A 57,671-nucleotide genomic window follows, 5' to 3' on the forward strand; every position below is an offset into this window, starting at 1 on the left:
TAAAATGATTGCTCACAATGAGTCAAACTCTTTATCGCACTATCACTTATAGACAATTTCGCCCGCTGGCGCATATTGGTTCACATCAATTGGACTGTGTGCTTCGAGGTAGTCTTTCAATACTTCCGCGTCCACAAAGCCTGTATTGACATAACCTGGGTGATCGGAGATTTTTGGATAACCATCACCACCAGCTGCGTTGTAGCTAGGTACGGTGAAGCGATACGTTTCGTCCAAACGGAGCTGCTTATCACCAATAAAGACATTCGATACCTTACCATTGGCCACTGTCATCGAAATCCCCGCGAATTGTACATAAGCGCCAGAATCAACAGGTTTGGTCGCCACTTCATTGAGGTAATCCAACACTTCAGCCCCGGTCATATCGGTATAAGTGAGAATATTGGCAAAAGGTTGTACTTTAAGCACATCTTTATAAGTGATTTTTCCTGCATCAATCGAATCGCGCACGCCACCAGAATTCATCACCGCAAAGTCGGCTTTTGCGCGTTCCATATGAGAAAGTGCAATCAAACGACCTAAATTGGTTTGTTGGAAACGCACAACGTTGCGATCCCCTTCTAACTTGCCATTACTTTGTGCAATGACCACATTCAGTTTCTCTTGACCTTGTTCTTGATATGGGCGCAAAAAGTTAAGCATTTCTGGATCTTCAGCGATTTGATCTTGAATCAGTACGCGCTTACTCTCGCCATTCACTTTCACTTTTTTCTTCAGGTTTACGGGGATCAGGTTGTAGCTCACCATGTTCAGTTCACCATTACGGAATTCGTAATCCGCACGGCCAACATACTTACCCCATTCATGCGCTTGCACTATGTAAGTACCGTTTTGCATATCAGGCTTACATTCATTTCCCGGATGGAAGTTTTTCTTCACCACATTAGGGCCTTCCATGCAGACAGGCTCTTGAGAGTGGCCGCCGACGATCATATCGAGAGAACCTTCATCCAAGTATCGTGCAAGCGCAACATCACCCGGTGCATTCACACCACGTTGGCCATTTTCATAATGGCCCATGTGGGTAACGGCAAAAATAAGGTCCGGCTTTTCCGTTTTCTCAATTTCTGCGATCAGTTTTTTCGCTTCTTCTTTTGGATCTCTAAACTCAATACCACCAATGTATTCAGGGTTGCCAATTTTAGCGGTATCTTCAGTCGTTAAACCGATAACCGCTATTTTCACGCCCTGTTTATCAAACATTTGGTAGGCTTGGAATAGACGTTTTCCGGTCGCTTTATCGTAAATGTTGGCCGACAGCATTGGGAAATTCGCCCACTCTTTTTGCTTAAACAGAACCTCGAGCGGGTTATCGAATTCATGGTTACCTAACGCCATCGCATCATAACCAATCTTGCTCATACCTTTAAAATCAGGCTCTGCATCTTGTAGATCAGATTCAGGAACTCCGGTATTAATATCGCCACCAGAAAGAAGCAGTACGCTGCCGCCTTCAGCTTCAATATCAGAGCGAAGATCATCGATCAGCGTTTTACGTGCCGCCATACCATACTCGCCATATTTGTTTTGCCAGAAACGACCGTGGTGGTCATTAGTGTGTAACACGGTGAGTTTATAAGTCGTATCTTCCTTCCACTCATGAGTGGGTTGAGTTGCGCAACCCATAAGGGCTGTAAGAATGGCCGCGCTGAGCGCTGTTTTTAGAATAAGACGTTGTTTCATTATCATACCTTTGAACTTGAAAAATCCACTGCTTGTGAGGGGGAGGTTATGGTCAACGTTGCAAACACAAAATCAAGCCATACCGATAAACTTGACCCAGTTTAAATTAACATCTTAAAGGTGACAGATTGATTTCATATTTATGTAGAATTGATCACTATAAAATCAATTCAAAAATGTAACGGTTGCCACAGGTTACACGTGAAATTTTAATGGATCACAGGCAATCGTTTTCTTTCCTAAACACGAAAAAATAAGGAAAAGTGAGCACTTAGACAAGATAAACAGGTTTGGAAAACATTCGATAAAATTTGACCACCTTGCGGTGGCCAAATTATGAGTGGTAGATCCAACAAAAAATCAGCGGATATCGATATGAGCAAAGCTCTTGATCAAATCATCTAACGCTTTCATTTGTGCAAGGAAAGGTTCAAGTTTATCCAAAGGCAGTGCCGATGGACCATCGCAACGCGCTTTATCTGGGTTTGGATGCGCTTCAATAAAAAGGCCCGCAATCCCGGCAGCAAGACCTGATTTTGCTAACTCAACTGTCTGTTCACGACGCCCACCAGAAGCTGCGCCAGAAGGGTCGCGCATTTGCAGTGAATGGGTCACATCAAAAATAATTGGGCTGCCGTTTGATACTTTTTTCATCACACCAAAACCCAACATATCAACGACCAGATTATCATAGCCATGGCAAGCACCACGTTCACACAAAATCACTTTGTCGTTGCCGCACTCTGCAAATTTTTCCACGATATTGCCCACTTGACCAGGGCTCATAAATTGTGGTTTTTTCACGTTGATCACTGCACCTGTTTTCGCCATCGCTTCGACAAGGTCAGTTTGACGAGCAAGAAACGCTGGCAGTTGAATCACATCAACCACCTCAGACACAGGCTGAGCTTGAGCTTCTGTGTGCACGTCAGTGATGATTTTGACGCCAAAGGTCTCTTTTAGCTCTTGGAAAATTTTCATTCCCTCTTCCAAGCCGGGGCCACGATAAGAGTGAACAGAGCTGCGGTTTGCTTTATCAAAAGAAGCTTTAAACACATAAGGGATACCGAGTTTATCGGTCACTTTCACGTAATGCTCACAGATTTGCATCGCTAAATCACGGGATTCAAGGACGTTCATTCCAGCAAACAGAGTAAACGGTTTGTCGTTGGCAACGGGAATATCACCCACGTGGACGATTTTTTGTTCCATTTTATTCTCTCTCATTTAGCGGTTAATGCAGCGTAATAGCTTCAAAGCTTAATGCATTAACTTGATTTTTTAATAACTCAGCCGCCGGATCATTCGGACAATGATCAATAAAGTATTGATAATCGGATAAGGCAATTTGGTGACAATCCAGTTGCTGATAGATAAAGCCGCGATCGCGGATTTCATACGGATCATCAGGAACAAAAGTCAGCGCTAAATCAGTACAACGCAGCGCTAAGGTATAACGCTCTTCTCTTAATAGTGCGCTCTTTAGTAGTGCCAGCCAACGACCGATCACCGTCGGATTATCTGTCACTTCCAAATGACTCGATTTCAGCTTAGACAAAACCCCTTTATGCCCAACTAACCACGCTTGCAGTATATGTAATGAGACGGTTTCACCAGTAAAAGGGTTAATATAAATCGGTGATTCATCGCACCAATGCAACTGCAATAAAAACTGTGTGGGAAAGGTAATACCTTGTAAAGGAAAGCCTAGCTTGCGCGCAAAATAGAGCAACAGCGCACCTAAACTGACGGGAATACCTTTGCGGTGCTGCAACACTTTATCGATAAAGGCATTACGTGAATCAAAATAAGCCTCTCTGTCACCGCGAAAACCCCATTGTTGGTAAAACAGATGCAACAACGCTTCGAAACGCTGTTTGTCATCCTGTTCATTAGCTAACTCGTGTTTTGCTTGTGTAAGCAAACGGGCCAACTCTTGGCGTGCCCATTCATCCTCAGTTTCAGGATTGACGGCCTTGTTTAAGATCAGCGCCCCTTCCACCAATTCCATTGCATCAAAATCTTCATCGAACCATTCAAACATAATGCCGCTCGGATGCTGTTAGCCTAAAAACATAGCCGTTTTTACGATGGCGATTTTTCCCGCCATAGCAAGCCAACCTAATGCGCCCAAAAAAGCAAAGGTACGCAACAGCTTATTCCGGCCCAGTTTGAGCGCAAAGAAGCCCAGTGCAATGTACGCCATCACACAGGTCAGCTTCTCAGTTAACCAAGGTGCGGCTGGGGTAAATGGGATAAAACCAGACATCACAATCAACGCGATACCCGATAACAACAACAGCGAATCGTTAATATGAGGAAAACGTTTCAAAAAAGGGTGTTGCAGCCATTTGGAATCCATCATCATCAAGGCATAACGTACCGACAACAATAGTGCACTGACCGCAATGGTCAGTAGATGAAAATGTTTTAATCCTTCGTACATGATGCTCTCTCTTCTGAGTGCGAATATTGACCCAGAGTCACTCGGTCATTACCCGCATAATCCTTTTCTGTCACTACATGGTGATAGCCGAGTGACTCAAATAACGCTCTGACTGCCGCCCCTTGATCATAACCATGTTCAAACAGCAGCCAGCCTTGTTGCTGCAAATAGTGACGCGCATTCTCTGCAATGTGTTTAATGTCAGCCAAGCCTTTGTCTTTGGCCACCAGCGCACTTAAAGGCTCAAAACGTACATCCCCCTGCGTGAGATGGGGATCATTCTCTTCAATATACGGTGGATTGGAGACAATTAAAGCAAACTTTGTACCGAGCTTTAAAGGTTCAAACCAACTACCTTGTAAAAATGTGACATTGGTAATAGTTAAACGCTGCGCGTTTTCCAACGCTAATGCTTGCGCTTCAGGGCGTAAATCGATACCGACCACATGACGTTCAGGTAGCTCGGACGCTAGCGCTAATGCGATTGCGCCAGTTCCTGTGCCTAAGTCCAAAATATCCCCTTGCGTCTGCTGGCTTTTTTCTAACGCAATTTCAACCAAGCGTTCAGTATCCGGCCGAGGAATTAATGTCGAAGGCGAAACTTTCAGTGGCAGCGACCAAAACTCACGTTCCCCAACCAAATAGGCCACAGGCTCCCCCGTCACTCGACGCGTAATCAGCGAGCAAAATTGCCGCGACTGCGTTTCGCTTAAGGTCTTTTCAGGCCAAGTCAGCAGATAAGAACGTGGTTTATCCAGTACATGGCAAAGCAGCACCGCTGCATCCACAGAAGGCGAATCACTGCCGCCTTCTTGGAGTTGAGCAATCGCGGCTTTCAACGCATCATCAATACGAGATAACGTCATGGGATCAGTGTTGATCGGCAAGAGCGGCAAGTTGGTCTGCTTGATATTCTTGAATGATTGGATCAATCAAGCTTTGCAGATCCCCTTCCATCACTTCATTAAGACGATAAATGGTTAAGTTAATACGATGATCGGAAACGCGACCTTGCGGGTAGTTGTAAGTACGAATACGGTCGCTACGATCACCAGAACCCAGTAGGTTACGACGAGTATCGGACACTTCGGCTGCGCGCTTCGCTTCTTCCGCTTGTGCAATACGAGCGGCCAATACGGCCATCGCTTTGGCTTTGTTTTTGTGCTGTGAACGCTCATCCTGACACTCAACTACCGTGCCAGTTGGTAAGTGGGTAATGCGGATCGCAGAGTCGGTGGTGTTTACGTGCTGACCACCCGCGCCCGATGAGCGGAAAGTGTCAATTTTCAGATCGCTAGCTTTAATTTCTGGAATTTCGGCTTCAGGAATTTCGGGCATGATCGCGACGGTACAAGCGGAAGTATGCACACGACCTTGAGATTCCGTGGCCGGTACACGCTGTACGCGGTGACCGCCTGATTCAAACTTAAGCACACCGTAAGCGCCATCACCACTCACTTTAGCAATCACTTCTTTATAGCCGCCATGCTCAGCATAACTAGCGGACATAATTTCGATACGCCAGCTCATTTTCTCAGCATAACGGCTGTACATACGGAACAGATCGCCAGCAAAAATACCCGCCTCATCACCGCCCGCCCCTGCACGAATTTCTAAGAAGCAGTTGCGATCATCGTTCGGATCTTTTGGTAGCAGCAGAATTTGCAATTCATCAGTGAGACATTCAATTGTCGCTTTGGCCGCTTTTATTTCCTCTTGAGCCATCTCTCGCATTTCAGCGTCTTCGTCTTTGGTCATCTCTTCCGCGGCAACTAAATCCTCTTGCGCTTGTTGGTAAGCTTGGAAGCATTTAGTGACTTCCTCAAGCTGAGAGTACTCTTTTGACAAAGTACGGAATTTATTTTGATCACTAATTACGGTAGGCTCGCCAAGCAGGCGCTGAACCTCTTCGTAACGCTCAACAAGGGATTCAAGCTTAACTAAAATCGACGCTTTCATAGTTTCTTCTTTAATTCGGAGTGACGGATATTATCGAGGGTCGTCAAGACCCAAACTTTGTCTAATCACGGCCAATTTAGCCGGTTCACCTAACTCGGCAGCGCTTTGCAATGCTCGGGTTGGTGTGTGGATCAATCGATTGGTGAGTTTGTTACTTAACTCAAGTAACACTTTTTCAGGATCGCCCCCAGCAGCCAGTGCCTGCAAGCTTTTGCTGAGCAATTCTTGACGAATTTCGTTGGCCGATTGACGGTATTCTCGGATGCTGTCTACTGCTTGCAAGGAGCGCATCCAGCTCATAAAGGCAGCGCTCTCTTCACTGACAATCGCTTCAGCTTGAATGGCTTCAACTTTACGCTGTTCCATATTGCTGTCTACAATCGACTGAAGATCATCAACCGTATACAGATAGGCATCGTTTAAATCCCCGACCTGCGATTCAATATCACGAGGCACGGCAATATCAATCAGTAACATGGGTTGATGGCGGCGCACTTTAATCGCACTTTCTACCATCCCTTTGCCAATAATCGGCAGTGGGCTGGCGGTTGAACTGATGACGATATCCGCGTGAGCGAGATAGTCAGGTATCTCATTGAGTGCAATCACTTCAGCGTCAAACTGCTGTGCAAGCCCCATCGCTCGCTCGCGGGTTCGGTTGGCGACTATCATACGTTTACATTGATGACTTGCTAAATGCTTCGCAACCAGTTCGATGGTTTCACCCGCCCCAACCAACATTACCGTTGAATCAGAGAGTGATTCAAAGATCTGCTTTGCCAACGTACAAGCAGCATAAGCCACCGAGACCGCACTGCCGCCTATTTCGGTTTCGGTGCGCACACGCTTAGCTACCGAGAATGCTTTTTGAAATAGTTTTTCAATCGCTGAATCAGCCGCGTTATGCTCGCGAGCATCCGCATAGGCTTGCTTCACCTGCCCTAAAATCTGCGGCTCACCCAATACCAGTGAATCCAGACCACAAGCCACTCGCATCAAATGACGAATAGCGGCTTGTTCTTCGTGTACATACAAACTCGGTTTAAGATCTTCAGGATTCACATGATGGAACTGAGACAACCAATCGATTAACTTACTTTTGCTCGATGATTTTACATCACAATAAATTTCCGTGCGATTACAGGTAGAGACAATAACGCTACCTTGAACGCTGGAACTGGACGCAAGTTGTCGCAAGGCTTCTGATAATTTATCAGGACCAAACGCCACTTTCTCTCGCAGTTCTACCGACGCTGTATTGTGATTTATTCCAATAGCAAGCAAGGACATCTATAGAGGTTTCTCGGTTCAGGAAATGTAAATAGGAGCCGAATTTTACTTGATGCCCTGTTTTAATGAAAGGGCAACAGGGATTTGTTTTCCCGACTTCGTGATATCAATGATATAGTGAGGCGTTTTTACGGCCTTCACTGTGTAAATAATGGGCAGATATGACACGCGCAAATAGACTGATTTTAACTCTCCTCACTCTGCTAACACTCTTTGGTTGCACAAACTTACCCTCAACAAGGGTCGAGAGCGTCGGCTGGCAGCAACACCAACAGCAATTGCAAACGATCCGCGAGTACCAAGCCAGCGGAAAACTCGGCTATATATCACCACAACAGCGTCAATCCCTCAATTTTCATTGGCAAAAAAACGCCGACCATAGCCAGCTTCGTCTCTCAACATTTTTAGGGCAGACCGTTTTAAATCTCTCCATCTCGCCTCAGGGCGCCCAGGTCAAAACGTATGATGATCAAATTATCGATGCGCAGAATGCGGATGCTTTAGTTTACGAGTTAACTGGGTTATCGATCCCCATTGAGCAGCTACAAGATTGGCTGCTTGGGCTACCAACCGAGGCGGATGGTTTTCAATTGAATCAAAATAATTTGTTGGCATCGTTAGATAAACAGCTAGGGCTTAGCCGCTGGCACTTGGAATATTTGAACTACCAAGCTTATCCCTTCGTCTCAACATCCGCTTCTTCCACTTCAGTGCCACTTCCGGCCAAACTGAAGCTGACTCAAGATCAAGTTTCATTAAACCTCGTCATTTCAAAGTGGACCCTAACGCCATGATTTGTACCCCAACCCACTGGCCATCACCCGCTAAGCTCAACCTGTTTCTGTACATCACAGGGCAAAGAGCCGACGGGTATCATGAATTACAGACACTGTTTCAATTTCTCGATTTTGGTGATGAGTTAACCATTACCGCCAATCAGTCTGGCGAAATAACTCTCACACCAGCCATTGCTGGCGTTGCGCTACAAGACAACTTGATTTGGAAAGCGGCCATCGCCTTACAAAAGGCAAGTGGATGCCGCTATGGCGCGAGCATTGAATTAAATAAAGTTTTGCCAATGGGCGGTGGCATCGGTGGCGGCTCTTCCAATGCTGCAACCGTGCTTGTTGCACTGAACTACTTATGGCAAACCAATTTATCACAGCAAGAACTCGCTACGCTCGGTTTAACACTCGGGGCGGATGTTCCCGTTTTTGTCCATGGCTTTGCCGCATTTGCTGAAGGCGTAGGTGAAAAACTGACCCAAACCGAACCAAAGCAAAAATGGTATTTGGTGGTTCGGCCTAATGTGAGCATTGCAACGAAAGATATTTTCACTCATCCCCAATTGATAAGGAACACGCCAAAACGAGCGCTAGCAACGCTTCTCGAACACCCTTACGAAAACGATTGCGAAAAAATTGTCCGAATGCTGTACCCAGAGGTTGATAAGCAACTTTCATGGCTGCTACAATACGCGCCGTCAAGATTGACTGGGACGGGATCTTGCGTTTTTGCCGAATTTTCTAGCAAAGTAGAAGCGGAAGCTGTCCTTGCCAAGCTCCCTGACACAGTCTTCGCGTTTGTCGCCTTAGGGTGTAACATTTCGCCACTGAAAAAGACTCTGGCTGAATACCAATTCGCCAACACCCGACCTATTTAAAAACTGGACGCAACCCTGAGGTTTCCACCGTGCCTGATATGAAGCTATTTGCTGGTAACGCCACACCTGAACTAGCCCAACGTATTGCTGAACGTCTATACATCTCTCTTGGTGATGCTACTGTTTCTCGTTTCTCCGACGGTGAAGTTGCAGTGCAAATCAACGAAAATGTTCGTGGTAGCGATGTATTTATTATTCAATCTACTTGTGCTCCTACTAATGACAACTTAATGGAATTAGTAGTGATGATTGATGCAATGCGCCGTGCTTCAGCAGGCCGTATTACTGCTGTCATCCCATATTTTGGTTATGCCCGTCAAGACCGCCGAGTGCGCTCTGCTCGTGTACCGATTACTGCAAAAGTTGTTGCAGATTTCCTTTCAAACGTTGGTGTTGACCGCGTTTTGACCATCGACCTTCACGCAGAACAAATCCAAGGCTTCTTTGACGTCCCAGTAGATAACATCTTTGGTACGCCAGTGTTGCTTGAAGATATGAAAGCGCGTGGGTTAGAAGATCCTGTTGTGGTTTCACCTGACCTTGGTGGCGTGGTTCGTGCTCGTGCGACTGCAAAAGCATTAGGTGATATCGACATCGCAATCGTTGATAAACGTCGTCCACGCGCCAACGTGTCTGAAGTTATGAACCTGATTGGCGATGTTGATGGGCGCGATTGTGTGATCGTGGATGACATGATCGACACTGGCGGCACTTTGTGTAAAGCCGCTGAAGCGTTGAAAGAACGTGGAGCAAAACGTGTATTTGCTTACGCAACGCACGCGGTATTCTCAGGTAACGCAGCGAAAAATATCAAAAACTCAGTACTAGACCAAGTTATCGTCACAGACTCGATCACCCTATCTAAAGAGATGGCGGCAACCGGCAAAGTGACACAATTAACCTTGTCTAGCATGCTTGCTGAAGCGATTCGTCGCATTAGCAACGAAGAGTCTATTTCTGCCATGTTTAATTAAAACTCAGTTTATTTACTGAGTTTTAAATGCTTTTAAAGCACTTCATTGAAAAATGAGGTGCTTTTTCCTTTGTTATTTTAGCGCCTCGCACCCTTTCCCTTTTGTGTGCTATCATACCGCGCTTTTGATATTGCAAAGAGATCCTAACCTTGAGCCAACCAATCAAACTTCTTGTCGGGCTAGCGAATCCTGGCCCTGAATACGCCAAAACGAGGCACAATGCCGGCGCTTGGGTAGTAGAAGAATTAGCCCGAGTTCATAACGTCACCTTGAAAAACGAAGCCAAATTCTTCGGTTTCACCGGACGTATCGTGGTTAATGGTGAAGATCTGCGTTTATTGATCCCAACAACTTTTATGAATTTATCCGGTAAAGCCGTGGCGGCCATCGCCAAGTTTTACCAGATAAAACCAGAAGAGATCATGGTGGCACATGATGAACTAGACTTACCTCCCGGGGTAGCTAAGTTCAAAATGGGCGGTGGTCATGGCGGGCATAATGGCCTTAAAGACACCATCAGCAAACTCGGCAATAACAAAGAATTCTACCGCCTGCGGATTGGTATCGGCCATCCGGGGCACAAAGATAAAGTAGCAGGCTATGTTTTAGGTAAAGCACCCGCCAAAGAGCAAGAGTGCCTAGATGCCGCGGTTGACGAATCGGTTCGTTGCTTCGACATTTTACTAAAAGATGGTCTAACTAAAGCACAAAATCGCTTACATACGTTCAAAGCTGAATAAGGTTACAGTCATGGGTTTTAAATGTGGCATCGTGGGTTTACCAAATGTGGGTAAATCGACATTATTTAATGCACTAACTAAAGCGGGCATCGAAGCAGCAAACTTCCCGTTTTGCACTATCGAACCAAACACGGGTGTGGTTCCTGTTCCAGACCTTCGTCTCGATGCGTTAGCAGAAATTGTAAACCCTCAACGTATCCTTCCGACGACAATGGAATTTGTCGATATCGCAGGCCTAGTGGCTGGCGCGTCAAAAGGTGAAGGTTTAGGCAACAAATTCCTTGCAAATATCCGTGAAACAGATGCGATTGGTCACGTTGTTCGCTGCTTCGAGAACGAAAATATCGTTCACGTAGCAGGCAAAGTATCGCCAATTGAAGATATTGAAGTAATCAATCTAGAGCTTGCCCTTGCCGACCTTGATAGCTGTGAACGCGCCATTCAACGTCAAGCAAAACGTGCCAAAGGTGGCGATAAAGACGCTAAATTTGAAATCACCGTATTAGAGAAGCTACTCCCTGTATTAACGGAAGGTGGTATGGCTCGCACGGTTGAACTCTCAAAAGAAGAGCTAGCCGCCGTAGATTATCTCAACTTCTTAACGTTGAAACCAACCATGTATATCGCCAACGTGAGCGAAGATGGCTTTGAAAATAACCCGTACCTTGATGCTGTCAGAGAGTTTGCAGAAAAAGAGAACAATTCTGTGGTTGCTGTTTGCGCAGCCATTGAAGCTGAACTATCTGAACTTGAAGAAGAAGATCGCGCCGAGTTTTTAGCCGATTTAGGCATTGAAGAACCCGGTCTAAACCGCGTGATTCGTACCGGTTACGAACTACTAACACTACAAACCTACTTCACCGCAGGCGTAAAAGAAGTGCGTGCATGGACGATTCCGGTCGGTGCGACGGCTCCGCAAGCGGCGGGTAAAATCCATACCGACTTTGAACGTGGTTTCATTCGCGCTGAAGTTGTGGGTTATGATGATTTCATTCAATATCGCGGCGAAAATGGAGCCAAAGAAGCGGGAAAATGGCGCTTGGAAGGTAAAGAATACATCGTAAAAGATGGCGATGTTATCCACTTCCGCTTCAACGTGTAAATAACTCGTTAATCAGCCATTAATACACCATTAAAGCCGACAGATTCTGTTGGCTTTTTTGTTTTTTTCTCAAAATCAACCTTAGCGACAAGCAAGGAAAAATCAATAAGCTTAATGATTTATTAACCGTTTTTGATCACAAACACGTCTCTTTGTTCAAAAAAAGTTCGAACGGTTGGTTTCAAAGAATTTATTCAAAAAAACTATTGACGCTCTAGAGCCATATCCGCATAATGCGCTCCGTTCTCGACATTAAGGCAAACTTAAAGAGAGAATAAAAATGGCTACGTAGCTCAGTTGGTTAGAGCACATCACTCATAATGATGGGGTCACAGGTTCGAATCCCGTCGTAGCCACCATTTCCTAAGTGTTTTTATTATAAAAATATTTAGGAAAGTTGCGGAAATGGCGAAATTGGTAGACGCACCAGATTTAGGTTCTGGCGCCGCAAGGTGTGAGAGTTCAAGTCTCTCTTTCCGCACCATTATTTAGATGAGCAATCATCTTGTAGGGCTATCGCCAAGCGGTAAGGCAGCGGCTTTTGATGCCGCCATCCCCTGGTTCGAATCCAGGTAGCCCTGCCAATATTGAGATGACTAGCGAATAAACTGGTCATAACAACGATTCAATGAATACCAATATTCACTGAATCTACAGGTTAAGTTGCGGAAGTGGCGAAATTGGTAGACGCACCAGATTTAGGTTCTGGCGCCGCAAGGTGTGAGAGTTCAAGTCTCTCCTTCCGCACCATTATTTAGATGAGCAATCATCTTGTAGGGCTATCGCCAAGCGGTAAGGCAGCGGCTTTTGATGCCGCCATCCCCTGGTTCGAATCCAGGTAGCCCTGCCATTATTCAAATGGGTCAGTGTTTAAAAAACCATTGGCGCATGAGTGTGGATTGTATTATATTGTCTCGCTCAAAAAGATGGCTACGTAGCTCAGCTGGTTAGAGCACATCACTCATAATGATGGGGTCACAGGTTCAAATCCCGTCGTAGCCACCATAATTTAGTTGTTAGCGAAAGTTGGCAACACATAGATATCGAGCTGCGGAAGTGGCGAAATTGGTAGACGCACCAGATTTAGGTTCTGGCGCCGTAAGGTGTGAGAGTTCAAGTCTCTCCTTCCGCACCATCTCGATAACTAAAAATTTGCGGAAATGGCGAAATTGGTAGACGCACCAGATTTAGGTTCTGGCGCCGCAAGGTGTGAGAGTTCAAGTCTCTCTTTCCGCACCATATTTAGATGAGCAATCATCCTGTAGGGCTATCGCCAAGCGGTAAGGCAGCGGCTTTTGATGCCGCCATTCCCTGGTTCGAATCCAGGTAGCCCTGCCATATTTCATATGGCTAGCGATAAGCTACCCATAACAACGATAAATTGAGTAACCAATCCTCAGTTTATCTACAGCATAAGTTGCGGAAGTGGCGAAATTGGTAGACGCACCAGATTTAGGTTCTGGCGCCGTAAGGTGTGAGAGTTCAAGTCTCTCCTTCCGCACCATTATTTAGATGGGCAATCATCTTGTAGGGCTATCGCCAAGCGGTAAGGCAGCGGCTTTTGATGCCGCCATTCCCTGGTTCGAATCCAGGTAGCCCTGCCATATTTCATATGGCTAGCGATAAGCTACCCATAACAACGATAAATTGAGTAACCAATCCTCATTTTATCTACAGCATAAGTTGCGGAAGTGGCGAAATTGGTAGACGCACCAGATTTAGGTTCTGGCGCCGTAAGGTGTGAGAGTTCAAGTCTCTCCTTCCGCACCATTATTTAGATGAGCAATCATCTTGTAGGGCTATCGCCAAGCGGTAAGGCAGCGGCTTTTGATGCCGCCATCCCCTGGTTCGAATCCAGGTAGCCCTGCCATTATTTGTAGGGTTAGCGATAAGCTGACCGTAAAAAGATAAGCTGAATCAATAACATTCGGTTTATTTAAAGAATACGCTGCGGAAATGGCGAAATTGGTAGACGCACCAGATTTAGGTTCTGGCGCCGCAAGGTGTGAGAGTTCAAGTCTCTCTTTCCGCACCATGATTTAAGATGGCTACGTAGCTCAGTTGGTTAGAGCACATCACTCATAATGATGGGGTCACAGGTTCGAATCCCGTCGTAGCCACCATTTACAACGATAGTTTGAATAACCAATGTTCAATCTATCTACAGTACAAGTTGCGGAAGTGGCGAAATTGGTAGACGCACCAGATTTAGGTTCTGGCGCCGCAAGGTGTGAGAGTTCAAGTCTCTCCTTCCGCACCATCAATTCAAACCCAGCTTAGGCTGGGTTTTGTTTTATTAGCCTCATAACAATATATCCTTTCCTCCCGTTTTAACCGTTGATTCATTTTTCCGATCCATTCTTTGATCACGTGAAAAGTGAGGCATAAAAAAATCCAGCCGAAGCTGGATTTTTAATTTAAAAGTTAACGACTTAACCAAGCAAACCAAGAGCAGCATTAGGCGCTTGTTTAGCTTGTGCCAACACTGAGCTTGATGCTTGAGAAAGGATCTGCGATTTAGTCAAGGCAGTGGTTTCTTTCGCAAAATCAGTGTCTTTGATTCGGCTCTTAGAAGCATTTACGTTTTCGTTGATGTTATCTAAGTTGTTAATCGCATGGTTGAAACGGTTTTGGAATGCACCCAGTTGAGCACGATGGCTGTCTACAAATTGCAGTGCCGCATCAACAATGGCAACTGATTCTTGCGAACCACCCACAGAGGTGACATCAATGGTATCGACTGTCACATCTTTTGCCGCTTGGAAACTCAGTTCACCCGCTAAGCTGCCACCAAAGGTTGCTACGCCATCAATACGGTTGCTATCAGTAAAGATTTGCAATTTGCCTTCATCGTCAACAGAAGCTTTTAACATGTCGGTTTGGCCATTGATGTAAGTGGCCAACTCTTCGATGTCATCGCCCTCTTTTGCACTTAGGTTGATGGTTTGCTCGCCAGTACGTTTGTCAGTCAACGTAATGGTAAGGTCATTAGCACCCGCTTTAACGGTCCAATCTTTATCTTGTCCATTTGCCGCTTGGTAACTCTTACCGCCCATCATTGCGTTGTCGCTGCGCATATTATTTAGGCTTAGCATGACCGCTTCACCGTTATCCGCACCGATTTGGAATGATTTCGTCTCAAAAGTACCATTGAGCAACTTATTACCACCAAACGATGTAGTTTCAGCAATACGGTTGAGTTCGTCATTCAGCGCGGTGATCTCTTCTTGAATCGCTACGCGGTCGGCTTTCGAGTTCGAACCATTTGACGATTGTAGAGATAAGTCACGCATACGTTGCAAAATGTTGGTAGTTTCGTTCATTGCACCTTCAGCTGTCTGCGCAATTGAAATGCCATCATTTGCGTTGCGCACGGCAACATCTAAGCCTCTGCTTTGAACGTTCAAACGGTTAGAGATTTGCAAACCTGCTGCGTCATCTTTTGCGTTATTAATTTTGAAGCCTGATGATAAACGTTCCATTGATAACTGTTGCGCATTGCTAGCACTGTTTAGGTAGCGTTGTGCTGTCATAGCTGAAACGTTAGTGTTTACATTAACCGCCATAGTGGTTCTCCTATTGATTTTCCGACTTAGCGTCATAGACAAACGGTTTCCGACGTCTCGGAAAACCAAGTAGTTCTCTCAAAGTACTATTATTAGCGACTGCGGTTAGGAATCCTTTAACGGGAAAACGACGATTTCGTAAAAAATAACCAATATCGATTAAAAGTGGGATAAACGCTGCAAAACTGGCTGAAATACAAAAATAGCATTAAAGATTTGACGTGATTGGTCGGCTTCACGGGCGATTGAGGAGCATTGATAAGAGCAAGAAGTTATAGATAAAGAAAAGCCCCTTTTCCTTTGAGAGAACCGGGGCTAGTTGGTAGCCAGAGCCAATGTGGAGATCAGAGAAATGAACACATTACCGACTGACCGGGGCGCATGATTATCTATGACTATAAAGCAGGGTACATCTTGAGAGAGCTTTATATTCGGCCATAATCATACTTTGCCAAGGATTCCTTCACCTAACCCACGTCTGAGCTGTTGGATGAAGGGTCCTAACATTACTGCAATAGTGACATTGCAGAATTTGGCAACTGTTTTGCTTGAGCGAGAATCGAGGTACCCGCTTGTTGCAGAATCTGTGCTTTCGTCATTTGCGTGGTTTCTTTCGCAAAATCTGTATCTTTAATTCGACTGTTGGATGCTTCAACATTCTCTTGGATATTAGCCAAGTTGTTGATGCTATGGCTTAAACGGTTTTGCTTCGCACCGAGCTCTGCCCGTTGTGAATCCACATATCTCAACGCAGCATCCAGAACGCCCACTGCATTTTGAGAACCACCAACTGAGGTGATATCAATATCTTGAACCGTCGTCTTAACGCCCGGTCCACCGTTTAGGCCAAGTTCGGTTGCCAAACCACCAGAGATGGCAAGGTCACCTTGTAAATTCGGTTCTGCGGCAAAAATTTGCAGTTTACCGTCTTGATCCACCGATGCTTTAAGCTTGTCGGTTTGACCATTAATGTAAGTCGCTAGCTCTTCAATATCATCGCCATCTTTAGCTAACACATCGAGAGTAACAAGCTCACCTGCCTGGGTGGTGAATTCAAATTTCAAATCACGCGCGCCCGCTGGCACTCCCCAATCCTTGTCCTTTCCTTGCTCTGCAAGAAACGATTGGCCGCCCATACGGAAGTCATCAGCACGTATACTGGTAAGCCCCATAATGATCGCCTCACCTGAGCTCGCACCAATCTGGAATGATGCTTCACCAAACGAACCGTTGAGCAGTTTACGTCCACCGAATGAGGTCGTTTCTGCAATACGGTTTAACTCATCTTGCAATGCGGTCGACTCTTCATCCAAAGCTTGTCGCTCTGACGCCGAGTTGGTGCCGTTTGCTGATTGAAGAGCAAGATCACGCATACGTTGCAAGATACTGGTCGACTCATTCATTGCCCCTTCCGCGGTCTGAGCAATCGAAATACCGTCGTTGGCATTACGCATTGCCACATCTAGGCCACGAGACTGAGCGGTTAAGCGGTTTGAAATTTGTAAGCCTGCCGCATCATCTTTAGCGCTGTTGATTTTATTACCTGATGATAAACGTTCCATCGAGGTATTTAATTCACCCGTCGCTTTATTAAGGTAACGCTGAGCAGTCATTGCTGAGACGTTAGTATTTACTGTAATGGTCATAGTTTGCTCTCCTAGTGAGTTCGCAAGCTTTTTGCGAAGCGGCCAGCTTTACTCTCATTTGGAAGCACTGACCGTGAACTTGCTAAATCCGCTATTTGCCGATTTAAAAACTTGTTGTATCAACTCTGATATAGACAATTCAATTAGTATGCCAACTTTTAAAACATCTGATATTAAAATTAATATTCTTTGTTTTTTAATCACTTAGAAGAAATTCAATCATTCTATCTTTGTGAGTGAGCATCCAGTTTTTTCTCGTTAGCAACAGAGTTGCCACTTTCGTTTGCCGCTCTATTGCCTCTTTATCTCTCGATAATAGATGAGCAATTTCCAGGCCAATTTTTCAACACATTCCACTCTTCGCGCATATGGCTTAGCACATAAGGCATTGAAGATTAGATATAGTTGAAAAGGGTCAAATCTTTCGTTTTACCAAAAGCCAGTTGTGAAGCCTGCAACGCACGTGAATTCTCATTAAATTCAATCACCGCTTCCGCGTAATCAAGATCTTCAAAGTTACTTTTTGATTTCGCTAAACTGATTTTGAAATCTTCATGCTGTTCTTGTTGAATATCTAAAGTGCTCAAGCGTGCACCGACATCAGTACGCACTTTATTGAGATGAATAAAGGCGGCATGAAACTCTTCCGTAATTTGGTGCAGTTTCGCTGTCGTCGACGCATCCGATACGGAGCCTTGCGAGAGCTCAATCGCGTCTTTATAGCTATCAAATAAGGTAAAAGTTGAACGCGGCTCTAGGCTTAACACATCACCTTTCGAAATTTGCCCTTTTACGTGCACCGTCAGATCTTGATATCGAATGCCTTTTTGTGGATCAAACTCATCGGCCTGTACCACGCTGCCATCTTTCTCTAATTGATAACCATATTTGCCGTTAGCCATATCAACAAATGTCACGGTATAGCGCGATGTATCATTCGAGTCTAAATTGGTTGCACGCTCGAGCAGTAACTCTGAACCTTCGTTTAATTGATAGTTTGGTTCGTAGTTACCAAACGGGTTATCAATCTCCATAAACACTTTATTACCCGGATTATTGAACGGGATCTCTAAGCTGTTGGAGATACGCATTTTGCGCTGATAATCATCGCCGGAATAAGTCACGTTACTGGCATTATCTCTAAAGAAAGGCTGATTCTTCGGCTTGGTGCCGGCAAACATGTAGTTACCGGACTCATCTTGCGTATTTGCTAGTTCAATTAAGTTGTTGAACATCTCTTGCAGCTCACGCGCTTTCGCTTCTCTATCTTCTGGAGAGAATGAACCGTTAATCATTTCCATAACAGTACGCTTTGCCTCATCGGTCGAGCTTTCCGCATTGGCAATGATTACTTCTTGATGCTCTAAGCGGTTTCGAACCAGCACGATTGCATCAAGATATTGGCGTAATTGCTCTTCTTGCTGCCCTACTTTTTGGATGTAATGAGTGGCTAATGGGCTATCGCTGGCCGAAAGCAACTTCTTACCCGACGCTAGCTGCGCTTGGTTATGATGGATCTTTGATTCTTGACGGCGCATATCGTTTTGCACCGATTGATAGTTATGGAAGCTCGATATTCTGGTTAACATTTATCGCCTCCTATCTCAGCTGCAAAATCGTGTTGAAAGTATCATTAGCCACCTGCATGATGCGTGAGGAAGCCATATAAGCTTGTTGGAACTTCATCATGTTCGCGGCTTCCTCATCAAGGTTGACTCCGGAAATGGACGCAATGCGCTCCTGCGCTGACTCTTTTTCAAGCCTGGCCACATCACTTAAGCGTGACGCGGTGGCCAGCTGCAAACCAAAATCAGTATTGAGATCGTGATAAACCCCGAGCACGGTCGTTTCACCGTCGTTGAGTTTTTTCTCCGTTTGAATTTGCTGCATCTTACGTAAATTGCCGTTATCACCTTCTGAGGGGACAAGGTTTGCCGTAAATTTATCATTAGGTAGCGCACCTGCTGTCAACTCGAACGTTGTACCAAGCACAGTAATCGAATTCGATGGTGGGTAGGCCTGTGGTTCTAGCAGCACGTTGCCTTTGGTATCCGTGACCGCAAATTGATCGCCCGTTGGTGAGATCACCACTTCAAATTCACGCAACCCACCTGCCGATAAAATATTAAATTTTGCCTGCCCTTGGGCAAAAGTGGTGGAGGCTTCATAACTTTGTGCGGCAATGGCTGTCGGATCGTTGGTCGCCATTTTCATAATAGCGGCACCATTACGCGTTGGACGCAGCAATATGCGCTCCCCGGCTTGAGGGGCGTTGCGAATCTCAACTCGCATTCCATCTAAAAATAAACTGCTGCCAACGACCGGAACGTTAACCCGCTCGCCCGTTGGCTTTAATACGGTATAATTGCTGCCGTTGTACTGTAGGGAGTATTCACCACTTTTCAACGCTGAAGTATCTTCGATATAGACCGCCATATCGGCTTTTGAATTGCCAGCGATGATCGCTCGCGAGCGGGCATTGACTTCAGAGTTCACATCCGTAAACAACGCTCTTCCCACATTGCCACGTAAGTCCAAGCCTTGTGATTGCAACTTGTTAACTTCATAAGAGAAAGATGTTGCCATGCGGCCAAGTTCATCCATTAGGTAAGGAATGTGCTTATCTCGCATCGTAAACAGAGCACTTAACTTACCGCCAATATCCTCAGTGGTAATGGTCTTGATCCCTTTGCCTTCAATCATGGCCAAGCGGCGCTGACTCACATCAGGATAACCATCAACCATCTTCATTTGGCTGGCTTCTGTACCTGAGACGAGCGTGTGCCCGCTCCCGATATGGATGTTAAACCCTTCAGCATTTTTACGTGGCGTCACGGTGACCTTGGTGTATTCAGACAACTCAGCCACCAATTTTTCATGCTGGTCCATTAAGTCATTGTGAGGACCAGGAGTACGCATCATTAAGCGTTGTAAATCTCGCAGCTCAAGCGCCAATTGGTTAATACGCTCAACGGCAACATCTAGCCCTTTGTTGGTCGCATCAGATTGGCGGCGAATGTTCTCGTGAAAATCATTCATGTTTTGAGTGATCAGATCCGCTTTCTCAAGTACAACTTTACGCGCACCTACATCATTCGGGCTGTCGGCGAGGGTTTTAATCGCATCAAACCATTCGTTTAAGTTTTCAGGGATTTTTTTCGAGGCCACTGACGACAATAACTTTGAGAGCATGTCTAAATTTTCTTCGTCGTCACGCTTAAAGGAAAAACTGGTGGTAGATAGGTTTAATTCATTAACGGCAAATTGATCCCATGAGCGGCGAACTTTTTCCACATGTACGCCCATACCGTAGGTTTCACCACCGTATTGGCGAGGCGTATTGGTCCCTTGGATCACAGACTGACGGCTGTAACCTTCTGTATTAACATTAGAAATGTTATGACCTGTGGTGCTGAGTTGTCTCTGAGCGGTAAGTACACTTTGGGTACCTAGATTCAGAAGATCCGACGCCATACTGCCCCCGAAAACCTAATCAAATCAGTGGTTACTGAATATCTAAGTTAGTAATTGCAATATGTATGCCAAAGGAGTTTCAAAGAAGAGATTAGACAAAATAAAGGAAAGATAAAAGCCAGCAAGGCTGGCTTTAGAGGGGTTATTCCATTGCTTCAATTTGAGATTTTACTCTCAGCACTTTTTCAGCATAGTACGGGTCCGTCGCGTAACCAGCAGCGTGCAGGCCACGAATGAAAGACTCATCGCTGCCATTATGGTTCAGCGCCACGGTGTAGCGCGGATTGTCATTGAGAAAACGAACATAGTCATTAAAACTGTCTTGATAATTTCCATAAGAACGGAACGCCGCTTTTTCCATCACGGGTGTATTATCATGATATTCAAGAGTTTGCGTCGCCACTTTCTCACCTAACCAACTTTTATCCGCTTTGATGTTGAATAAGTTATTACTGCTACCACGAGCATTTTGAACAACTTTTTGTCCCCATCCGGTTTCTAATGCCGCTTGAGCAAGTAGCAGTGAAGAGTCAACACCTAATGCCCGCGCTGCTTTTTCAGCATAAGGTTTCATTGAAGCCACAAACGCTTGCGGCGAATCAAATCGACTCGATTCGACCTTGCTAGGTTCGATCGTTTCTTGCGTTGAGAGGCGGCGGTTGTTACTGCGTTCTATACGGCGCATGGCTTCTTGGAAACCATCTTGCGTCGGGTCGGTTATTGATGGATCGTTTTTCGAGGTGCCGTTAGCCTGACTGAGCTGCGCCACAATCATATCGGCAAGCCCTAAAGAACCGGAGGCACTGAGCTCGCTCGACATTTGTTCATCAAGCATTTGTCGATAGAAATCTTCGTTTTGGCTGTTGAACATCTCAGATTTAAAATCGGCATTGGCGTCGCGCATCGATTTGAACAACATTGAGGTAAAAATCGCTTCAAACTGTTTGGCTGCGGCCTTGAGCGCCGCTGACTCGCCTTCTTTATCACCGGTTTTTGCTTGCTGACGTAGCTTATCTAAGCTAGCAATATCATGAATAAAGCCAATATCATTGGGATTATTAATCATCTTCCTCTCCTAGATAATGATCAGTTGGCCTTCAATCGCGCCTGCTTGTTTCAATGCTTGCAGAATCGCCATCAAATCTGAAGGGGCTGCGCCCACTTCGTTGACCGCGCGCACTAAATCATCCAAGGTCAAACCCGGTTCAAATTTAAACATTTTACCTTGTGCTTCAGACACTTCTATTTGGCTATTAGGCACCACAGCTGTCTGACCACCCGCTAACGCATTGGGCTGACTGACATTCAAATTCTCTTTAATGGCAACAGTCATACCACCGTGCGTCACCGCAGCAGGTTTTAAGCGCACATGCTGGCCGACAACAATGGTACCAGTTCGAGAATTGACGATAATTTTGGCTGAGCCATCCGCTGGATCAAACTCAACATTTTCGATTGCAGAAAGAAACGCGACGCGCTGCCCAACATCTCGTGGTGCACGGATACGTACTGACGTTGCATCAACCGCGGTCGCCATCTCTGGGCCTAGGAAGTTATTCACTGCATCTGCCATACGTTGCGCCGTGGTGAAGTCAGATTCAAGCAAATTGAAGGTAATAAAATCGCCACGGCTAAAAGGTGTTGGTACTTCACGTTCCACCATAGCACCGCCTGAAATCAGACCAACCGTTGGGTTATTGCCGACAATTTTAGAACCATCAGCACCGGTGGCACTAAAACCACTGACCACTAAATTACCTTGGGCCACGGCGTAAATTTGACCATCCAACCCCTTAAGGAAGGTTTGCATTAGAGTGCCGCCACGTAAACTTTTAGCAGAGCCGATCGAAGAAACGGTGACATCGACATTTTGACCTTGCTTGGAAAACGCCGGCAATTCGGCCGTGACAATCACGGCGGCAACGTTCTTTGTTTTCGGTTTAGTGCCCGGCGGCAATTGAATGCCGAAATTTTGCAACATGGCGTTAAAACTTTGGTCGGTGAACGGTGTCGATTCGCCCGTTCCCGGTAGCCCAGTAACTAGACCATAACCCACTAATTGGTTACTCCGCACGCCCGCAACTTGAGAGACATCTTTGATACGGGCCGCTTGTGCATGGGTTGCGATGAGCAACAGACTTAAAACAAGCAGGGTGAATTTTTTCATGGTCTAGTACCTTAATTTCTACGTTTCTTTACGCCAGAACTCCGGCGTTACAGAGAGACATTAAAGAATCGTGCCAAGAATCCAGGTTCTTGCATATCTTGATTGGTGCCTGTGCCTGAATATTGGATGCGTGCATTAGAAATACGAGTAGAAGCAATGGTGTTGTCAAAGTCGATATCATCGGGACGAATGGTACCGCTTAAGCGAATGTATTCATCGCCAGTGTTCAGTGTGAGCCATTTTTCACCACGGATGACTAAGTTGCCGTTGGCCAGTACTTCAATCACTTCAACCGTGATCGAACCAGAAATACTGTTACTTTGGTTGGCTGCAGAACTGCCATTGAACTTATTGTCATTTTTCAATGCATAAGAGAAATTGTAATCACCCACAGTGAGATCTTTACCGCCGACAGCGAGTGGATCCATAGACGCATCATTGGATTTGGATAGATCCGCATCAGCACTCTTGGCCGCTTTAGTACTTTCATCAAGATTGACGGTAATAATATCGCCAATGCCACGCGGTTTTGAATCATCATAAAGACTGTTCATTTGTGCCAAATTAAACAGTGAACCAGTTTCCGCGGCATAATGTTCCGGTTTCTGTTTTGGATGAATGGGAGCCCAAGCAGGATCACCGGCTACGGGATCGGAACGCTTACGCATTGAGTCCAGTAAACCAGAACCTTCTTCTGCAGACTTATCCCCTTCAACCGCGTCCACCACGGTTGTACCTTGAACCACTTCAGGAGTATCGACGGGTGGCGGCATTAACGAGCAACCAGACAAAGCAGTAACCAATACAAGACTCAATAGACGTTTCATCGCAGCATTCTCTTAGTTAATGATTAGAGTTGTTGGTTCACAAAACTCATCATCTTATCGACTGCTGAGATGACTTTTGAGTTCATTTCGTAAACGCGTTGCGCTTCAATCATGTTGACCAACTCTTCTGTGACGTTCACGTTAGAGGTTTCAAGCATGGATTGACGAACATCACCGAGGCCGTCAAGCCCTGGCACCCCTTCTTGTGGATCACCACTAGCACCGGTCGGTAGATACAAGTTTTGACCAATCGGCTCTAGACCGCCTGGGTTGATAAAATCAACCGTGGTAATTTGTCCAACCACTTGGTTATTTTGCTGGCCACGAAGCCTAACTGACACTTCACCATCATTACCGACAGTAATAGAGATTGCATCAGGTGGAATAACAATTTCAGGCTCTAAATTATATCCAGCACCGGACGTCACAATTGCCCCTTCATCATTGAGGGTAAATTGACCATTTCGGCTATAAGCGATATTGCCATCTGGCATCAGGATTTGGAAAAAGCCGTCACCTTCAATCATCATATCGAGGCTATTGGTCGTGGTTTGTACGTTGCCGTGGGTATGCACTTTTTGTGTTGCCACGACTTTAGAACCCGCACCAAGCATCAAACCGCTTGGCAGTTTGGTATTTTGCGAAGATTGACCGCCCGGTTGATTAATATTTTGATAAAACAGATCTTCAAATACCGCGCGACCCTTTTTAAAACCAATAGTCGAGGCGTTCGCTAGGTTGTTTGAGATAGTGGCAATATTGGTTTGTTGGGCATCAAGCCCGGTTTTACTTACCCATAATGCAGGTTGCATAGTAATCTCCTTTAACGCTTATCAGCTCATACGAAGTAATGAGTCGGACGATTTGTCCATCTCTTCTGCGGTGCTCATCATTTTGACTTGCATTTCAAATTGACGTTGTAGCTCAATCAAGCTAGTCATCTCACCCACCGCATTGACATTACTGCCTTCCAGCGCACCTTTTAATAGCTTTACGCTAGCATCTGCTTCGAATGCTGCATTAGGATCTTTAGCACGAAATAAACCATTCGTATCTTTGTATAGGGATTGATTATTGGGGCGAACCAGTTTAATTCGGCCTACCACTTCCATCGCATCGGCTGGAGCGCCTTGCGGACGAACGGAAATAGTACCGTCATTACCGATTTCTACTTTACTCAATGGAATAGGTAGAGTGATTGGCGCGCCCGTTCCATCTAGCACTAGATGGCCGCTACCATTTATGAGCATGCCATTTTGGTCAATACTAAGGTTGCCACTGCGGGTTAACCCCTCTTTGCCGGTTTTATCCATCATGGAAATCCAACCATCACCTTGAATGGTGATATCGAGATCGCGCCCTGTGGTAATGACACTGCCTTGCGCAAAATTATGTCCCGGACGTTCTGTCATGCTAAACACGCGGCTCGGTAACCCTTCGCCATAAGCTTGCATTGAGCGAGCTTGCGCCAAATCAGCACGGAACCCCGTGGTACTGACGTTTGCTAAATTGTTCGCTCTTAATTGCATGGCTTGCATGTTTTGCTTTGCGCCACTCATGGCGAGAAACAGTGCGCGATCCATAATCTGCTCCAATAATCATCGTTCGATCATTAAAAGCAATTGACGTGCCAACTTATATTTAAACTAAAAATCAATAGGTTAAATGTGATTGCACAAAAAATAGGGAGGATATAACGAAGATTGCCGCGAACAGATGGCAACAATACCAAGCTAACATTGCCGCTAACTTGGTATTGCCATTGATGACGTTAAAGGAATTAACGGATCTGCAGTATGTTTTGTTGTAGCTGATTGTGAACTTCAAGCGCACGCGAGTTCGCTTGGAAGTTACGCTGAGCAGAGATAAGATCCACCAGCTCTTGAGTCATATCAATGTTGGATTGTTCAATAACACCATTGCTGATGGTACCAAATGAGCCTTTGTTTGATTCACCCCAAATTTTATCACCGGAGAATTGAGTCGAATCCCACTGCGTACCGCCTTTTTTATCTAAGCCTTGTTCATTGGCTACGCGGACAAGCCCCACACGTCCTAGAATGGTATTTTGACCATTTGAGTAAGTGGCTAGCACACTGCCATTTTCATCGAAATCGATCTTAGTCAAAAAGCCCGTGGTTGCGCCATCTTGTACAAATTTAGTCAACTCAAATGGAGCGGCAAATTGCGTAGCCGAATCGAGACTGAACGACAATGTTTGGTTAGCATCCGCACCGTTGAGTTCAACTGGGTTTGCCCCCAAACCTAAAGACTCGGTTACAATTTGCTGACCATTATTCATGCTGGCTAGCGTACCATCATTATTAAACTTCATGGTATGCCCAATATGACCCGTCGGCGTAGTGGCATCACCACCAACTACATTGATCGGTTTCTCACCAGTTTTATCCGTCACGGTGTAATAGGTTTGCCATGTGTTAGCTTGCGTCTGATCTTTGAGGTAATAGGATGTCAACTTATAAGGCTGCCCCATCGAATCGTAGACTGTCGATGAGGTGGTACGGTTGTACGTCTCAGGATCAGTAATATCAAACAAGGTTGGGTCTTTTAACTTACCATTAGCTGGCAAGTTCGCGCCAAGTTCAACATTGGCTGTCTGTTTAGGTTTACCAAACTGAGCAGGAATATTGATAGGTTTTGGCTCATACGAAAGAACATCACCAGTATCAGGGTTAACATCATAGCCAAGTAAAAACTCGTCATTTGACGTTACCATGTAATCATTTTTATCGAGGTGGAAAGCACCATTTCTGGTCAACTCATTTTGTTGAGGCGTCAGCTTATCTTTCGCAACAGCAAAGAACCCCGTTCCCGCAACGCGCAAGTCCATCGGGTTATTAGTATAAATACTGGAACCTTCGTGGAATTGTTGTGCCACTTTGTTCGCCTGAACACCTTGACCAGGAGTCGTTTTGGAGTTGGTAAACAATGAGGTTGAGTAAACATCACCAAACTCAGCACGCGACTCTTTAAAACCAAAGGTATTCGCGTTAGCAATGTTGTTACTGGTGGTGTTCAGATCTAACTGAGCTGCGGATAAACCGCTTAATGATATATACGACATTCCAAAATCTCCTATCTAGCTAGCATATCTACTCTATAAAGAGTTACGCTTTGCCAACTTCTAGTACTTCAGCAAGTTTAACTGGCGATGTAAATCCAGCCAGATTGAGCAGTACGTTACCATCACCTTTACCCAGCAGAACGCTATTGACGTTTGCGTAAGTCGATACCGCAAACTCCTTGCTTTCTCCATCGAGCAAACCCGAAGCTTTCACTTGGTATTTGCCGCCCGGCAATGGATTACCGTTTTGATCGTTACCGTCCCATTCAACGCGATTATCACCGGCTGATTTAGCCCCGACATCAAAGGTACGAACCAATTGTCCAGCTTCATTCTCTATTCGGACAAACAAGTTCTCTAAACTTTGAGGAAGTTTGACCATCGCAGCCATCCCAGCACCCTCTTTTTTGATCCCTGCCGCTCCCGGTACTAACACATCACGGCCAACCAGTGATGAAGCCTGTAGAGCTTGGTTGGATGTCATCGACGAGTTGAGACTCTCAAACTGAGTGTTCATTTTGCCGATACCATCAACTGTGGCAAATGACGCCATTTGGGCGATCATCTGGTCATTACTGACCGGTTTAAAAGGATCTTGCTGAGCCAGTTGTTTGGTGAGTAACGATAGGAAGTCTTCTTGTTTAAGATCTTGCTTCCCCGTTGTCTCTTCTGTTTTCTTTTGGTCTTGAAGACTTTTCAGCTGGTCAATATAAGACAAGCCGCTTTGACCAATGTTATTTATTCCGGCCATACGCTACCTCCTTATCCTATTGACCCATCTGCAGCGTGCGCAGCAGCATTTGTTTACTTGCATCAGCCACCTGCACGTTCGTTTGATAAGAACGAGAAGCCGAAATCATGTTAGCCATCTCTTCCATCACATTGACATTAGGCTTGTAAATATAGCCTTCATCGTTGGCAAGTGGGTGATCTGGGTTATATTCTGCGTTAAGCGGTTTATCGCTTTCAACAATACCTAATACTTTTACAGGTACATTATGATCACGGTTATAACGCGCTTTACTTAACTCTGCACCAAACACCGCGTGACGCGCTTTGTAAGTATCTTTCGCCGAACTACTCACACTATCCGCATTGGCTAAGTTACTTGAGGTCGTATTTAGACGAACAGATTCAGCACTCATTGCAGAACCAGTCACATTGAACACATTAAATAAGCTCATCTACTTATTCCCCTTTGATTGCTTTCGTTAAGTTCTTGAATTTACTTCCTAAGAAGTCCAGTGAGGCTTGGTGTCTGATCTGGTTTTGCATAAACAAGTTACGCTCTAAATCTACGTCCACCGTGTTGCCATCACCCGTATCAGGTTGAGTCGGAATTCGATAGAGACTCTCGCCAGTTACTTTCGTGGAGGCAGATATATGCCGACCATCCGTACGGCTAAGACCAATGCTTGCCCCTGAACTTGCCGCCTGCAATGCTTTTTGAAAGTCCATTCCTTTTGCTTTAAAGCCCGGTGTGTTCGCCTGTGCAATATTGGTGGAAATCACCTCAGCATTGCGCTCACGTACACCAACCGTGTGTTGGTGAATACCTAATGCGTTATCAAAAGAAATAGCCATGTTTGCCTCTACACTAAAAACTGACTGTTACTACTCATATTAAAAGCAATTAACGTACCAACTTAAAAAACGAACCGTGTTTACAACAATTTTATCTAAATAAGAATCCGTCGAAATGTAAGCAAAATATACGCCGCTTTATCCACTTGTCGCCCACAACTTCAGTAAATCTCACCAATCAAAACGAAATTAAGGGAAAGAAAAAGCCCAGCAAAAGCTGGGCAAGTAACTAAAAGTAAGCAAGTAACTCAACGTAAGAATGTGGCTATTTGAGTTTATAAATGATGCCAGGGTTACAACGAACCATTTCAAACTTATCGGTCAATCCTGTCAGTGACTCCGATGCGCCGAGCAATAAGTAGCCACCGGGGTTTAAGCTACTAGCCATTTGATTTAATACTTTCGACTTCATATCAGGTGAGAAATAAATCAAAACGTTACGACAGAAAATAATATCGAATTTACCCAATAAGGCATAGCTCTCCATTAAGTTCTGAGGACGGAAGTTAACTAAACGCTTAACGTTATCTTTGATTTTCATTCGGCCATCATCAGCATCCTCAAAAAAGATTTTACGACGCTCCGGTGATAACCCTCTGCCAAGTGCTAAATTGTCATAAATCCCCGCTTTACACATATCCAGCATGCTGGCAGAAATATCCGTCGCGGTGATGGCTACGCTCGGCAACATACCCGGCTTGCGCTGTTGAGTTTCCAGCACCGTCATCGCCATTGAGTAAGGCTCTTGACCTGAAGAGCTTGCCGCTGACCAAATTTTTATAGGGCGTTTATTTGCAGCGACCTCGGGTAATAGACGTTCCGCTAAAACGGTGAATGGGTAAGCATCACGGAACCACAGTGTTTCGTTGGTGGTCATGGCATCGACCGCTGCAACTCGTAGCTCACGGTTTCGCCCCGTAACCACATCACGTAACAAGTCAGAAAGAGAGGTTAACTTGAATTTAGCAACCAGTGGACTTAAGCGACTTCTCACTAAGTACTGTTTGCTATCTCCAAGTACAATCCCGCACTGAGATTCCAAAAAACGGCTGAAATCGCGATATTCTTGATCGCTTATAGTTATAGCAGTCATTAATTTCTCTTTAGTTAACTAGTGCAGCTTTCACCGCATTCCCAAGCTCATCAGGGTTGAATTTAGCAATGAATGAGTTTGCACCCACTCGCTCAACCATGGCTTGGTTAAAAACGCCGCTCAGTGAAGAGTGAAGAATAACGTATAGATCTTTCAAATCTGAATTTCTACGTATCTCTGCTGTTAATGTATAGCCGTCCATTTCAGGCATTTCAATATCAGAGATCACTAAAGATATTTGATTGTAAATTGGCCCTTCTGCTGCCATCTCGATCAATTTTTCATACGCCTCTTTACCATCTTTAACAGCAACGACTTCAAAACCTATCGATTCTACTGCTCTTTGAACCTGTTTACGCGCAACGGTTGAGTCATCGGCAATTAAAATTCGACGGATGATCTCTTTTTCTGTTTCTACTTGGGCGATCGATTCACCAATCGATGAATCCATTGTCTCATTAACCGGAGAAATCTCTGCCAAAATTTTCTCTACATCGAGAATTTCTACCAATTCGTTATCAATATTGGTGACTGCGGTTAAGTAGTTATCTTTGCCTGAGCCATCAGGTGGAGGAAGAATGGCTTCCCAGTGCATGTTTACAATTCGATCCACCGAGCTGACCAAGAAAGCTTGGATAGATCGGTTGAATTCAGCAATGACCACAAAACACTTATCAAGGTCCGCGGTGGGACGTCCGCCCACGGCCAAACTCAAATCAATGACAGAAACGGTTTGACCACGAATATGAGCAACACCTTTGACTAGGCGATGTAAATTGGGCATCAAAGTTAACTTCGGGCACTGGAGTACCTCTTTAACTTTAAATACGTTGATACCATAACGTTGCCGTCCCATTAGACGAAACGTTAAGAGTTCTAATCGGTTTTGACCAACGAGTTGCGTACGCTGATTCACAGAATCAAGAATACCCGTCATAAGCTCATCTCCATCTCAAACTTTTATGCAAAAAAGTGGTAGTCTACTACAGGCTATGAAGAAACCAGAGAAACAGAATGATGCATACAAAAATATGTTTACATCTACTTTCCATAACTAAGTGTAGAGCTTTCTATAGAAATTTTTATCTCTCTATCGGCTTTTTATTGTTTTTCTTTAATTTTTCTCTTCATTCTGCCACTTTGCCGCAAGTTGAAGCCATTCAACAAGCTGCGGAACAACATGTTTTAGAAACTATTGAGTGGCCTCCCAGCGGGGAGTTAAACGTAAAAGCGGCAAATGTTGATGACCGAATTTATGCCACCGACTGCCCCACACCGTTATCGACCTCTTCCTCATCCAGTAATGGTTCTGCAAGTAATATCACAGTTCTGGTTGAATGCATTGAAGATAACTGGAAAATTTATGTTCCTGTAAGACTGACCATTTCACTGCCACTTGTCACCGTTGCCGTACCCATTTCTCGTGGGCAGCAAATTACGCAGCAAGATGTCTTGATTACAATGGTAGACTTACACCGCTTCAGACGACAAGGTTTTTCCGATATAAATCGTATCGTCGGAGCTAAAGTGAAAAAAAACATGCGTATTGGCGATGTCGTTGAGCAAGATGATATATGCGTCGTATGTCGTAATGAAAACGTTATTATTCAAGCAGTCAAGCAGGGAATGATCATCACAACCAAAGGAACCGCTTTAAGTGATGGTATTTTTGGTGAGCAGATAAAAGTGAAAAATGATAAATCAAACCGTATAATAGATGCACAAGTAGCCGGTATTGGCGAAGTCACGGTTCAATTTTAACGCTTTCATTACACTTCTAAATGTGTTTACGTTGTTAAGAAAGTGAAACAGAAAAAAAAGCTAAAGTAATCACAAGCACCGTCGATATTGACTGTACAGGTTTCCATTATTATTAATAAGGCTCACATATGGCAGGTATTGATAACATACGTTCGGGGCAAACATTAACGACGACAAATCGTAGTAATGCTCGTACTGAATCGAATGCATCTCCATCGACATCCGGCTCGGTCACTCGTTCACCCCAAAATCAAGATGCGGTATCACTTAGTACCCAAGGTAAGGCCATTGGTGAAATGCACAACCAAATGGTATCTCAGCCAAGTTTTGATAGTGCCAAAGTCGCTGCAATTAAAGATGCGATAGCCAATGGCTCATATAGAGTCGACCCAGAAAAGTTGGCTGATAATATGATTAAATTTGAAAAAGAGTTGGGTGGTTTTAACTAGCCCTACTTTTGACTAATTAAGGCAACATACAATGGCTGTATTAAAAGACTTAGTCGATTTCCAATTGAAAAATGCACTAGAACTCTCTTCGCTACTTGAACAAGAAAAGTTAGCAATTACGAGCCGTTCATCAAGTGAAATCGAAGCTATTGCCAAACAAAAGATGACCTTAGTTGGACAACTTCAACAAACTGACCTCCGAATTGCGAAACATCCTCATGTCGTGAGCCTGGCTGAAGATGTACTCCTGTCGCAAATCGTTGATCAAATTCGTTCTATTGTTCACGATTGCCAGCAAGCAAACCTTGTTAATGGTGAGGCGCTACAACGTGCACAACTCAGTTTTAATAAACTCAATAATTTGATGCAGCAAAGCCACGGAAAAATTGGCATGACGTATAACGCTGGTGGGCAAACCCACACTGTGTCCACTTTAGGGACCAATATTAAAGCGTAACCAAAATGCAGCTGAGTGACTAAATTTTTTAAGCTGAAACGAATTAAACAGAAAAGCGGCAAACTTTGCCGCTTTTTCGATCTGGAGAGAAGGAAGATTTAGAAGAGTGTTTGTTGACGTTTTTCTGGTACTTGCTGAACTTCGCCGTAGTCACGCAGTTTATCCATCTTACGGATATCGAGACGTAACTCAGTAACATAACTGTCACCCACCTTATAACTGCGGACCACTTCTGCTCCGCGGATAACACCATCAACCGCTCCCGACGTCAGCTCTGTGCCCAATCGCTGATCTTGTAGTTCAGCACGACCACTCACTCGCATTCCATAGACTTGCTCTGCCAGTTCGCGATAAGCATCGATTTTAGAGGCACGCATTGCACGGACTTGCTTTTCATCCACACTACGCCCAGTTTGCTCACTGATATTGGCATAACCTACCGCCGTCAACCATTCATCAGCACGCATGGTTTGCAATGGCTGGCAACCCACCATCATGATAGTCACTAGAAGTAATAGCCATTTTTTCATTGGTTTCTCCTATGGACGCAAGATAACAGTATACGGCTGCTTAATCGTAGGGTCAGAGCGAATTAACACACCATCTTGTGTACGGATACTGTTGAGCGTATCAAGATCACGACCAATACGATCGGCAGGCAAGAAGCCTTGTGCGGTAGCAACCACAACACGAGACTGCATTCCCACAACACGAGCATTGACTAATACACCGCCTTCTTGACGAAGCATTGTCCCTGTCAGTATGTATTGGATTTCTTGCTCTTGAGCGAGGTCTTTCCAGTCACGACTGAAAGCAAAATCACCTTGCTGCGTTACCTGAATCGAGCCTGTGGTTTTGAAATCAACCACTTTAAATCCTCGACGCTGAAACTGATGGATAAATCCTTCAGAAACCGAGTTACCCAACCAGTTAGTCGCGTCCATACTTTGCAGGTCCACAAACGATGTTACAGCAATAGGAGTGCGAGCAGAAACACTAGTATTGGACACCATCAAATCTTCTGTCATGCTTTCAACAAAGAAGTCCAACGTGTGACGTGGGCTCTCCATTAGCATAAACTGTGAACCATTGTATGGCTCTTTACCGTTATAAATCGGGGCGTAGGCACAAGCAGTTAACAAAACTGCTGGCACTATTGAAAGCCATTTTTTCATTCTCTTATCTCCAGATATACTGAGGCAATCTTGATTCCAAACTTCAGATTAAAAAACTTGGAACACTCTTTGCTTTTCAAAACTTGTTACACTTTCAAAACGCACTGCCTACATCAGCTAAGATTTTAAAAGCAAAATTTATACCCAACTGGTAAATAACAATGAAAAAAATTATTTCTGTTTTATTTTCAATATGTTGCACCATTACCTTTTCTCAGGCCGTTAATGCTGCTTGGTATGAAGTGACCGGATCGTCAGCCATTGTTTCCTCAGAGGAAGTCGCTCGCCTCAATGCATTGGAAGATGCCATCTATAAGGCGGTAAACTTTGCCGGGGCAGACATCGGTAGTATCAGTAACTTGCGACCACTGCTGGAATCAGACCGTAAAGAGTACCAGTTTACTAACCATGAAGTACGCTATGTGTTAGTTGAAGAGAATAAAACACGTCGGGGAGTGATGTATGTTAAAGCTCGAATTGATATTTATCCTTCGGCAACAGGTTGCCACGTTAGCCAATATAAGAAAACGTTTTTAGTGGGTAACATTGATCTTGCATCGCCACAACAGGCGGTTATGGGGCAAATTTACAGTGTGGGAGATGATTTTGCACAGGTACTCAACCGCCAACTCGATCAAGAATCTCGCAGTTTTGTGTCGGTTGGCACCACAGATTATGCAATTGAAAAACAGCACCCAGAACGCTTAACCATGATTGCAGAGGACACGGGGGCACAGTACATTTTGGGGGGAACCATCACCGATTTAACTGCCACGATAGAGCAAAAATTACTCGCCGATGATGTGATTAACCGTCAATTTGCTATGCAAATCCAAGTGTTTGATGGCAAAACAGGCCAAGAAGTCATGACTAGACATTATAGAGAAGTCGCTAAATGGCCCTTCGCCAAAACCAGTCAGATAGATACGCGCAGTGCTCGTTTTTGGGCTTCAACCTTTGGCAGCATGATGCTGCGCGTCAGCCGAAATATCATGCTCGATCTTGAATCGGAGCTTTCATGTAAAATAACTCTCCCCGAGGTTGTGGCTAAATATGGTAATACCATCACGATAGATTTAGGACGTGTGCATGGCGTTAAAACCGGTGACCAATTGCAGTTGTGGCATACAGGTTCATTCATTGATCAGAAAGGGCTACCACGAAATAAAGTGACTCAAAGTGATATTACCCTTACGGTTACTCGCGTCTATGAAAACGAAGCAGAGCTGAGTGTTGATCAAGAAAATCTCGCCTCTAGCATACAAATTGGCGATGTTATGCACAAACAGCTTTAATTTTCGTTTTAACTAGTTAACTTCACAAAATTATTGAGTAAACTAGCCACCTTGCTCCCGTAGCTCAGTAGGATAGAGCGGCCCCCTCCTAAGGGGCAGGCCACAGGTTCGACTCCTGTCGGGAGCGCCATTTTGATAAAGCCTCAACACCCAACCGGTATTGAGGCTTTTTTTTCTGACGAAAAATTGACCTAATATTGATTTGAGCCACTACTATTCATATACAGTGATTACTGTAAGTTCTATGTCAAATAATCTAGAATTAGTATTAACAGATTTATCGATAGATAAGATCATGAAAAAGAGCAATCTAATCACGAATACTGGTCACCGCTTTATCTCTAAAGCAAAGACCGCCTATAAAATTCATATCCATACGCCGGATGATACGGTGCTGCACCGTTCTGTCGGCTATATCCGTATTGGTGAGAAAAAAGGGCTTAAAAAGGCGATAAAGCTGCGTAATGAATTAGGTTCAGAGATGTGGGGCAAACATTGGCGTCGTCTGCTCAAAGATCCCTATTTGATGACTCGCCTACCACACAGTTTAGAACCTAAAATTATATACAAACCCAGACCAACGCTCGATAACCCGGAAGCTCGGGATCCTTGTTATATCGCGGCTTGGAGACACTATGATGAAAAAGGTAACTGTATATTTCAAAGCGTCGTTTGTTCGATCAACAAGCATGGCAAGCTTGCCGCTTATACCAAGACGAAAAAGGCGCTATTAGAGGCTTATAAAGAAGACTTGGATATTCTTATCTACATGGGCCGATTGAATAGTATTGATTTGAAATAACGTGGCGTGATACCGGAGCGGTTAGAGGCTCAAATCCATTGTTTTACAAGAAGAAAGCCCGCGTTTTTCACGGGCTTTCTCTATTTTCTAATACTTAAGCGTTATTATTTCACTTCATAATCAAAGCTTGGAATAACGATATCAACACGACGGTTTTGCTTTCGACCTTCGACTGTATCATTCGATGCGATTGGGCTATTTTCCCCTTCACCTTTTACGGTAAGACGGTTCGCATCCACACCTTTAGCAATCACAACATCAGCAACAACTTGTGCGCGTTTTTCTGATAGTTTCTGGTTGTAAGCCGCAGCGCCAGTTGAGTCAGTATGACCAATAATTTCAGCATCGGCTTGTGGGTAAGCTTGCAAATATTTCACTAGTTTATCGAGCTGGTTAGTACTCTCTGCTGTTAGCTTAGTACTGTTATGGGCAAAGCTACTGCTGTCCAAACGTTGAAATGGCACATGCTTAACAACCGTTTCAGGTTCTTGGGGAATAACGACTGGCTCAACCACTGGCTGTACAACTTCTTCAACAAACACCTCTTGCACGATGACTGGCGCAGGTTCTGCTTTACTTCCACCAAATTTATACGAAACACCTAAGGTAGCCGAGTTACCTGCCGCTCGGACAAGATCGTTATTAATATCGGTGAGGCTTTGATATTCCAAGCGTAAAGTGACGTTATTATCGGTGTTGAACTCAATACCAGCGGCACCTAAATATGAGTAATCATCTTTATTGCCATAATCAACATAAGCACCGCCGACTTTAGCATATAAGGCAATGGCATCAGTCAAAGGAAGGCTGACTTTCGGTGCGAGTGTAATGGCCGTTACTTTTTCATCATTCAGCCCCGCACCACTAAATTTGCCCAAGTAATCGTAACCGGCCTCTAATGAAAGCCAATTAAACGCTTGGTAACCAAGGTAAGCACCGACGGTAGAAGATTCATCTTCACACACATCTCCAGCACGACAAGCGTCATCAAGCCAAGATTTACCAACTTTAGCACCTACGTATACTTCAGCCATTGCGGCAGAAGATGCAAAAACAAGCGCCATTGAAACTGCTGCTGCTAACTTTTTCATACTTTTTCCTTTCCTATTTATCGTTATCATAATGCGGTTGCGGTACCCAAAAAACGGTTTACTTTTCGCCTACACACATACCTACATAACTCGGAACCACTATACTGTATGTAAAGAAAGCTTAAATAGCGCATTAGTTTATTCTCTGTCATCGTTTTGTGAAATATTGTCAGTGCTCTACACCAAAGGATTTAACAAAGCCGATATAAAGAAAAACCGCAGCATAAGCTGCGGTTCAAAGCGTTGTTCGTATGATTGACTTATTGAGCGTTCGCTTCACGCTCAACAATAAAGGCCAATGCCATATTGATACGAGCAATGACACGCTCTTTGCCGATCAGTTGCATAACAGCATCAACCGATGGCGATTGACCACCGCCAGTGACAGCAACGCGCAGCGGCATGCCTATTTTACCCATACCGATTTCAAGCTCTTCACACACTTGAGCGATGACAGCGTGCAGGTTTTCCGTTGTCCAGTCACTCAATGCTTCTAATTTGCTTAAAGCAAGTGCTAGCGGCTCTTTCGCCACACCGCGCAAGTGTTTTTTCGCCGCATCAGCATCAAACTCAGCAAAATCTTCAAAGAAGTAACGAGATTGAGCAGCAAGTTCAACCAAGGTATTACAGCGTTCGCCAACCAGTTTAACGATCTCAGCTAATGCTGGGCCGTTGTCTTTATTGATGCCTTGTTGCTCAAAGTGCCATTCAAGGTGTTTTGCAACATATTCAGGCTCTGATGTTTTGATGTAGTGATTGTTCAGCCACAACAACTTATCAGTATTAAATGCAGATGCCGATTTGCTAATAGCATTTAAACTGAAGAACTGAATCATCTCTTCGCGTGAGAAAATTTCTTGGTCACCATGGGACCAACCTAGACGAACTAAATAGTTATTCAGTGCTTCAGGCAGATAACCTTCATCGCGATACTGCATCACAGAAACAGCGCCATGACGTTTCGATAGCTTGGCGCCGTCGTCACCTAAGATCATTGCGCAGTGCGCAAACACAGGTACAGGAGCACCTAATGCTTTGTAAATGTTGATTTGACGAGGTGTATTGTTGATGTGATCTTCGCCACGAACGACGTGAGTAATGCCCATATCCCAATCATCCACCACCACACAGAAGTTATAGGTGGGTGAGCCATCGGTACGACGAATGATCAGATCATCCATCTGGCTGTTGGAGATTTCGATACGGCCGCGGATCTGGTCATCAAAAATTACGCTGCCTTCTTTTGGATTACGAAAACGGATAACACACGGATCCCCTTCTTTTGCCGCGTCGTTGACCGCTTTGATTTTCGGATGATCGGCGTCGTAGCGCGGCATCTCTTTGTTCGCTTCTTGCTCGGCACGAACTTCATCTAACAGCTCTTTAGAGGCGTAACATTTGTAGGCTTTATCTTCAGCAAGCAGCTTATCGACAACTTCGTTATAACGATCAAAATGTTTAGTTTGGAAATATGGGCCTTCATCCCAATTCAAACCTAGCCAAGTCATACCTTCAAGAATCGCGTCTACGGCTTCTTGCGTCGAGCGCTCTAGGTCGGTGTCTTCAATACGCAAAACAAACTCACCACCTTGGCTTTTTGCATAAAGCCAAGAGTAAAGTGCAGTACGCGCACCACCAACGTGAAGATAGCCTGTCGGGCTAGGAGCAAAACGAGTTTTAACCGTCATTTGATTTCCTTAGGGATAAAAAGACAGCGGAGAACATGTCCACTGCAAGTACCAGGATAAAAAGTGGCGACATTTTACCACTGACGGCTAAATCTACAATCCTCGATTGCCTTTCGTTTTTCTGCGCTCAAGAATAACGCTTAAAATTCGCTTAACTTTCCTTTAGTGGAACTTGACCTTGCCCTAAAGGTAAGGTTTATGCTTCTAGCTATTGAGTTGGTTTACGGGGAATTTATCAATGAAACGCTTTCAATTGCCTTTATCAGGGCTGAAATGCATGGGTTGCGCGAAGAAACTTGAGCAGCATCTCAAGCAAGAATTTGAGGTACAAATCCACCAGCTGTCACCCACATTCATCGAACTGAGCACTTCGGCATCTTTAAATGAACTCATCGCCGCTATCGAATCCTTAGGCTATCAAGCCTTGCTCAGTACGAACAACGCTCCTCTATCCTCATTGCAACCCACAACCTTGGTTAGCGATACACAGCCACTCGCACAAGAGACAGAAGTCTCAACAACGGGTTTGGTTAGTACTCACTTACTGATTCAAGGGATGACTTGCGCAAGCTGTGTCTCTTCGGTGGAAAAAGCACTTCTAAGCGTTAACGGTGTACAAAAAGCGCAAATCAATTTAGCTGAACAAAGCGCCTTAGTGCTCTCGCAAGCGGATATCGCTGACCTTGAACTGCAATTGTTCAATGCCATTACTCATGCAGGCTACCGTGCAGAGCGAGTCGATGACCCAGTCCAACAACAACAAAAACAAAAACAGCAATCACGTGATTTACAAAAGCAGCATAAAACCAATGCATTACTCGGTTTAATGATGGGTATTCCGTTAATGCTTTGGGGCCTTCTTGGTGGCAGCATGATGATTGTGAGCACTCAACAGCAAATATACTGGGGCGTTATCGGCATTGTGTGTTTGGCTCTATTGGCCACCGCTGGCCGCCACTTTTTTAGCCATGCTTGGCTTGCGTTAACCCATAAGCGCGCCACCATGGATAGCTTAGTCGCCCTAGGAACTGGAGCGGCTTGGGCCTATTCAATGTTGGTAGTGATTTACCCAACTTGGTTTCCCATAGCCTCGCGTCATGTTTACTTTGAAGCCAGCGCGATGATTATCGGTTTGATTTCACTGGGCCACTACATTGAGGCGAAAGCCAAAGCGAAGACAACCCAATCCTTGCAAGCCTTAATTAACTTGCAACCACAACAAGCAACACGCATCACGGCGCAAGGCGATCAACAGATTGCGGTTGAATTAGTACAACTTGGTATGCAACTGCGCATAAAACCGGGAGAAAAAGTGCCGATAGACGGCAAAGTCATCAGCGGTGAATCTTATGTTGATGAGTCCATGCTCACTGGCGAGCCGATCCCCGTCCTAAAAGTGGCAGGCGATGCCATTGCGGCAGGTACCATCAATCATGATGGTAGCTTAGTCATCGAAGCCACCGGCGTAGGGGCGCAAACCATGCTCTCGCGCATCATCCAAATGGTGCGTCAGGCGCAAAGCAGTAAACCAGCCATCGCCAAACTGGCAGACCAGATATCTGCTATTTTTGTACCGACAGTGGTTATGATTGCCCTGTTTTCCGCTCTGATTTGGTACTTTGTAGGCCCTGAACCTAAGGCCAGTTATATGCTAGTGGTTGCGACAACAGTATTGATCATTGCCTGCCCTTGTGCCTTGGGTCTAGCTACTCCACTCTCGGTTACAGTAGGAGTTGGCAAAGCCGCTGAAATGGGTATTTTGATCAGAGATGCCAATGTATTGCAATCGGCAAGCAAAATCACCACTATAGTATTTGATAAGACAGGTACGCTCACTCAAGGCAAGCCAACCGTTCAGAACTTAGTCACGTGGGGAATTGAAGATAGCAAATTGTTAACCCTTGTTTACGCTTTGGAACTGCGCTCTGAACATCCTCTTGGCAAGGCTATCTGCCATTATGCGCAACCGCTGGTATCAACCAGCGCCGAAGTCGAGCAATTTACCAACCTAAGAGGCAAAGGGCTAATGGCAAACATTGGAGGCGATTCCGTCGTCGTTGCCTCTTTATCGCACCTTGAATCGCTGGGCGTTCCTCTTACTCAAGCACAAACAACCATTGAACACTACGCAGAACAAGCTTGGACGCCAGTCGCGGTTGCCATTAACGGTGAACTCAAAGGTCTCATCGCAATTGCTGATCCAATCAAACCTAACGCTGCACAAGCTATCAGCACACTGAACAAAATGAACATTCGTACCGTGATGCTAACCGGAGATAACCAAAGCGTGGCCACTGCAATCGCCAAACAACTAGGTATACAGCAAGTGATCGCTCAAGTACTTCCGGATCAAAAAGCACAAAAAATCGTGCAGTTACAAGAGAAAGGCCAAATCGTCGCCATGGTCGGTGATGGTATTAATGATGCGCCAGCCCTTGCGCAAGCCGATATTGGTATCGCAATGGGCAGTGGCAGTGATGTCGCAATAGAGAGTGCGCAAATGACATTGCTCAACTCCTCACCGCTTGCCGTAGTCAATGCTATCGCTCTTTCTAAAGCGACAGTAAAAAACATGAAGCAGAACCTATTGGGCGCGTTTATTTATAACACCTTCGGCATTCCCATTGCCGCTGGTGTGCTTTATCCCGCTTTTGGCTTTTTACTTAGCCCTGTAGTTGCAGGAGCGGCAATGGCTTTGTCCTCAATCACAGTCGTGAGCAACGCTAACCGCTTGCGTCTATTTAAATCCCCTTTTCACTCTTAGAGGTTAGATAAAAATGAAAATGATCACAGCCGCTATGCTTAGCACCTTGTCTCTTATGAGCTACTCCGCATTCGCCACGGTGACCGAGATGACCAATTACAAATCCCCTTATTGTGGCTGCTGTACTGAGTGGTCCACTCACATGCAACAAGCAGGATTTAAGGTTAACGAGCAATTGCAAGAAGATATGACGGCGATAAAACAACAATTGGGCATTACACCCAAGCTCGCCTCTTGCCATACAGCCGTTATCGACGGCTATGTTTTCGAAGGTCACATTCCAGCCACAGACATTCAAGCCTTTCTCGCTAATCCACCGAAAAATGCCAAAGGGTTAGCCGTGCCCGGCATGCCAATCGGTTCTCCAGGTATGGAATCTGGTGATAAGAAAGAAGCCTATTCGGTTTTTGCTTTTAACGAGCAAGGTCAGGTGTTTGAGTTTGCTCACCACGAAGGTAATTGATTTTATGTAATAAAGCCTCCGACAGATGCGGAGGCTTTCATTGGGGTGCCTTGATATGGCTACAGTTATTTAACGCTAGTAACTCGGCTGACTCGCTCGCCTGAAGCAGAGATAGAACGGATCCAGACCTCACCGGACACCTTCGGTTGTTCAATGCTCAAGTAAGTAAGCCATTGTTGACCATCTAATGAGTATTGCAGCTCAACACCTGGGAATGACGAATTCATCGACAATTTACCCGCTTCAATCTTAGCTCCGGGAATTGGCAGGCGATAATCAATGCCAGCTTTTTCCAGTTTCGCCAGCTCACGTTGCCCAACAATATTAGCAAAACGAGTCCAATCTTGATTCAGTGCAGACTTATTGACTAAGTTGGTTTGCTGAGAATATTCAACCCCTACTTTATAGTCGTTTTCCCACTCCGCTTTATGCCAAGCACGTTCAGCGGCAGCCAACACTCGAGGGAAAACCATATATTCATACTGCTCATCATTACGAACCGTTTCTGACCACAATTGAGCTGACAAGCCGTAGAATGGTTTCGACGTCACCTCTCCTTTACCGACAAAACCATTACCATCACGATCTAATGAAGTTTCAGCGTTTTGCGGCATATTTTCCGGTGCAAAACCAAACATTTTGCGCGTATCGGTCGCACGGGTGGCCCAGTAATAACCGCGCTCTTTAGGATCCGCCTCATAAGGCATATCCATGTAGACATAATCAGGGTTAGAAACAATTACGTCGTAACCTTGTTTTGCCCATTCATAAACAGAGCTTGTACCGCCCCAATAGAGGACATCCCAAAAGTTCACACGTGTATTGCGCGTGGCAAAAGAGGATTCTCCCTCGCTGTATTTCAAGCCATCTTGCCATGCTTGGAAATTCTCAATCCCTTTATCGGCGACAATTTCCGACACTTGCTCAGCAAAATAACTCGGTAAATGAGCAAAGTCACTTACTACTCCTTGGCTGACTAATGCTTGGCACTGTGGCGATTTCGCAAATGGTTTATCTTGTTGTGAAAGATCTAAGTTACCTTTCCAACTGACTTTTTCCGTCGCATTAATATCTTGGAAACCCGCGCCCAATTTGATGTTTTTCGCCTCATCGCCACCAAAATGCCAAGTCGATAAAGGCATGCCCGCCTCAATGTGCATCAAGGCCACTTCAGTGATCACCTTGTCCACAAAACGTTTAGACGAGTCTAAACAAGGGTTAATAAAACTCTGCTTATCATAAAACTGAACCGTCGTAACATTGGAGCTGTCTTGAGGATCCATCAAGCGATACTGGCTAGCCTGTTCGGTTTTCCCCTCTTGGCTCAAACGATCAAAACGAGCCTCCATTGAAACAACCGCAGAGCGAGCATGGGCTGGCATATCAATTTCAGGAATCACTTCAATATTGCGCGCTTTAGCGTGCTTGAGGATTTCAATGTAATCGGCTCGACTAAAATAACCTGAGCCAAAGTTATCAGAATTTGGACCGGAGCCAAGCTGTGGCAGCAAGCAGTTTTTCTCATCTAAATCAAAGCAGCGCTGCCCACCAATGTCGGTCAATTCAGGTAAGCCCGGAATTTCTAAACGCCAACCTTCATCATCGGTCAAATGAAGATGTAATTTATTCATCTTATAAGCCGCCATTTGATCTAACGTGGCCAAAATCGCTTGCTTAGAATGGAAGTTACGTGCGACATCCACCATCACACCACGGTAATCAAAACGTGGAGCATCTTCGATGTGGATCACTGGCAGCGCTGTGACATTCTGGCTATCCACTAAACCCAAAATAGATTGAACGGCGTAGAAAGCTCCCGCCTCATCAAATGCACGAATAGAGATAGCATTCGGTGCAATCTCCAACTCATAAGCACCCGATGTCGCCATCTGGTCAGAAAATTCGCTCGGTGTAATCGCAACACCAACCGCCAACTCTCCATCAAGCTTCAGCCCAATCGTTTTAGCACGCGCCTGCAATGCTGAAAACTGATCCGTCGCAAAGTCCTTCACATCAAGCTTAAGGCCGCGAGTAATGTCAACAACACCTTGACCAAGCGTTGTTTTTAGAGGCGTTGGTAACAGAGCCGTTGATACATCTTGCAGTGATACATCGCTATTTCTCTCAAATCGGCTGATGGCCGTGGCAAACACATTATTATCGCTGGTGGTGCGTTTGATATTGTCACCCTCAAGCCCACGCACAAATGACGACGTGTCCTCTGTGTTGAGAGATACAATAAGTTTAGGCTCTGTATTGGGCGCCGCAACGAATGCACGCGGCATAAAGTCCGTTTCAAACAACTGCCAATATTCAGCGACCAGAGGCAAAACAACCTCTTCGCCAGCAGCAAAACCATCAAATTTATCAGTAGGTTCAAGCTTATGTAAATCACCCGTTAAACGGGTAATTTTGAATTGATCATTTTCAACATCCAGAATAAGTCGAATGCTGTGGAAATAGATAGCCCACTGCTTTGAATTCACAGCTTCACCTTGGTTAACCAAGGTCATGTTCACTTTATTACACGATGCCCATTCTGATTCGAGAGCCTGACATGCCAATCCTTCATCTGCCCCGTGATTGGTTAATACGGTGTAATGAATATCCAAATTTTCCGCCAGCGCATCGACTACTTTCTGCTCTGGTGATTGCAACAAAGAGCAACCTGATAATGTGGCGATAACCGAAACAGCAATCAAACTAGGTTTCAACATTTGACTCACCCTACCTTTAAAATAAAAACCCAATATCCTGTTAAAAGGACTCAAAACAGCAACAAGCATAAAGGCTTGTGACCTAAGGCATTCACCATACAAGGAGTTATTTCTAAGCGTAAAATAATTAGCTACACGAAGTGATCCAGTTCAAATTCTCTAAAATACAATCAAAACAAAACCATTTAAAATCAATAGATTAAACTTGACGTCAAAACCGTAATTTATTATTTGACGAGTTTAACTTGAGAAAGATCACATAAAAATGCATAACAAAAATGAATTTATGAATAGAGATCACTACTCACTACAAGGCGAGAAGTTCATTAAAGGGATTTGGCAGGTTAAATCGTGATATAGGTCATAAATTGTAATGACTCATCAAACGTCAAAATGCGCTAAAGTGACGTTTTTTACACATCCTAATGCTATTTATTATCGTGGAATATTGACTGCTATTTTCAATAGTTGAATTTGCTCGGAGAAGGGTGAACAGTGAAAGAGCCTGATAGAGAAAGAGGAAAAGGAAAACCCTTTCTCTTTGGTAATGAAAATGATCACATCCAGATGCAACAAAGCCCCGCATTACTGCGAGGCCTTTAATGTGGTCGGTGAAGAACCAGATAGTGAAAGAGGCGAACCCCCCTTTCTATTTGGTAACGAAAACTTACCGTTTCCAAATGTAACAAAGCCCCGCATTACTGCGAGGCCTTTAATGTGGTCGGTGAAGAACCAGATAGTGAAAGAGGCGACCCCCCCTTTCTATTTGGTAACGAAAACTTACCGTTTCCAAATGTAACAAAGCCCCGCATTACTGCGAGGCTTTTAAAGATGGTCGGTGAAGAGGGATTCGAACCCCCGACCCTCTGGTCCCAAACCAGATGCGCTACCAAGCTGCGCTATTCACCGAAATTTTTGCTCTGCACTTAGCGAGCAGTTCCGAGCTTTTTGCCTAGAACGGATGCGTATATTACTCATCTAAAACTAAGACGCAAGCCTTTAATCTTATTTCCATCAAATAACAAACTCATTGGCTAAATCACCATCAAATACACATAAAAACGTGACTAATTACACACCAATAGAAACATCAAGTTAACCTATGCAACATAATTGATCCAGATCAGTGTCAGCAAACAGAGCAAACTTTAACTTGGCTGTGTCTTCGAAACTTTGGAGGAAACATGGACTTTTGGCTTGATCTCCTATTTGGTAATGCTGTGGGACTATCTTCAATGATAGTAATCTTTGGTGCTTTTGGTCTTATGCTGTTTTATGGCGGTTTCTTCATTTATAAAGTGATGAATGACAAATCTCCTCACTAGATCGCTTAGCACCTATTGAAAAATAGTGTGACGCTATGCACCGGGGTGGATTATCTGTCTGCTCCGGTTTTTTATCGCGTTAATAACTCTATCTTCTTGATGAATGGCATCATTCGCTACTCAAGAACGGTTCGATAAGAACACCTGTCTCAAAATAGTTTCCATTTTCTCATGCAAATAAAAGCATTCCCTCAGCATATAAATAAAGACGTCAATGCCGTCTATATCTTGTTGAGGAAAAGTGATGGGGAAAGGCTGGAAACCATGAGTGTCATTAAAAACGCCTTGGTTAATTAATATTAACTGCTAAAATATCGCAACGTTACTAGGCAACACTCAGAGTGTTGCTTTCTTTTTATTCACCGCCGTTGGGAAACGTAAGAGCAACCTATGTCACAACAAGCCACCATCCGTTTAAACAAATACATCAGTGAAACTGGTTTTTGTTCTCGTCGAGAGGCCGATAAGTTAATTGAACAAGGCCGAGTAACCATCAATGGACTATTGCCGGAAATGGGCACTAAAGTCACGCCGAACGATGAGGTGTGTATTGATGGTAATCCATTAAAATCAAAAGAAAAACCGATATACATTGCCCTTAACAAACCGACAGGAATCACCTGCACAACAGAGCGCGATATTCCAGGTAACATTGTTGATTTTATTGGCCACCACAAACGTATTTTCCCGATAGGTCGATTAGACAAACCATCTGATGGACTGATCTTTCTGACTAACGATGGTGACATAGTCAATAAGATATTACGTGCTGGTAATAACCATGAAAAAGAGTACGTCGTCCGAGTAGATAGACCCATCACCGACGAATTTCTACATAAGATGGCCTCTGGTGTGGAAATTCTTGATACGGTGACACTGCCTTGCAAAGTAACCCAAGAAACGAAGTTCTCCTTTAGAATTGTGTTAACACAAGGGTTAAACCGTCAAATTCGTCGTATGTGTGAGGCCTTAGGTTACGAAGTGTTTAAACTACGCCGAGTTCGTATTATGAACATCAGCCTAGACGGTATCCCGAATGGTGAATGGCGTTATTTAAGCGACGAGGAAGTCGCTGAAATATTAGCAATGTGTGAGAGTTCTTGCGGTACGGAAGGCGCGTCCAAGCTTGATGTGACGGGTAAGCGTATTCGCAAAGCTACCGATGCAAAACTGTTTGATAGTCGTGAGCAAAATCAAACCTCGACGGCACGCAGAAATCAAAAGCCAAAAACGTTCCAAGGACGCAATGCCGATGAGTTTCGCCATGCTCCAAATACAAAAAGAGCACCGCGCCGACCCACAAATTCATCACAAGGTGCGCCAGCTAATAGCCACAGAAAAAGCAGTACGTTAAGTCTTAAAAAATAATCATCGAACAATGCGTTAATTCTGTTGAGCAATAAAATGACCGTAATGACGCATCACTGAAACAACTATAAAAAACCGAAGCAACTATAAAAAAGGAGAAACTTTCGTTTCTCCTTTAAGACAGCATAAAATTAACGCTTATTTCGTACCAAAAATCTTATCACCAGCATCGCCAAGACCAGGAACGATATAACCTTTATCATTCAATTTCTCATCAATTGCCGCCGTATAGAGCTCAACATCAGGGTGCGCTTTTTCTAACGCCGCGATGCCTTCAGGCGCTGCAACTAAAACGAGAATTTTAAATTGGTTACAGCCGCGCTCCTTGAGCAAATCGATCGTCGCAATCATGGAACCGCCAGTTGCCAGCATTGGGTCAACCACAAGCGCAATTCGCTCCTCAATATTAGAAGCGAGTTTGTTGAAATAAGGGACAGGCTCAAGCGTTTCTTCATCACGATAGATGCCAACAACACTAATCCGCGCACTTGGAATGTGCTCCAAAACGCCGTCCATCATGCCAAGACCAGCACGCAAAATAGGTACTACCGTTACTTTTTTACCTTTGACTTGATCAATTTCAACTGGGCCATTCCAGCCTTCAATCGTCACTTTTTCTGTTTCAAAGTCTGAGGTTGCTTCATAAGTTAGTAGGCTACCCACTTCTGTAGCTAACTCACGAAAACGCTTAGTGCTGATATCCCCTTCCCTCATTAACCCAAGTTTATGCTTAACTAGAGGGTGTTTAACTTCAACAACTTTCATTTTCATCTCCGACGACATTTAAACAAACCTTCGAATTGTACACACTTTTTATGCTAATTTCAGTGCCAATTATAAACAAAAAAACTGACGCAAACGTTTTCCTTTTTGTTTTAAGCCCTGTTAGAATAGCGCCGTTTTCATATCCAACTTATGACCGAGGACTTCCCCGTGAGCGGTAATAACACTTCTCTTAGTTACAAAGATGCTGGCGTAGATATTGATGCAGGCAATGCACTTGTTGAACGAATTAAAGGCGCCGTCAAACGCACTCGTCGCCCTGAAGTTATGGGTGGCATTGGTGGTTTTGGCGCGCTTTGCGAGCTACCAACCAAATATAAACATCCTGTTTTAGTCTCTGGCACCGATGGAGTTGGCACAAAACTTCGCCTCGCATTGGATATGAATAAGCACGACACCATTGGCATTGACTTGGTTGCAATGTGTGTTAACGATTTGATTGTTCAAGGTGCTGAACCGCTTTTCTTTTTGGACTACTACGCCACGGGCAAATTGGATGTAGATACTGCTGCTGATGTGGTGTCGGGTATTGCCGATGGTTGTGTGCAAGCAGGTTGCGCTTTGATCGGTGGTGAAACCGCTGAAATGCCGGGTATGTACGAAGGTGAAGATTACGATGTCGCTGGCTTTTGTGTCGGTGTGGTTGAAAAAGAAGAGATCATCGATGGCTCAAAAGTAGCAGCAGGTGATGCTCTGATTGCGGTTGGCTCTAGCGGCCCCCACTCAAACGGCTATTCATTAGTTCGCAAGATCCTCGAAGTATCAGGTGCCGACAAAAATGAAGACTTGGCTGGCAAAACGATTGGTGAGCACTTACTGACACCAACCAAAATTTACATCAAATCAGCGCTTAAAATGATCGCCGAGCACGATATTCACGCCATTTCACACATTACTGGCGGTGGTTTCTGGGAAAACATTCCTCGCGTTCTTCCGCAAGGGACGAAAGCGGTGATTGACGGCAATAGCTGGGAATGGCCAATTATTTTCCAATGGCTGCAAGAAAAAGGGAATGTAACCACTCATGAAATGTACCGCACATTTAACTGTGGTGTCGGACTGATTGTTGCACTTCCAATGGATCAAGCACAAGCGGCGGTTCAATTACTGCAAGCGGAAGGCGAAAATGCGTGGGTTATCGGTCATATTGCTGAAGCTCAACTCGATGAAGAGCAAGTAGAGATCAAATAACTGATGAAAAGTATTGTTGTTTTAGTTTCAGGAAATGGCACCAACTTACAGGCTATCCTTGATGCGTGTGAAACGAAAATTAAAGATGGCAAAGTAACGGCTGTTTTTTCAAACAAAGCAACTGCTTATGGCTTAGAACGAGCTAAAAAAGCAGGTGCGGCGGCGGTGCATATTGACCCAAATGCCTTTGACACGCGAGATGCGTTTGATACGGTATTGATGGAGAAAATTGACCAATACGCGCCTGACTTAATCATTCTTGCTGGCTACATGCGTATTCTGAGTGGTGAGTTTGTGCGTCACTATTTAGGACGGATGCTCAATATTCATCCTTCTTTACTTCCTAAATATCCTGGGTTGAATACCTACCAACGCGCGATTCACGCGGGTGATGAAGAGCATGGCACCAGTGTGCATTTTGTGACTGAACAACTTGATGGTGGCCCAGTCATTCTACAAGCAAAAGTGCCTATTTTTGATGAAGATACCGTTGATATTTTGACTCAACGTGTTCAAGCTCAAGAGTATCGAATTTACCCACTAGTGGCACAATGGTTCGTTGAAGGACGCTTGGAAATGCGTGAAGGTAAAGCCTATTTAGATGGCCAATTACTTGGCATGCATGGTTATGCTTTCGATGAATAAATCGTATCTCTGAATAGTGCGAAAAAGGTTGCCTCAACAGCAACCTTTTTTATTGTCATCTCAAATACGATTCAAACCGCAGTAAATAGAACAAGCTTAAGAATAAAAAACTTAAATGGGTGCTTGGCAGCTTGGCTTTGCCGCGGCAAAGGGAATGTCAGCTAAGGACTGCGCATTGCCATCAACGTATTCGCCATAATGGAAAATCGCATATTCGCCTGGCTTCATTCGTTGCCAAGTTTCATTTCCCGTCAGTGGCTGAGTCGCAATCACAGACACAACATCATCAGGCGTTGTTTCTTCTTGGAAGTTAATCTCGACATCTTCATCAAGCAGGCTCGCTTTACCAAAGGGGGCACGTCGAGTAATCCAGTACAGATGATTCGTGCAATAGGTCACCACAAACTCACCATCAGAAAGTAGCATATTAAACACACCTTGCTGCTTCAGTTGATCGCAACACTTCGCAACGAATTGAAACATGCTGAGCATATCTTGAGGCGGTTCAGGATAACGCGCTTCTAACTGCTTTAACAACCAACAGAAAGCTTGCTCGCTATCCGTTTCACCAACAGGGCGATAGCGCCCAGTTTCTAGCTGATGGTGATCCGCCAATTGCCCATTGTGAGCAAACGTCCAATATCTCCCCCACAATTCTCGAGTGAATGGGTGAGTATTTTCCAAATTCACCCCACCGCGATTTGCTTGACGAATATGGCTAACCACTGCCCGACTTTTTATAGGGTAACTCTGCACAAGCTCTGCAATTTTTGACTGAAAGCTAGGGTTAGGATCTTTAAAGGTGCGAAACCCCTTCCCTTCATAGAAAGTGATTCCCCAACCATCACGATGCGGCCCCGTGTTGCCGCCACGCTGAATCAACCCAGTAAAACTAAAGCAAATATCAGTCGGCACATTGGCACTCATACCAAGCAATTCACACATGGTTTAATGCACTCCCTTTTGCAACCACAAACACATTAAAAGAAAAGAACGGCGTTGAACTTCTTACGCCATCTCTTTTTCAATCAGTTGGATAACGATGTGGATGATCTTGATATGGATTTCTTGGATACGATCCGCGTAGCCGAAGTGCGGGACACGAATCTCGATATCCGCTAAACCCGCCATTTTCCCACCATCTTTACCGGTCAGTGCAATGGTCTTCATCCCTTTAGCTTGGGCCGCTTCAATCGCTTTCAAAATGTTCCCCGAATTACCAGAAGTCGATAGGCCAAACAGGACATCGCCTTTTGAACCCACCGCTTCCACATAGCGAGAGAATACAAAATCGTAACCAAAATCATTGCTAACGCAAGACAAATGGCTTGGATCTGAAATAGCAATACCAGGATAACCCGGACGATTCTCGCGATAGCGCCCCGTTAGCTCTTCAGCAAAGTGCATTGCATCACAGTGGGAACCGCCATTACCGCAAGAGAGCACTTTTCCGCCTTGCTTAAATGAGTCGGCAATCAGTTTTGCGGCGGCCTCAATTTGAGCGATGTTATGCTCATCATTAAGAAATTTGTTTAGCACGTCAGCCGCTTCGGTCAATTCACTTTTAATTAAATCCTGGTACATAGATATATTCTCTTTTTAATCTGTTTACCGATAGGCTCCATCAATCAAGAGCCAGTAACAGGCTTGAGTTTACCCAAACCATCCTTTCTGTCGATAGTTCGACTTCAAGAATTGTTGTTTTCTCCCGCTTCCCACTCCAGAAAGCCCTCTATGGGTTGTTTATTTTGAGGTTTTGCCCTACATGGATCACTTTTTGAACAATACAAGGTTTTACATTTCGTTAATAATTTGATTACACTTAACACTGGTTAGACCACTTACACAAACGAGACGACTAACAACACTTCCCAATGCACTGAGAAAAATCAGCCGCAATGGCGTGAATACAGTCTCAAAGGAATGAAATTATGGACATCTTGCTCTCTATACTTGGTTTTCTCACCGTGTTCGGTGTGTGCCTCTACCACAGAATGTCACTTTTTAGCGCATTAGTTGCGCTAACGGTAACCATGGTGGTTCTTACCCTGCTGGATTACACCGGGGTGATTGGATGGTTGCTGTATTTAGCGGCTATCGCTTTATTAGCCGTTCCCTCTATCCGTCAAAGCGTGATTAGCGAAAAAGCATTAACACTGTTCAAAAAAGTGCTGCCTGCAATGTCACAAACCGAAAAAGAGGCATTAGATGCAGGAACCGTTTGGTGGGAAGCTGAACTGTTTAAAGGCAAACCGAACTGGAGCAAACTACACAAAATTGCAGCGCCGACATTAAGTGCACAAGAGCAAGCCTTTATTGATGGACCAGTCAACGAAGTGTGTGCCATGGTTAGCGATTATCAAGTTACGCATGAATTAGCCGACTTACCTCCTGAGGTTTGGCAATATTTAAAAGATCATAAATTCTTCGCCATGATCATTAAAAAACAATACGGCGGCTTGGAGTTTTCAGCTTATGCACAATCCATTGTGCTACAAAAGCTAACGGGTGTATCTGGAGTGCTTTCATCCACCGTTGGTGTACCGAACTCTTTAGGCCCAGGCGAACTTTTACAACATTATGGTACTGAAGATCAGAAAAACCATTACCTGCCACGTTTAGCGGAAGGTAAAGAGATTCCCTGCTTTGCATTAACCAGCCCAGAAGCGGGTTCCGATGCAGGTTCAATTCCTGATTTTGGCGTGGTATGTAAAGGGAAATGGGAAGGAAAAGAAGTGTTAGGGATGCGCCTAACGTGGAACAAGCGCTATATCACACTCGCCCCGGTTGCAACCGTATTAGGCCTAGCATTCAAACTGCGCGATCCTGACGGCTTACTTGGGGATAAAACAGAGCTTGGCATCACTTGTGCGCTCATCCCAACCCACTTAAAAGGAGTTGAAATTGGCAATCGCCACATGCCATTGAACGTTCCATTCCAAAATGGTCCGACACGTGCTAACGACTTATTTGTGCCGCTTGATTTCATTATTGGCGGACCAAGCATGGCAGGACAAGGCTGGCGTATGCTTGTAGAGTGTTTATCGGTTGGACGTGGCATTACGTTACCTTCTAACTCGACGGGCGGAATTAAAACTGCGGCGCTAGCAACAGGAGCTTACGCTCGGATTCGTCGTCAATTTAAGCAACCAATTGGCCATATGGAAGGTGTCGAAGAGCCATTAGCACGTTTAGGTGGTAACGCTTATGTGATGGATGCGGCGAGCAATTTAACCGTAGCTGGTATTGATCTGGGCGAAAAACCCTCGGTCATTTCCGCTATAGTCAAATACCACTGTACCCACCGTGGTCAACGCAGCATTATTGATGCAATGGATATCGTGGGCGGGAAAGGCATTTGTATTGGTCCTGCTAACTTTTTAGCTCGCAGCTACCAAGGTGCACCGATTGCCGTAACCGTCGAAGGGGCCAATATTCTGACTCGCTCAATGATCATCTTTGGTCAAGGCGCTATCCGTTGTCATCCTTATGTTTTAGAAGAAATGAACGCCGCTTATTCACAAGATTCTGATGCCGTTGAGAAATTTGACGCCGCTCTTGCAGGTCACGTCAGCTTCACCATGAGTAATCTTGTGCGCAGTATTTGGTTTGGTGTTACCGATGGTTTTGGTTCATCTGCACCGACTAATGATGCAACCAAACGCTACTATCAACAACTAAACCGTTACAGCGCTAACTTAGCACTGCTTTCTGATATTTCGATGGCTGTATTGGGAGGCTCTCTCAAACGTAAAGAGCGTTTGTCAGCACGCCTTGGCGATATTTTGAGCCAACTCTACCTCAGTTCAGCCACACTTAAGCGTTTTGAAAATGATGGTCGTCCCGTGGAGGATCTTCCTTTGGTTCATTGGGGTCTGCAAGACAGTTTGAAGCAGACGGAAGTCGCCATTGATGAATTCTTAGCCAACTTCCCGAATAAAGCGATTGGTAAGGTACTTCGTATATTGTTGATGCCGATTGGTCGAGTACGCAAAGCACCTAGCGATAAATTAGATAGCCAAGTTGCGCAGATCCTGCAAACACCGAGTGAAACTCGTTCACGCATTGGTCGCAACCAATATCTCGCCCCAACGGCGCATAATGCGGCGGGTAAGATTGAACAAGCACTGGACATCATTTTACGTGCAGAGCCTTTGTTCGATAAAGTGTGCAGCGTCACCAATCAACGCCGTCCATTTTTGCGTTTAGATGAAGTGGCTGCCATTGGCTTACAACAAAAAATTCTAACCGAACAAGAAGCACAGCTATTAACGGAAGCTGAGGCTCATCGTTTGTATACCATTAATGTCGATGATTTTGCGCCACAGGAACTGGCCGCAAAGCCTCAATATCCGGCAATAAATGATGTTGCGTAAGTCAATCTCTTGAATGTCAAAGGGCGCTTTAAACGCCCTTTTCTATGACTGGAATACTGAATCAAGAGGTTGCCAGCTCGGCAACATCCCTTGTTATTTCTTCGGCATATTCAACTGTAATTCGGGTTGCAACGCCTTTTTCGCTTTAATCTTACGCATCACAAACCACGCTAGAAGACCTATGAATATTGCAACAATATTACCAATCACGATGAACATAATACTGCGACTCGTTGCCTCTTCTCTCATCTGAATAATCAGTTGCTCCTGTTCAAGCCTACGCTGCTTAATCTCTTCTTCCATCTGCAAACGGCGAGTCTCCTCAATGTTAACATCATCCACCACGCTGTAAGTACGCTCTGAAAGTGGGAAAAAAAGTGGGCGCTGGCTAGCGAGTTCTGTCGCATATAACCTTCCAGACCAACGATAGTTACCGTTATCCCCTTTGTATGGAATTTCCAAATTAAGCTTGAGTGACTCTTTTCCGGATAGTCCTTCAGTAGCAAAAATATCATCATAAATATTGGCATGCTCAACATGCGCCGCTATCGATCCGGGCTCAACCATGCCTAACTCACCTGCAAACACAATTTGGTGCGGCGCGCCATCTACTCGGGACTGGATAAAGGTAGTCGACACTGGCGTAGGGTAAACTAACACTTCTTGCTCTTGAGCGCGTAAAAACACACCGTTACCAGAAGTGATCCTAACACGGTATTTACCCGGCACTGGAGTGATAGGTAACGCAACCGAAAATACACCATCACCAGGGCGTTCATCTAAACCACGTCCATCATCAGCAAATTCACCAATAACCTCAGGTAATGGACGCGCCTCTTTGATCAGTTCTTCTTCATTTTCAACGAACTTAGTAAAAGTCACTTTTAAGTTGACTCTATCGAGAAAGTCTCTCAACAATAAAGGCTTACCGTCGGAGGTTAAGCGAGCTGTAAATTTTAATTCTTCACCATGATACAAACGGCTAGGAAATACATCTGTATCCAATTGCAAGTGTGAGATTAGCTTAATGCTATTTTGTGGCGAAACCTTTCCTATAGCCTGCCAAGGGCCAGGCATTGGCTTATCAATTGAAATAATATCCATAGTAGGCTCTTGATACCAACGCATATTCTCATCGTACCGCCACGCGTAATATTTCTTACCATCTGGCCGCACAAGCACCACTGGCTGAGATGACTTTTCGCGATACACGACAAAAGTAATTTGTGAAATGGTTGGATCCACACGGAAACGATTATCGAGTAGCGACATCGAGGAGGGATTTGCCGCAAAAACGCCAATACTCCACATCAGCGCAGCAATAGCCACCATTATCCTCAACATATTTTCTCCTACTGACGCCAAAGACAGCTTCCGCTCTTTTCGACTAGATCCAATCTTTCTTGGTGTGCTTGTAATTCATCGGCACAAGCCTGCAAAACCTTTAGCTTTTTCCGACCTGCGACAGCTCGTTTTATTGACTCTCCTCCCACACTGCCATCACTGCGCGTTCCGGCACTGAACTGTAACGAGGTTTGCCCGCCAGTCATCAGCAGATAAACGTCCGCTAATATCTCCGCATCGAGCAATGCACCGTGCAAGGTACGATGTGAGTTATCGATACCATAACGATCACAAAGTATATCCAAATTGTTGCGTTTGCCGGGGAAAATACGCTTTGCCATAGCAAGCGTATCGGTCACTTTGCAATACTGCTCCGTCTTACCGATTTTAGCGTCGAGCTTGCGAAACTCGTAATCCATAAAACCGACGTCGAAGGGAGCGTTGTGTGCCACCAGCTCAGCTCCCTTGATGAAATCTAAAAACTCTTGATGCACATCGCGATATTGCGGTTTGTCCATCAAAAACTCATCGGTAATACCGTGGATCTCGATCGCTTCTAACTGAATCTCACGATCGGGTTTCAGGTAGACATGGAAGTGGCGGCCTGTCAGCTTGCGGTTGATAATTTCAACGGCACCGATTTCAACAATGCGGTGTCCTTCATAGTGAGGGCCGCCTTCACGGTTCATACCCGTGGTTTCCGTATCGAGAACGACGATACGTTGGGATTGGGAATTGCTGCTAGTATTCATAAGGATATGTATGTCAGACTATGCCAATAATGTGCGTAACCTAATAGTATCAAATCATGACAAAACAGGTGGAAATTTTCACTGATGGATCTTGCTTAGGTAATCCTGGCCCGGGTGGTTATGGGGTTGTCCTTCGTTACAAAGAAACCGAAAAAACGTTAGCCAAAGGCTACCGACTCACCACTAACAACCGAATGGAAATGTTAGCGGCAGTGGTTGCACTGCAAACACTGAAAGAGCCATGTAATGTTATTCTCACCACAGACAGCCAATACGTTCGTCAAGGTATTACTCAGTGGATCCACAACTGGAAAAAACGCGGTTGGAAAACATCGGATAAAAAACCAGTGAAGAATGCCGATTTATGGCAAGCACTTGATAAAGAAAGCGCCCGCCACACCATTGACTGGCGCTGGGTGAAAGGCCATGCGGGTCATCGTGAAAATGAAATGTGCGATGAATTAGCACGCAATGCAGCAGAAAACCCAACCGAAGACGATATTGGGTATCAAGCATCCGAATAAGGGTCACAGGCCTTATCTTGGTTCTGAGTTGATAAACGGTAGTTCAGGCTAACTGGCGAAAGACGCCGTTTAAAACGCCAATGAGGTTTAATCGGTTTCAAGGGATAAGTACGTTTGCGCGCTACGATGAAATACAGGCTACCAAATGGAGCGGCCCAGTCGCCAATACCATTTTCCAACCACGCCCACATGGGTTGATATTTTTGCATCGGGAAAAGGGCATATTGGTCACAGTCAATCACTTGATAGTTCAAGACACTCAGCCAGTCCTTAATCCGATTAGCGGTAAACATACGACCGCTCCAAGGTAAGTTATGTTTTCGCCAAGGCATCAAACTTGCGATCCCCGTAAAACTGATTGGATTAAACCCCGTAATAATGATGTAGCCATCATCCATCATCACGCGATCAACTTCGCGTAAGATACGGTGCGGATCGCCACAATAATCCAGTTGGTGCGCTAAAATAGCCACATCAAAACTCTTTTCAAGAAAAGGCAGTTCGTAGCTATCGGCAATCACCGTATGGAGTGGGTTTTCAATATCAAGATGAACTTGGTGTTGAATATTGCAGTTGCAACTGGCAAGCTCACAACTCAAACCACCGAGCTTAAGCATATGATAGCCAAATAATTTAGAGCACCATTCATCAAGCCGAGTCTGAATAGAATCACTAACCCACTGGCCATTTTTAAGTTGGGACCAAGAATGAGGCTTATCTAATTTTTTTTCGCTACGCGCTGGCTTCATCGATAACCTATTTCACCTCGGTGATTGGAGATACTCATGTTACAGATCAAAAGCATACCCGCATTTAATGATAATTACATCTGGCTGATCCAAAATAGCGATCAGCGTTGTGCTGTGGTCGATCCCGGTGATGCAGCACCAGTGCTTGAGTACCTCTCGAAGCATCAATTAACGCTCGAAGCAATATTAATTACCCACCATCACCATGATCACATTGGTGGTGTTGCAGAACTGGTTCGCCAGTTTCCCAGCATTAACGTTGTTGGTCCCGCTCATGAACCTATTCCTACCTTAACGCACGCGGTTGAAGCTGGCGATCAGCTAGAACTATTCGATGAAATCTTTATGGTGCTTGATCTCGCAGGACACACAAAAGGTCACATTGGCTATGTCGGTGACAATAAACTGTTTTGTGGCGATGTACTGTTCTCCGCAGGGTGTGGCCGTGTTTTTGAGGGCACAATGGAGCAAATGTTTACGTCACTGTGTAAACTTGCCGCATTGCCAGAAGAGACTGAGGTCTATTGCGCGCACGAATATACCGCAAGTAACGTCGCATTTGCTTTAGCCGTTGAGCCCGATAATGACCAACTTCAACAGTATCGAGATACCGTCAACCGGCTCCGAGCCCA

Annotated in this window: 52 protein-coding genes and 18 tRNA genes (1 of these 70 only partly in view); 36 read left to right on the forward strand and 34 right to left on the reverse strand. The window is 44.8% G+C overall.

Annotation, left to right across the window (positions count from 1 at the left end; genetic code table 11):
- Positions 1–42 precede the first annotated feature (42 nt).
- The 7 genes from ushA to hemA all read right to left on the reverse strand — a co-directional run bounded on the left by ushA (position 43) and on the right by hemA (position 7,399).
- A complete protein-coding gene (gene ushA, locus EXZ60_RS06495) occupies positions 43–1,704 on the reverse strand; it encodes a bifunctional UDP-sugar hydrolase/5'-nucleotidase UshA (RefSeq protein WP_277435472.1) in 1,662 nt (553 codons plus the stop codon).
- A gap of 360 nt (positions 1,705–2,064) precedes the next feature.
- Positions 2,065–2,916, reverse strand: a complete 852-nt coding sequence (kdsA, locus tag EXZ60_RS06500; RefSeq protein ID WP_026028071.1) for a 3-deoxy-8-phosphooctulonate synthase — start codon at positions 2,914–2,916, stop codon at positions 2,065–2,067.
- Between the two features lie 22 nt (positions 2,917–2,938).
- The gene (locus EXZ60_RS06505) at positions 2,939–3,748 is read right to left on the reverse strand and encodes a SirB1 family protein (RefSeq protein WP_017045759.1); all 810 of its coding nucleotides are present in this window, start codon (positions 3,746–3,748) and stop codon (positions 2,939–2,941) included.
- Positions 3,749–3,766: 18 nt separating this feature from the next.
- On the reverse strand, positions 3,767–4,150 hold the full coding sequence (locus EXZ60_RS06510; protein ID WP_017047864.1) for a SirB2 family protein: 384 nt from the start codon (positions 4,148–4,150) through the stop codon (positions 3,767–3,769).
- Positions 4,135–5,016, reverse strand: a complete 882-nt coding sequence (prmC, locus tag EXZ60_RS06515) for a peptide chain release factor N(5)-glutamine methyltransferase (RefSeq protein ID WP_017045760.1) — start codon at positions 5,014–5,016, stop codon at positions 4,135–4,137. The genes EXZ60_RS06510 and prmC overlap by 16 nt, the downstream gene beginning before the upstream one ends.
- Before the next feature lie 4 nt (positions 5,017–5,020).
- Positions 5,021–6,109 carry a peptide chain release factor 1 gene (gene prfA, locus EXZ60_RS06520; RefSeq protein ID WP_096036609.1) on the reverse strand — a complete coding sequence of 363 codons (1,089 nt, stop codon included), beginning with the start codon at positions 6,107–6,109 and terminating at the stop codon, positions 5,021–5,023.
- Positions 6,110–6,139: 30 nt separating this feature from the next.
- Positions 6,140–7,399: a glutamyl-tRNA reductase gene (hemA, locus tag EXZ60_RS06525; RefSeq protein WP_047687796.1), complete on the reverse strand. Its 1,260-nt coding sequence runs from the start codon at positions 7,397–7,399 to the stop codon at positions 6,140–6,142.
- Positions 7,400–7,560: 161 nt separating this feature from the next.
- On the opposite strand from hemA, the gene lolB reads away from it, so the two are divergent.
- The 21 genes from lolB (at position 7,561) to EXZ60_RS06630 (ending at position 14,138) form a co-directional block, all read left to right on the forward strand.
- Positions 7,561–8,193 carry a lipoprotein insertase outer membrane protein LolB gene (gene lolB, locus EXZ60_RS06530; RefSeq protein WP_017045762.1) on the forward strand — a complete coding sequence of 211 codons (633 nt, stop codon included), beginning with the start codon at positions 7,561–7,563 and terminating at the stop codon, positions 8,191–8,193.
- Complete coding sequence (gene ispE, locus EXZ60_RS06535) at positions 8,190–9,062, forward strand: 4-(cytidine 5'-diphospho)-2-C-methyl-D-erythritol kinase (RefSeq protein WP_019280893.1); 873 nt, start codon at positions 8,190–8,192, stop codon at positions 9,060–9,062. Before lolB ends, ispE begins: the two co-directional genes overlap by 4 nt.
- Positions 9,063–9,091: 29 nt before the next feature.
- The gene (locus EXZ60_RS06540; RefSeq protein ID WP_010320509.1) at positions 9,092–10,036 is read left to right on the forward strand and encodes a ribose-phosphate pyrophosphokinase; all 945 of its coding nucleotides are present in this window, start codon (positions 9,092–9,094) and stop codon (positions 10,034–10,036) included.
- Between the two features lie 149 nt (positions 10,037–10,185).
- Positions 10,186–10,776, forward strand: a complete 591-nt coding sequence (gene pth / locus EXZ60_RS06545; protein WP_013856262.1) for an aminoacyl-tRNA hydrolase — start codon at positions 10,186–10,188, stop codon at positions 10,774–10,776.
- A 10-nt stretch (positions 10,777–10,786) separates the two neighbouring features.
- Complete coding sequence (ychF, locus tag EXZ60_RS06550) at positions 10,787–11,878, forward strand: redox-regulated ATPase YchF (protein WP_013857965.1); 1,092 nt, start codon at positions 10,787–10,789, stop codon at positions 11,876–11,878.
- A gap of 282 nt (positions 11,879–12,160) precedes the next feature.
- Positions 12,161–12,237: transfer RNA gene (locus EXZ60_RS06555), tRNA-Met, on the forward strand.
- Positions 12,238–12,277: 40 nt separating this feature from the next.
- A tRNA-Leu gene (locus tag EXZ60_RS06560) sits at positions 12,278–12,362 on the forward strand.
- Positions 12,363–12,387: 25 nt separating this feature from the next.
- Positions 12,388–12,462, forward strand: a tRNA-Gln gene (locus EXZ60_RS06565).
- An 81-nt stretch (positions 12,463–12,543) separates the two neighbouring features.
- Positions 12,544–12,628: transfer RNA gene (locus EXZ60_RS06570), tRNA-Leu, on the forward strand.
- 25 nt (positions 12,629–12,653) lie between these two features.
- Positions 12,654–12,728: transfer RNA gene (locus EXZ60_RS06575), tRNA-Gln, on the forward strand.
- A 78-nt stretch (positions 12,729–12,806) separates the two neighbouring features.
- Positions 12,807–12,883: transfer RNA gene (locus EXZ60_RS06580), tRNA-Met, on the forward strand.
- Positions 12,884–12,928: 45 nt separating this feature from the next.
- A tRNA-Leu gene (locus EXZ60_RS06585) sits at positions 12,929–13,013 on the forward strand.
- 19 nt (positions 13,014–13,032) lie between these two features.
- Positions 13,033–13,117 (forward strand) — tRNA-Leu (locus tag EXZ60_RS06590).
- Between the two features lie 24 nt (positions 13,118–13,141).
- Positions 13,142–13,216: transfer RNA gene (locus tag EXZ60_RS06595), tRNA-Gln, on the forward strand.
- 81 nt (positions 13,217–13,297) lie between these two features.
- Positions 13,298–13,382 (forward strand) — tRNA-Leu (locus tag EXZ60_RS06600).
- A 25-nt stretch (positions 13,383–13,407) separates the two neighbouring features.
- Positions 13,408–13,482 (forward strand) — tRNA-Gln (locus EXZ60_RS06605).
- 81 nt (positions 13,483–13,563) lie between these two features.
- Positions 13,564–13,648, forward strand: a tRNA-Leu gene (locus tag EXZ60_RS06610).
- A gap of 25 nt (positions 13,649–13,673) precedes the next feature.
- Positions 13,674–13,748: transfer RNA gene (locus EXZ60_RS06615), tRNA-Gln, on the forward strand.
- Positions 13,749–13,828: 80 nt separating this feature from the next.
- Positions 13,829–13,913: transfer RNA gene (locus EXZ60_RS06620), tRNA-Leu, on the forward strand.
- A gap of 11 nt (positions 13,914–13,924) precedes the next feature.
- A tRNA-Met gene (locus tag EXZ60_RS06625) sits at positions 13,925–14,001 on the forward strand.
- 52 nt (positions 14,002–14,053) lie between these two features.
- A tRNA-Leu gene (locus EXZ60_RS06630) sits at positions 14,054–14,138 on the forward strand.
- Positions 14,139–14,310: 172 nt separating this feature from the next.
- Here EXZ60_RS06630 and EXZ60_RS06635 read toward each other — a convergent pair.
- From EXZ60_RS06635 to EXZ60_RS06705, 15 genes are all read right to left on the reverse strand, one after another.
- The gene (locus tag EXZ60_RS06635; RefSeq protein WP_094123757.1) at positions 14,311–15,444 is read right to left on the reverse strand and encodes a flagellin; all 1,134 of its coding nucleotides are present in this window, start codon (positions 15,442–15,444) and stop codon (positions 14,311–14,313) included.
- 506 nt (positions 15,445–15,950) lie between these two features.
- Positions 15,951–17,090 carry a flagellin gene (locus EXZ60_RS06640; RefSeq protein ID WP_017045944.1) on the reverse strand — a complete coding sequence of 380 codons (1,140 nt, stop codon included), beginning with the start codon at positions 17,088–17,090 and terminating at the stop codon, positions 15,951–15,953.
- A 395-nt stretch (positions 17,091–17,485) separates the two neighbouring features.
- Positions 17,486–18,679: a flagellar hook-associated protein FlgL gene (gene flgL / locus EXZ60_RS06645; protein ID WP_013856259.1), complete on the reverse strand. Its 1,194-nt coding sequence runs from the start codon at positions 18,677–18,679 to the stop codon at positions 17,486–17,488.
- A gap of 10 nt (positions 18,680–18,689) precedes the next feature.
- On the reverse strand, positions 18,690–20,564 hold the full coding sequence (flgK, locus tag EXZ60_RS06650; protein ID WP_017045945.1) for a flagellar hook-associated protein FlgK: 1,875 nt from the start codon (positions 20,562–20,564) through the stop codon (positions 18,690–18,692).
- Positions 20,565–20,706: 142 nt separating this feature from the next.
- The gene (gene flgJ / locus EXZ60_RS06655; RefSeq protein ID WP_017045946.1) at positions 20,707–21,630 is read right to left on the reverse strand and encodes a flagellar assembly peptidoglycan hydrolase FlgJ; all 924 of its coding nucleotides are present in this window, start codon (positions 21,628–21,630) and stop codon (positions 20,707–20,709) included.
- A gap of 9 nt (positions 21,631–21,639) precedes the next feature.
- A complete protein-coding gene (locus EXZ60_RS06660; protein WP_094145416.1) occupies positions 21,640–22,731 on the reverse strand; it encodes a flagellar basal body P-ring protein FlgI in 1,092 nt (363 codons plus the stop codon).
- Between the two features lie 47 nt (positions 22,732–22,778).
- The gene (gene flgH, locus EXZ60_RS06665) at positions 22,779–23,558 is read right to left on the reverse strand and encodes a flagellar basal body L-ring protein FlgH (RefSeq protein ID WP_017045947.1); all 780 of its coding nucleotides are present in this window, start codon (positions 23,556–23,558) and stop codon (positions 22,779–22,781) included.
- A 23-nt stretch (positions 23,559–23,581) separates the two neighbouring features.
- Positions 23,582–24,370, reverse strand: a complete 789-nt coding sequence (flgG, locus tag EXZ60_RS06670; protein WP_010319379.1) for a flagellar basal-body rod protein FlgG — start codon at positions 24,368–24,370, stop codon at positions 23,582–23,584.
- A 21-nt stretch (positions 24,371–24,391) separates the two neighbouring features.
- A complete protein-coding gene (flgF, locus tag EXZ60_RS06675) occupies positions 24,392–25,141 on the reverse strand; it encodes a flagellar basal-body rod protein FlgF (RefSeq protein ID WP_026027903.1) in 750 nt (249 codons plus the stop codon).
- 197 nt (positions 25,142–25,338) lie between these two features.
- Positions 25,339–26,643, reverse strand: coding sequence for a flagellar hook protein FlgE (gene flgE, locus EXZ60_RS06680; RefSeq protein ID WP_277435473.1), 1,305 nt, complete (start codon positions 26,641–26,643; stop codon positions 25,339–25,341).
- A gap of 43 nt (positions 26,644–26,686) precedes the next feature.
- Complete coding sequence (gene flgD / locus EXZ60_RS06685; RefSeq protein WP_013856252.1) at positions 26,687–27,394, reverse strand: flagellar hook assembly protein FlgD; 708 nt, start codon at positions 27,392–27,394, stop codon at positions 26,687–26,689.
- Positions 27,395–27,410: 16 nt separating this feature from the next.
- A complete protein-coding gene (flgC, locus tag EXZ60_RS06690) occupies positions 27,411–27,827 on the reverse strand; it encodes a flagellar basal body rod protein FlgC (protein WP_010319383.1) in 417 nt (138 codons plus the stop codon).
- A 4-nt stretch (positions 27,828–27,831) separates the two neighbouring features.
- The gene (gene flgB, locus EXZ60_RS06695; RefSeq protein WP_013856251.1) at positions 27,832–28,227 is read right to left on the reverse strand and encodes a flagellar basal body rod protein FlgB; all 396 of its coding nucleotides are present in this window, start codon (positions 28,225–28,227) and stop codon (positions 27,832–27,834) included.
- A 265-nt stretch (positions 28,228–28,492) separates the two neighbouring features.
- Positions 28,493–29,320: a protein-glutamate O-methyltransferase gene (locus tag EXZ60_RS06700; RefSeq protein ID WP_277435474.1), complete on the reverse strand. Its 828-nt coding sequence runs from the start codon at positions 29,318–29,320 to the stop codon at positions 28,493–28,495.
- Positions 29,321–29,330: 10 nt separating this feature from the next.
- Positions 29,331–30,257, reverse strand: coding sequence for a chemotaxis protein CheV (locus tag EXZ60_RS06705; protein ID WP_013856249.1), 927 nt, complete (start codon positions 30,255–30,257; stop codon positions 29,331–29,333).
- 77 nt (positions 30,258–30,334) lie between these two features.
- Here EXZ60_RS06705 and flgA point away from each other — a divergent pair, with 77 nt between their 5' ends.
- The 3 genes from flgA to flgN all read left to right on the forward strand — a co-directional run bounded on the left by flgA (position 30,335) and on the right by flgN (position 31,987).
- Positions 30,335–31,081, forward strand: coding sequence for a flagellar basal body P-ring formation chaperone FlgA (gene flgA, locus EXZ60_RS06710; protein WP_277435475.1), 747 nt, complete (start codon positions 30,335–30,337; stop codon positions 31,079–31,081).
- A gap of 128 nt (positions 31,082–31,209) precedes the next feature.
- Positions 31,210–31,530 carry a flagellar biosynthesis anti-sigma factor FlgM gene (flgM, locus tag EXZ60_RS06715; RefSeq protein ID WP_013856247.1) on the forward strand — a complete coding sequence of 107 codons (321 nt, stop codon included), beginning with the start codon at positions 31,210–31,212 and terminating at the stop codon, positions 31,528–31,530.
- A 31-nt stretch (positions 31,531–31,561) separates the two neighbouring features.
- On the forward strand, positions 31,562–31,987 hold the full coding sequence (gene flgN / locus EXZ60_RS06720) for a flagellar export chaperone FlgN (RefSeq protein ID WP_013856246.1): 426 nt from the start codon (positions 31,562–31,564) through the stop codon (positions 31,985–31,987).
- Positions 31,988–32,085: 98 nt separating this feature from the next.
- Here flgN and flgP read toward each other — a convergent pair whose 3' ends face one another.
- Together flgP and EXZ60_RS06730 are read right to left on the reverse strand one after the other, a co-directional pair.
- Positions 32,086–32,517 (reverse strand): flagellar assembly lipoprotein FlgP, encoded by a 432-nt coding sequence (flgP, locus tag EXZ60_RS06725; protein WP_017043110.1) that lies wholly within the window; start codon positions 32,515–32,517, stop codon positions 32,086–32,088.
- A gap of 9 nt (positions 32,518–32,526) precedes the next feature.
- Positions 32,527–33,162, reverse strand: coding sequence for a FlgO family outer membrane protein (locus tag EXZ60_RS06730; protein ID WP_013856244.1), 636 nt, complete (start codon positions 33,160–33,162; stop codon positions 32,527–32,529).
- 161 nt (positions 33,163–33,323) lie between these two features.
- Here EXZ60_RS06730 and EXZ60_RS06735 point away from each other — a divergent pair, with 161 nt between their 5' ends.
- The 3 genes from EXZ60_RS06735 to EXZ60_RS06745 all read left to right on the forward strand — a co-directional run bounded on the left by EXZ60_RS06735 (position 33,324) and on the right by EXZ60_RS06745 (position 35,259).
- Positions 33,324–34,457 (forward strand): flagellar assembly protein FlgT, encoded by a 1,134-nt coding sequence (locus EXZ60_RS06735; RefSeq protein WP_013856243.1) that lies wholly within the window; start codon positions 33,324–33,326, stop codon positions 34,455–34,457.
- Positions 34,458–34,510: 53 nt separating this feature from the next.
- A tRNA-Arg gene (locus tag EXZ60_RS06740) sits at positions 34,511–34,587 on the forward strand.
- A gap of 165 nt (positions 34,588–34,752) precedes the next feature.
- On the forward strand, positions 34,753–35,259 hold the full coding sequence (locus EXZ60_RS06745; protein WP_026027396.1) for a Fe3+-citrate ABC transporter substrate-binding protein: 507 nt from the start codon (positions 34,753–34,755) through the stop codon (positions 35,257–35,259).
- Positions 35,260–35,363: 104 nt separating this feature from the next.
- Here EXZ60_RS06745 and EXZ60_RS06750 read toward each other — a convergent pair whose 3' ends face one another.
- The gene (locus EXZ60_RS06750) at positions 35,364–36,350 is read right to left on the reverse strand and encodes an OmpA family protein (RefSeq protein ID WP_170898768.1); all 987 of its coding nucleotides are present in this window, start codon (positions 36,348–36,350) and stop codon (positions 35,364–35,366) included.
- A 260-nt stretch (positions 36,351–36,610) separates the two neighbouring features.
- The gene (gene gltX, locus EXZ60_RS06755; protein WP_277435476.1) at positions 36,611–38,038 is read right to left on the reverse strand and encodes a glutamate--tRNA ligase; all 1,428 of its coding nucleotides are present in this window, start codon (positions 38,036–38,038) and stop codon (positions 36,611–36,613) included.
- A 238-nt stretch (positions 38,039–38,276) separates the two neighbouring features.
- Between gltX and EXZ60_RS06760 the strand changes: the two genes are divergently transcribed.
- Both EXZ60_RS06760 and EXZ60_RS06765 read left to right on the forward strand, forming a co-directional pair.
- Complete coding sequence (locus tag EXZ60_RS06760; RefSeq protein WP_277435477.1) at positions 38,277–40,802, forward strand: heavy metal translocating P-type ATPase; 2,526 nt, start codon at positions 38,277–38,279, stop codon at positions 40,800–40,802.
- Positions 40,803–40,836: 34 nt separating this feature from the next.
- On the forward strand, positions 40,837–41,265 hold the full coding sequence (locus tag EXZ60_RS06765; RefSeq protein ID WP_170889503.1) for a DUF411 domain-containing protein: 429 nt from the start codon (positions 40,837–40,839) through the stop codon (positions 41,263–41,265).
- Positions 41,266–41,330: 65 nt separating this feature from the next.
- On the opposite strand, the gene EXZ60_RS06770 is transcribed toward EXZ60_RS06765, so the two are convergent.
- Both EXZ60_RS06770 and EXZ60_RS06775 read right to left on the reverse strand, forming a co-directional pair.
- The gene (locus EXZ60_RS06770) at positions 41,331–43,982 is read right to left on the reverse strand and encodes a beta-N-acetylhexosaminidase (protein WP_277435478.1); all 2,652 of its coding nucleotides are present in this window, start codon (positions 43,980–43,982) and stop codon (positions 41,331–41,333) included.
- A gap of 832 nt (positions 43,983–44,814) precedes the next feature.
- Positions 44,815–44,891: transfer RNA gene (locus EXZ60_RS06775), tRNA-Pro, on the reverse strand.
- 275 nt (positions 44,892–45,166) lie between these two features.
- On the opposite strand from EXZ60_RS06775, the gene EXZ60_RS06780 reads away from it, so the two are divergent.
- Both EXZ60_RS06780 and rluF read left to right on the forward strand, forming a co-directional pair.
- Positions 45,167–45,307 (forward strand): DUF3149 domain-containing protein, encoded by a 141-nt coding sequence (locus EXZ60_RS06780; RefSeq protein ID WP_010319399.1) that lies wholly within the window; start codon positions 45,167–45,169, stop codon positions 45,305–45,307.
- 390 nt (positions 45,308–45,697) lie between these two features.
- Positions 45,698–46,675 carry a 23S rRNA pseudouridine(2604) synthase RluF gene (gene rluF / locus EXZ60_RS06785; RefSeq protein ID WP_094132453.1) on the forward strand — a complete coding sequence of 326 codons (978 nt, stop codon included), beginning with the start codon at positions 45,698–45,700 and terminating at the stop codon, positions 46,673–46,675.
- 138 nt (positions 46,676–46,813) lie between these two features.
- Here rluF and upp read toward each other — a convergent pair whose 3' ends face one another.
- On the reverse strand, positions 46,814–47,440 hold the full coding sequence (gene upp / locus EXZ60_RS06790) for a uracil phosphoribosyltransferase (RefSeq protein ID WP_026027908.1): 627 nt from the start codon (positions 47,438–47,440) through the stop codon (positions 46,814–46,816).
- 168 nt (positions 47,441–47,608) lie between these two features.
- Between upp and purM the strand changes: the two genes are divergently transcribed.
- Together purM and purN are read left to right on the forward strand one after the other, a co-directional pair.
- Positions 47,609–48,649: a phosphoribosylformylglycinamidine cyclo-ligase gene (gene purM, locus EXZ60_RS06795; protein WP_010320092.1), complete on the forward strand. Its 1,041-nt coding sequence runs from the start codon at positions 47,609–47,611 to the stop codon at positions 48,647–48,649.
- A gap of 3 nt (positions 48,650–48,652) precedes the next feature.
- The gene (purN, locus tag EXZ60_RS06800) at positions 48,653–49,294 is read left to right on the forward strand and encodes a phosphoribosylglycinamide formyltransferase (protein WP_019282299.1); all 642 of its coding nucleotides are present in this window, start codon (positions 48,653–48,655) and stop codon (positions 49,292–49,294) included.
- A gap of 111 nt (positions 49,295–49,405) precedes the next feature.
- On the opposite strand, the gene EXZ60_RS06805 is transcribed toward purN, so the two are convergent.
- A complete protein-coding gene (locus tag EXZ60_RS06805) occupies positions 49,406–50,239 on the reverse strand; it encodes a class II glutamine amidotransferase (protein WP_019282300.1) in 834 nt (277 codons plus the stop codon).
- 63 nt (positions 50,240–50,302) lie between these two features.
- Entirely contained in the window at positions 50,303–50,878 is a 576-nt protein-coding gene (lpcA, locus tag EXZ60_RS06810; RefSeq protein WP_010320095.1) for a D-sedoheptulose 7-phosphate isomerase, read from the reverse strand.
- Positions 50,879–51,225: 347 nt separating this feature from the next.
- Here lpcA and fadE point away from each other — a divergent pair, with 347 nt between their 5' ends.
- A complete protein-coding gene (gene fadE, locus EXZ60_RS06815; protein WP_277435479.1) occupies positions 51,226–53,670 on the forward strand; it encodes an acyl-CoA dehydrogenase FadE in 2,445 nt (814 codons plus the stop codon).
- 93 nt (positions 53,671–53,763) lie between these two features.
- On the opposite strand, the gene EXZ60_RS06820 is transcribed toward fadE, so the two are convergent.
- Together EXZ60_RS06820 and dnaQ are read right to left on the reverse strand one after the other, a co-directional pair.
- Positions 53,764–55,014, reverse strand: coding sequence for a TIGR03503 family protein (locus EXZ60_RS06820; protein ID WP_029388239.1), 1,251 nt, complete (start codon positions 55,012–55,014; stop codon positions 53,764–53,766).
- Between the two features lie 8 nt (positions 55,015–55,022).
- On the reverse strand, positions 55,023–55,766 hold the full coding sequence (dnaQ, locus tag EXZ60_RS06825) for a DNA polymerase III subunit epsilon (protein ID WP_013856229.1): 744 nt from the start codon (positions 55,764–55,766) through the stop codon (positions 55,023–55,025).
- Between the two features lie 56 nt (positions 55,767–55,822).
- Here dnaQ and rnhA point away from each other — a divergent pair, with 56 nt between their 5' ends.
- Positions 55,823–56,290, forward strand: coding sequence for a ribonuclease HI (rnhA, locus tag EXZ60_RS06830; protein ID WP_013856228.1), 468 nt, complete (start codon positions 55,823–55,825; stop codon positions 56,288–56,290).
- On the opposite strand, the gene EXZ60_RS06835 is transcribed toward rnhA, so the two are convergent.
- The gene (locus tag EXZ60_RS06835; RefSeq protein ID WP_013856227.1) at positions 56,275–57,039 is read right to left on the reverse strand and encodes a methyltransferase domain-containing protein; all 765 of its coding nucleotides are present in this window, start codon (positions 57,037–57,039) and stop codon (positions 56,275–56,277) included. The genes rnhA and EXZ60_RS06835 overlap by 16 nt on opposite strands.
- Positions 57,040–57,075: 36 nt before the next feature.
- Here EXZ60_RS06835 and gloB point away from each other — a divergent pair, with 36 nt between their 5' ends.
- Positions 57,076–57,671 carry the 5' portion of a hydroxyacylglutathione hydrolase gene (gene gloB / locus EXZ60_RS06840; RefSeq protein ID WP_026027910.1) on the forward strand. 163 nt of this gene lie beyond the right edge of the window, so the window shows 596 of its 759 coding nt (coding positions 1–596); its start codon is at positions 57,076–57,078; the stop codon falls past the right edge of the window.

Origin of the sequence: Vibrio sp. 1151_11 (genome assembly GCF_029478525.1) — a bacterium.
In the GTDB taxonomy this organism is placed as follows: Bacteria; Pseudomonadota; Gammaproteobacteria; order Enterobacterales; family Vibrionaceae; genus Vibrio; species Vibrio anguillarum.

Coding starts and splice junctions, on each gene's coding strand:
- ushA (WP_277435472.1), bottom strand. CDS start 1,704: ATGAAACAACGTCTTATTCTAAAAACAGCGCTCAGCGCGGCCATTCTT.
- kdsA (WP_026028071.1), bottom strand. CDS start 2,916: ATGGAACAAAAAATCGTCCACGTGGGTGATATTCCCGTTGCCAACGAC.
- EXZ60_RS06505 (WP_017045759.1), bottom strand. CDS start 3,748: ATGTTTGAATGGTTCGATGAAGATTTTGATGCAATGGAATTGGTGGAA.
- EXZ60_RS06510 (WP_017047864.1), bottom strand. CDS start 4,150: ATGTACGAAGGATTAAAACATTTTCATCTACTGACCATTGCGGTCAGT.
- prmC (WP_017045760.1), bottom strand. CDS start 5,016: ATGACGTTATCTCGTATTGATGATGCGTTGAAAGCCGCGATTGCTCAA.
- prfA (WP_096036609.1), bottom strand. CDS start 6,109: ATGAAAGCGTCGATTTTAGTTAAGCTTGAATCCCTTGTTGAGCGTTAC.
- hemA (WP_047687796.1), bottom strand. CDS start 7,399: ATGTCCTTGCTTGCTATTGGAATAAATCACAATACAGCGTCGGTAGAA.
- lolB (WP_017045762.1), top strand. CDS start 7,561: ATGACACGCGCAAATAGACTGATTTTAACTCTCCTCACTCTGCTAACA.
- ispE (WP_019280893.1), top strand. CDS start 8,190: ATGATTTGTACCCCAACCCACTGGCCATCACCCGCTAAGCTCAACCTG.
- ychF (WP_013857965.1), top strand. CDS start 10,787: ATGGGTTTTAAATGTGGCATCGTGGGTTTACCAAATGTGGGTAAATCG.
- EXZ60_RS06635 (WP_094123757.1), bottom strand. CDS start 15,444: ATGGCGGTTAATGTAAACACTAACGTTTCAGCTATGACAGCACAACGC.
- EXZ60_RS06640 (WP_017045944.1), bottom strand. CDS start 17,090: ATGACCATTACAGTAAATACTAACGTCTCAGCAATGACTGCTCAGCGT.
- flgL (WP_013856259.1), bottom strand. CDS start 18,679: ATGTTAACCAGAATATCGAGCTTCCATAACTATCAATCGGTGCAAAAC.
- flgK (WP_017045945.1), bottom strand. CDS start 20,564: ATGGCGTCGGATCTTCTGAATCTAGGTACCCAAAGTGTACTTACCGCT.
- flgJ (WP_017045946.1), bottom strand. CDS start 21,630: ATGATTAATAATCCCAATGATATTGGCTTTATTCATGATATTGCTAGC.
- EXZ60_RS06660 (WP_094145416.1), bottom strand. CDS start 22,731: ATGAAAAAATTCACCCTGCTTGTTTTAAGTCTGTTGCTCATCGCAACC.
- flgH (WP_017045947.1), bottom strand. CDS start 23,558: ATGAAACGTCTATTGAGTCTTGTATTGGTTACTGCTTTGTCTGGTTGC.
- flgG (WP_010319379.1), bottom strand. CDS start 24,370: ATGCAACCTGCATTATGGGTAAGTAAAACCGGGCTTGATGCCCAACAA.
- flgF (WP_026027903.1), bottom strand. CDS start 25,141: ATGGATCGCGCACTGTTTCTCGCCATGAGTGGCGCAAAGCAAAACATG.
- flgE (WP_277435473.1), bottom strand. CDS start 26,643: ATGTCGTATATATCATTAAGCGGTTTATCCGCAGCTCAGTTAGATCTG.
- flgD (WP_013856252.1), bottom strand. CDS start 27,394: ATGGCCGGAATAAATAACATTGGTCAAAGCGGCTTGTCTTATATTGAC.
- flgC (WP_010319383.1), bottom strand. CDS start 27,827: ATGAGCTTATTTAATGTGTTCAATGTGACTGGTTCTGCAATGAGTGCT.
- flgB (WP_013856251.1), bottom strand. CDS start 28,227: ATGGCTATTTCTTTTGATAACGCATTAGGTATTCACCAACACACGGTT.
- EXZ60_RS06700 (WP_277435474.1), bottom strand. CDS start 29,320: ATGACTGCTATAACTATAAGCGATCAAGAATATCGCGATTTCAGCCGT.
- EXZ60_RS06705 (WP_013856249.1), bottom strand. CDS start 30,257: ATGACGGGTATTCTTGATTCTGTGAATCAGCGTACGCAACTCGTTGGT.
- flgA (WP_277435475.1), top strand. CDS start 30,335: ATGATGCATACAAAAATATGTTTACATCTACTTTCCATAACTAAGTGT.
- flgM (WP_013856247.1), top strand. CDS start 31,210: ATGGCAGGTATTGATAACATACGTTCGGGGCAAACATTAACGACGACA.
- flgN (WP_013856246.1), top strand. CDS start 31,562: ATGGCTGTATTAAAAGACTTAGTCGATTTCCAATTGAAAAATGCACTA.
- flgP (WP_017043110.1), bottom strand. CDS start 32,517: ATGAAAAAATGGCTATTACTTCTAGTGACTATCATGATGGTGGGTTGC.
- EXZ60_RS06730 (WP_013856244.1), bottom strand. CDS start 33,162: ATGAAAAAATGGCTTTCAATAGTGCCAGCAGTTTTGTTAACTGCTTGT.
- EXZ60_RS06735 (WP_013856243.1), top strand. CDS start 33,324: ATGAAAAAAATTATTTCTGTTTTATTTTCAATATGTTGCACCATTACC.
- EXZ60_RS06745 (WP_026027396.1), top strand. CDS start 34,753: ATGAAAAAGAGCAATCTAATCACGAATACTGGTCACCGCTTTATCTCT.
- EXZ60_RS06750 (WP_170898768.1), bottom strand. CDS start 36,350: ATGAAAAAGTTAGCAGCAGCAGTTTCAATGGCGCTTGTTTTTGCATCT.
- gltX (WP_277435476.1), bottom strand. CDS start 38,038: ATGACGGTTAAAACTCGTTTTGCTCCTAGCCCGACAGGCTATCTTCAC.
- EXZ60_RS06760 (WP_277435477.1), top strand. CDS start 38,277: ATGAAACGCTTTCAATTGCCTTTATCAGGGCTGAAATGCATGGGTTGC.
- EXZ60_RS06765 (WP_170889503.1), top strand. CDS start 40,837: ATGCTTAGCACCTTGTCTCTTATGAGCTACTCCGCATTCGCCACGGTG.
- EXZ60_RS06770 (WP_277435478.1), bottom strand. CDS start 43,982: ATGTTGAAACCTAGTTTGATTGCTGTTTCGGTTATCGCCACATTATCA.
- EXZ60_RS06780 (WP_010319399.1), top strand. CDS start 45,167: ATGGACTTTTGGCTTGATCTCCTATTTGGTAATGCTGTGGGACTATCT.
- rluF (WP_094132453.1), top strand. CDS start 45,698: ATGTCACAACAAGCCACCATCCGTTTAAACAAATACATCAGTGAAACT.
- upp (WP_026027908.1), bottom strand. CDS start 47,440: ATGAAAGTTGTTGAAGTTAAACACCCTCTAGTTAAGCATAAACTTGGG.
- purN (WP_019282299.1), top strand. CDS start 48,653: ATGAAAAGTATTGTTGTTTTAGTTTCAGGAAATGGCACCAACTTACAG.
- EXZ60_RS06805 (WP_019282300.1), bottom strand. CDS start 50,239: ATGTGTGAATTGCTTGGTATGAGTGCCAATGTGCCGACTGATATTTGC.
- lpcA (WP_010320095.1), bottom strand. CDS start 50,878: ATGTACCAGGATTTAATTAAAAGTGAATTGACCGAAGCGGCTGACGTG.
- fadE (WP_277435479.1), top strand. CDS start 51,226: ATGGACATCTTGCTCTCTATACTTGGTTTTCTCACCGTGTTCGGTGTG.
- EXZ60_RS06820 (WP_029388239.1), bottom strand. CDS start 55,014: ATGTTGAGGATAATGGTGGCTATTGCTGCGCTGATGTGGAGTATTGGC.
- dnaQ (WP_013856229.1), bottom strand. CDS start 55,766: ATGAATACTAGCAGCAATTCCCAATCCCAACGTATCGTCGTTCTCGAT.
- rnhA (WP_013856228.1), top strand. CDS start 55,823: ATGACAAAACAGGTGGAAATTTTCACTGATGGATCTTGCTTAGGTAAT.
- EXZ60_RS06835 (WP_013856227.1), bottom strand. CDS start 57,039: ATGAAGCCAGCGCGTAGCGAAAAAAAATTAGATAAGCCTCATTCTTGG.